The following is a 57,671-nucleotide window of genomic DNA, read 5'->3' as shown; positions in this document are numbered from 1 at the left end:
AGGCCGCGGTGCGCTGCGAAGGTGGGCTGATTTGCCCGGCCCAGCGCAAGGAGGCCATTATTCACTTTGCCTCGCGCAAGGCCATGGACATCGAGGGGCTCGGTGACAAATTGGTCGAGCAATTGGTCGAGCAGGGCCTGGTCAGCACAGTGGTGGACCTGTTCGCCCTCGAGGCGGAACAAATCAGCAGCCTTGAGCGCATGGGGCCCAAGTCCGCAGAGAACCTGCTGGCCGCCCTCGAGGCCTGTAAGCAGGTCAGTTTTGCACGTTTTATCTATGCCCTGGGAATCCGCGAGGTGGGCGAAGCCACGGCGCGTAATTTGGCCGCACACTTCGGCTCTCTTGAGGCCCTGGCCCAGGCAGACGAGCAGGCGCTGCAGGCAGTCGAGGACATAGGCCCGGTTGTCGCCCATTTTGTCCGCGACTTTTTTATCACCGAAGACAACCTCGCCATTATTCGCGATTTACAAAGCGCGGGCGTACACTGGCCCGAGAGCGAACCGGCGAGCGCCGAAGCGCTGCCACTGGCCGGGCAAACCTGTGTGCTCACCGGCACGCTCGATGCCATGAGCCGCGATGAAGCAGGCGATAAGCTGCGCGCCCTCGGCGCCAAGGTAGCCGGCAGCGTCTCCAAGAAAACCGACTTTATTGTCGCGGGCCCCGGCGCAGGCTCCAAACTGACCAAAGCCGAACAGCTCGGCATCGAGATACTGGACGAGGCGGCCCTTCTGTCGCTTCTGGCACAACACGGTCAATTCCAGGAGTAGGATCTACCTATGGAAGCGGAATCAATCGTTTACGGCTGCATCAAAGACAGCATTATCGGCCCCGGTCAGAGCGAGCGGATTCAAATCAATCGCGACGCCATGCTGACCTTGCCGCGCGCCGAGGAGTGGCCTTTTCTCTGCCAGGAAATGTTTGCCATCCCCGACCCGACGCGCATCAGCGGCAGCTATCAAACCGACGTGATGCACTTTGGCGCCTCCTACAAGGCGGTGGAATACGAATGGAACCAGTGGATTGAGCAGTTCGAAAACCTGCTCAGCAAAATGTACTGGGTTTCGGCCACGGTACACCTGGAAACCGAGCTCTGCGGCACCCATACCTTTACCTGGGAGTGCAACCGCAATTTTCATGTGCCCGGTTCCGGTGACATGTACGTGCAGTGCCAGTGGAGCCACGAAGATTACTTAAGAGCCTGATATGAACCCCACCGATTTTCGCTTTCGGCGCCTGCGCCGCACCGCGGCACTACGCGCCTTGGTCAGAGAAACGCACCTGACCACCGACGATCTGATTTTGCCGCTGTTTGTGCAAGAGGGCATTGATAAACCCGTCGCCATAGACAGCATGCCCGGCGTTGTCCGCTACCCGGAGAACCAGCTGGCCGAGGCAGTGAAAAGCGCCTGGGCACTGGGCATTCGCGCGGTCTTGTTGTTCGGTGTTTCCGAGCACAAAGATGACAAGGGTTCCGATACCTGGCGCGAAGACGGTCTACTGGCGCGCATGGTTCGTGCGGCCAAGGCCGCTGCCCCGGACATGATCGTGATCAGCGACAACTGCTTTTGCGAGTACACCAGTCACGGCCACTGTGGCGTGGTTGCCGATGACGATGTGGATAACGACAAAACCCTGAAAAACTTGCAAAAGCAAGTGGTCAACTGCGCCCGCGCCGGTGTCGATATGATCGCCCCCTCGGGCATGCAGGACGGCATGGTGAACGCCATACGCGAAGCGCTCGACAGCAACGGTTTTCCGCATTTGCCGGTGATGTCTTACTCCACCAAGTTTGCCTCGGCTTTCTACGGCCCATTTCGAGACGCGGTGGACAGTAACTTCAAGGGCAGCCGCAACACTTACCAAATGGACTCGGCCAATGGTCGCGAGGCACTGGCCGAGTCCATGCAGGATGAAGCCGAAGGCGCCGACATTTTGATGGTCAAGCCGGGGCTCGCCTACCTCGATGTACTGGCCTCCATTCGCGCCCACAGCGTAAGACCGCTGGCGGTCTATCATGTCAGCGGTGAATACGCCATGATCAAGGCATCAGCCGCCGCCGGCGTCATTGATGAGCGTGCGGTGGTACTTGAGACCATGCTCGCCTTCAAACGGGCAGGAGCCGACCTAATCATTACCTACTACGCCACCGACATCGCCCTCTGGCTGCAAGGCACCGATTAATCATGTCCCGATCACTTGTTATTGCCATTATCGCCACCATTATCGGCCTCGCGACCATCGCTGTCGGGCTTTATGTTTTGAGTCAAACGCCCGCGCCTGCGCCGGAAGCCACCGCCCAAAGCAGCAGCGCCGCCCTCGTGGTGGTGCCACAGCTCGAATCCGCGGTCACAGATGTGCCCTTGGGTGATGCGGAGCCCGGCTCCGAAGCCTGGTGCGAGGCCATGATGATCAAGGCCGACAACGACTGGTCCGATGAAGAGTCCAAACTCTTCGCTGCGCAGTGCATTTACCAGTAGCTTGCCTTAACCGAGAGCCAAAGCCGTGACCAGCAACCAACCCACTGTAGTGGATGAGTTAGACCCGCCGTCTCTGCAGGCGCGCTTTCATCGACTGCGCAGCAACAAAGCTTTCGAGCTTTTTGTCATCGGCATTATCGTGTTTTCCGCGCTGGTGATCGGCGCGAAAACCTACGATATTCCGCCGCTCATCTCCAAGATTATCGTATTTGCCGACTGGTTTATCACCCTGTTTTTCTTGGTTGAAATCACCATTCGGTTTATAGGCGAACCGCGTAAACGGGATTTTTTTAGATCCGCCTGGAACATATTCGATACCCTGATTGTCGTTGTCAGTCTTGTGCCTATTGAAGACAGTGAGATGGCACTGGTAGGCCGGTTGATTCGCGTGTTCCGGGTGCTGCGGATGGTGTCGATTATCCCCGAGCTGCGGGTACTGATCAGCTCTTTGATCAAAGCGATGCCCCAGCTGGGCTATGTGGCACTGCTGATGTTTATTATTTTCTATATTTACGGTGCCATCGGCAGCTTCTTTTTTGCCTCGGTCAATGAGGTATTGTGGGGCGATATTGCCATCAGCATGCTCACCTTGTTTCGCGTGATGACCTTCGAGGACTGGACGGATGTCATGTACGAAACCATGGAGCATTACCCACTCAGCTGGTTGTTCTACGTCAGTTTTATTTTCCTGACCGCCTTCGCTTTTTTGAACATGATCATCGGTATCGTGGTCAACGTGATCGAGTCGGAAAACCGTGCCCGGCAGATTGAAGAACAGGGCGAGCAGCCCGCTCGCTCCGACCTTGAAGCGCAACTCAAACAGCTGCAAGAATCCGTCAATCAGTTGCTGGAGCGTCAGCGCTAGCGCACGACCGGCCAGCTAATCTTCCTAGCTTTTGACATTGGGGAAGAAACGCTGCAGCTTTTTCTGCAGCGCCTCGACATCGATGGGCTTTGCCAAATAATCGTTGACGCCGTGATCAATGGCTTCGCGAATCTGACTCGCCTGGGTGATGGAGGTGGTCATTACGAACTGGCTGTTGTCATAGCGCTCAGCGGCCAGCATGGCGCTGTGCACTTCCAATCCATTTTTTATCGGCATATTCCAGTCGGAGAGAATCATGTCGTAGGGCAGGGGCGTATCGTACATCAGGTTAATGGCTTCCTGCCCATCCTTGGCCATATCCACATTGTCAAACCCCAACTCCTCTAGCTGGGCAACCAGCAACTTGGCACAGTACTCGTCGTCGTCCACCACCAGAATGCGCACATCGCTGCCGCTTTGCGGCTCGCTGGCGCTGCCAGCCTTTTGCTGGAATTTACCGAGAATGGTTTTCAGCTGCCCGAGCAATTGCTCGGCGCGACTGCGCTGCTCGCCCTCAAGGGTGGGCAGGGTTTTGCTAAGCCAAGCCTGGCGTTGTTTGAGTGTTTCGGTAATAAGCGCTTGTTCTTCACGTGAAAACTGCATTGGATCTAATCTCCCCCTCTTGCCGATACTATAGAACAGCGAGCGAGCCTGTGCTTGCTTTTTCATTGCCGATTGTTATCTTTGTCTGCCCGCCGCCCAAGTCATTTGAGGAGAGCCCATGGCCGAACTGTCCGAACTTCTGAGCCGGGTCGATCGCTTGCTCGATCGCCTGGAGCATCTGATTCCCACCCCACCGCCCGAGCCCGACTGGCGCGCACCAGCATTCTATTGGCGTGCCGGCAATCAGGGCGGCTATTTGCAGGCGGTGCATCAGCCGCACCATATTCCGCTGCAGGCGCTGCAAAATGTCGACCAGCAAAAAGACCGGGTGCTGCGCAATACCGCCCAGTTTGCCGCGGGTAAACCCGCCAACAACCTGCTGCTCACCGGCGCTCGAGGCACGGGCAAATCCACCCTTATCAAGTCCTGCTGGCACTACCACAGGGACAGCATTAGGCTCGTGGAAATCGACAAACCGGATTTGCCGCAACTGGGGCAATTACTGCTGAGCCTGGCCGAGCGCCCCGAGCGTTTTATTGTTTTCTGCGATGACTTGTCATTTGAAGAGGGTGAGCATCACTACAAGGCACTGAAGTCGGCACTGGACGGCTCCATTTGCGCGCCCGGCGAGAACATTCTCTTCTACGCCACCAGCAACCGGCGCCACCTGCTGCCGCATAAAATGAGCGAAAACCTGGAAACCCAGCAGGTTGATGGCGACATTCGACCGGGCGATAGCATCGAAGAAAAAACCTCGCTGTCAGAGCGCTTTGGCCTCTGGCTGAGTTTTTACCCCTTCCGTCAAGACGAATATCTGGCCGCGGCCCGCTACTGGGTGGAGAGCCTCGGAGGACACTGGAGCGAGGACACCCGCATGGCCGCATTGCGTTGGAGCATGACCCGCGGCTCGCGCAGCGGCCGTGTCGCCTGGCAATTTGCCCGGGATTTTATTGGCGGCGCCGGCGTTGACGAATAACCCGGTCAGCACCTGAATATAGCGGTGAAACCGGCCGTTTAGTCAGGGCCTGCTAACACTCATTGAATACAGCGCCGACGACTGGTCAGGCGTGAGCCCTTAAAATTCCTGCACCTCCGCCAGGATTGCGAGGGCAACCATCACGTCGATCGGGACAATCGACGTGATGGCGACTAGAACCGATACTCAAGCGTCACACGGGCTGTGCGCGGCTCCAGCGGATGATAGTGAAGGTCTTCCACAGGGGCGGTCTCAGTTGCCAGCTGCGACTCGTAAAAATAGTCGATATCGTGATCGTCGCTATCGAGCAGATTGAGAAGATCCAAACTCAGGGTGAATTGATCAAAGCGGTAGCCGGTTTTCAAATTAACCAGAGTACTGGAGGCCGAGCGAACCTCGCCGGTTTCCACCAGAGGGCGAGGGCCAAAATAGCGCAGACGCAAACTGCCAAACAGACCATTTGCAAAGTCTGCACTCAGCCCGAGCTGCAGCACGTCTTCCACCGCGCCGGGGACATCAAGGCCCGGCTGCTCGCGTTGAAAGCGCGCGTCGGTATAGGCGTACTCGAGATCCAGCGTCCAATAATCACTGAGGGCATAGTAGGCCGCCAACTCGAGTCCGGTGCGCTCGGTGGCATCACTGGCCTCGGTGTTGCCGGCAACGCCGACAAACAGCAATTCGCTGTCGAGCTCCAAATACCAGAGCGCCGCCGAGAGGTTCAAGCGCTCGCCCAGATAGGCCCGTACACCCCATTCGGCCCCGCGTGATCTTACCAGTGGGTCGACGGGCTCGGCAGCACTGCCATCGGCCGGGTCCACCACAATGGTGGTGCCGCGTGCGTCGTTGGAGTGAAAGCCGGTGCCCGCCGAGAGATAGGTTTCCCACGCCTCACTCAAGGTGTAAATCAGGCTGGCCTTTAGCGATGCCATACCCTCATGGGTACGGCCACTGTTCACGCCGAGATCGACGCCAGCGCTGTTGACGCCCACGCTATCTTTTACGTCAAAGGCGTAAAAATCGTAGCGCACGCCGAGCTCCGAGCGCAGGCGGGGCGTTAATTCAAACACGCCGCTCCAATAGGCCGCCACACTGGCCTCGGTAATGGCATCGGCTCGGACCACACCCTGGCGCACTCGCTCGCTTGTCGCGTAGAGGCCCACCTCATTAATGTCGTCCACTCGGGTTTGCAGGCCGAAGGTATTGCTCACCTTTATCGCACCGAGCTGGCCCTCGCGGGTATAACTCATCTCACCCCCGTAAATACGGCGATCATCTACTTGCTCAAACTGATCGCCAGTGTCCGGGTTATCGAGATAATAGGTAAAGTTGGACCAGAGGTTTAAGTCGTACTCAAGAATATACGCGCTCGCTTTCCAGCGCTCACCTTGCCAGCCGAGATTCACGCTGTAGCGCGAAGACTCACCACCGGTCGAGGTATCGATTGAACCGAGCCGGTCGATAACACCGTCATTCACCGCCCGGGCGGGTATCTGATCGGCGCTGTTCCATTGATTGCGATAGCCCATCAGGCTCCAGGCAAAGGTGCCGCCGCCAAGTTCGCTGACGCCCTTAAGCAGACCGTTAAACTTTTCCAGGTCTTCATCGATGTCCGTCCAGGGGCCGTCGTAGTAGGTTGCCTCCAGGGCGGCGGTAATATCAGTGCGCGGGCCGGCGAAGGTGTCGCCCACAAGCAGACGGCCATAGCCGTTTTCACCGCCGGTCAGTTTTACCATTCCGGCATCCAGGCGGTTGCGGCTGATGATTTGCGCCGCGCCCGCGCCGCTAAAATCACCCACATCGGCGTAGTAGGGGCCTTTGTGGTAGTGCATGGCGCCCACCAACTCGGGAATAATAAAATTGAGGTCGGTGTAGCCTTGGCCGTGACCGTGGCTGCGCATATTCACGGGCATGGCGTCATAAGACGTGGCAAAGTCAGTACCATGGTCCACATTAAAACCGCGCAGAAAATACTGATTGGCCTTGCCGGTACCACTGTGCTGTGTGACCACCATGCCGGGAATCAACTCGAGGATTTCACCGGTGCGCAGCAGGGCGCGAACCTCAATGTCTTTTTGCGAAACCAGCCCCTCAGAGGCCGATTGACTCTGACCGATTAAATTGACAGCGCGACCGGAAACGGTAATCTGCTCAATCGAGTCATGGGCATGGGCGAGGGTGCTGAGCAGCACACCAGAAGTTAACGAGAATAGACATAAGGGTTTGGGCAACATGGCAAGGCTCCTTTGGGGTGCCCGTATTATGCCGCCCGGCGTGAATACCGATAACAGCTCGGTGTTAGCGCTTAATCAACACAGGTTTTTACGCTCTGGCCACCATGGGTTGTCTGGCTGACAACAGCTCGTCGTAGAGCTCAATATAACCTGTGCAGCTGGCCTCCCAGCTAAAGTCCCGCGCCATGCCGTTGTGCTGCAACCGCTGCCACAATTCGTTCTGACGATAGCACACCATCATCTGCTGCAGCGTCTGTTGCAAAGCTTCGGCGGAGGGCTCGGAGAACAAAAAACCGGTCTCATCAATGTCATCCAACCCGAGACTGCCGCTCAAGTATCCGGCAATTTGCGACTGGGCTAGATGCACCACCGTGTCGCGCAAGCCGCCCACGTAGTGACACACAGGCACGGTGCCGTACCTCTGGCTGTACATTTGATTGAGCCCGCAGGGCTCGAACAGCGATGGCATCAAAAACGCATCGGCGCCGGCCTCGACCCGGTGAGACAAGCTTTCATCATAGCCAATATGAACAGCCACCTTGCCGGGAAACTGCTGCGCCAAGGCCCTGAGCCCCTCTTCATAATCGTGCTGCCCCGTGCCCACCGCGACAAACTGGCAGTCGCCCTTTGCCAGCAACTCAGGCAGCGCACCCAATACCAAGTGAACGCCTTTTTGTTCCACCAGTCGGCCGACAAAACCGAGCAGTGGCGTATCGGCCAGCACACTCAGCCCCATTTGCGTTTGCAGCGCCTGCTTGTTGCCCGCCTTTTTCTTTAGGCTGCGCCGACTGTAAGGCACCTCCAATAATTTATCGCTGCCCGGGTTCCAGGTGTCCATATCAATGCCGTTGATCAAACCGCGCAACACCGAGCGGCGGTGATGCAGCAAACCTTCAAGCCCACAACCGAAAGCGGCAGTTTGAATTTCCTCGGCATAACTCGGACTGACTGTGGTCAGGCGATCGGCAAACACCAATCCGGCCTTTAAGAAGGAAAAGTTGCCCCAAAACTCCAGCACTTCGTGGTGCCACCAGTGCCCGGGCAAGCGCAGTGCAGCGAAAGTGGCGTGATCAAAAATACCGCGATAAGCCAGGTTGTGAATGGTGAACACCGTTGCCGGGCGCTGCGCGTACTCGTTTAAAAAAGCCGGTACCAGGCCGGTTTGCCAGTCGTGGCAGTGAACCATATCCGGCGCAAATTCCAGTCCCGCCTGGTTCATGGCAATCTGCTCAGCCACCCGGCTAAACAGGTAAAATCGCCATGCGTTGTCCGGCCAGTCATTGCCGCTCGCGTCCCCGTAGAGCCCACCCTCACGCGCGGAAAATTCCGGCACATCCACCAACCATACCGGTACGCGGCTACCGGGTAGGCGACTCTGCCAGAGTTTTACCTCGCACCCCTCAAGGGTAAGCGTCTGTAACAGTTTGAGTCCCTGGGCCTTCGCTTTCGCCATAGTGGCGGCATAGGCGGGCAGCAGCAGGCGCAGTTGCACGCCGCGCTTCAATAACGCGCGGGGCAGGGCGCCCCCCACATCACCAAGGCCACCGGTTTTTGCCAGGGGAAAAGCCTCACTGCACACATAAAGTAACTTCACAACAAAACTCCCTATGAGTGACTGAGAAACACCACCCCGGCCAGAGGCGGCAGGGTAATTTCCATCGAAAAAGGCTGATTCATCCAGGGCAGGGCCTCTGCCTGAATGGGCTCGCCATTACCCAGATTACTGCCGCCGTAGTAGAGCGAATCGGAGTTAAACAGCTCCCGGTACTGACCCCCACCGGGCACGCCGATGCGGTAATGATGGCGCGGCTCAGGGGTAAAGTTCAGAGCGACAATCAGCTGCTGGTGATCACTGCGGCGGATGTAGCTGATCACCGACTGGGTGTTATCGTGGCAATCGATCCACTCAAAACCGTCTGGCGAATAGTTGCGCTGAAACAGGGCTTCCTGCTGGCGGTAGAGGTGGCACAAATCACTGAGTGCCTGACGCAGGCCAGAGTGGGCATCAAAATCAAGCAGTGCCCAATCCAGCTGTCCCTTGTCGGCCCACTCGCTCCACTGGCCGAACTCCGAGCCCATAAACAGCAGCTTGCTGCCGGGGTAGGTAAATTGATACGTGTAGAGCAAACGCAGGTTGGCGAACTTCTGCCAGTAGTCGCCAGGCATTTTGCCCATCATACTGCCCTTGCCGTGAACCACCTCATCGTGAGAAAAGGGCAGCTGAAAATTCTCGGTGTAGGCGTACATCATGCCAAAGGTCAGACTGTCGTGATGGTGCTGACGATAAATCGGGTCTTTACTCATGTATTCGAGCGTGTCGTGCATCCAGCCCATATTCCATTTGAGGGAAAACCCTAAACCGCCAAGATAGACAGGCCCCGACACCTGCGGCCAAGCGGTGCTCTCTTCGGCTATCACCAAAGTGCCCGGGTGCTGGCCATGGCACTGGACGTTCAGCTCGCGAATAAAGTCCACCGCCTCGAGGTTTTCGTTACCGCCGTAGCGATTGGGTATCCATTCGCCGTCGTTGCGCGAGTAATCCAGGTGCAACATGGACGCGACAGCGTCCACCCGCAAACCATCCAGATGAAACTCTTTTAACCAGTAAAGCGCGCTACCAATGAGAAAGTTGCGCACTTCATTGCGCCCATAGTTGAAAATCAAGGTTCCCCAATCTTTGTGTTCACCCAGGCGCGGGTCCTCGTGCTCGTAGAGCGCTGTGCCATCGAATCGCGCAAGGGAAAATTCATCTTTGGGAAAATGCGCCGGCACCCAATCCAGAATGACCCCAATATCATGCCGGTGCAGGTAGTCGACAAAGTAGCGAAAGTCATCGGCACTGCCAAAACGACTGGTCGGTGCAAAATAACCCGTGCACTGATAGCCCCAGGAATCGTCCAGCGGGTGCTCAGCAACGGGCATGATCTCGATGTGGGTAAAACCCATGGGCACCACATACTCCACCAGACGGTGAGCGAGTTCACGATAGTTCAGGTAGCCACCTTCGGCTGGGCGCTGCCAGGAGCCGAGGTGCACCTCATAGACCGACAGGGGACTGCGCTGCCAGTCCCAGCTGCGGCGCTTTTCCAGCCACGGCTCATCCGACCACTGAAAATCATCCTCACCCACCACCACCGCTGCGGTGGCCGGGCGCAGTTCAAACTGTCGGCCATAGGGGTCCGTCTTAACCACTACCCGGGCGGCGTCGCGACTGCGTATTTCAAACTTGTACACTTCCTCGGCCCCAAGGCCCGGCACAAAAAGCTCCCACACGCCAGAAGCACCGCGCGAACGCATGGGGTGAACGCGTCCATCCCAGCGATTAAAGTTCCCCACCACACTGACGCGCTCGGCGCCGGGCGCCCAGGTGGCAAAGAGCACCCCGCTGATGCCATCGACTTCCTTTATATGCGCACCGAGCACGCGATAGATGTCCCAATGCCGGCCCTCGCCGAACAGGTGCAAGTCGTAATCGGATATCTGGGGAGCAAAGGTGTAGGGGTCGTGACGCTCGATCTTCTGCCCATCGGCGTACTGCCAGACCAAGCGGTGGTGATCGGGCAGCTCGCCCGCTTTGCCTTGCCAGTAATAAAAGTCGGTCTCGGGAATGTGCGTTAAAGCTTCGGCACCTGAACGCGTGCGCAGCTCCGGCAGGCCAGCGAGGCCCGGAAGAAAAACCGTTACCCGGCAGTCATTGGCGGAGTCTTGTATTTCGCTGTGGCGGCCAAGCACCTCGAAAGGGTCGTGATGGGCGGCTGCACTGATTCGTTGCATCGCCGGGGTAATTTGTAATCCTTTGGGGCGCGTCATAGCTCGCTTATTCCTTTTCAACTGGTGCAAACACAAAACCGTAACACACAATGGTTATAGTTGCGGGTATTGATGAGCGATTTGGAGTCACACGGGACGCCTTCAAGATGCATCTGCACTTTCGGTGCCATTACACGTGAGCATCATTCTCTGCAAGTCATTGTATGCGTTGGCCACTCAAAAGAGTAAAACAATTGCGTGACAGACTCGGTATTGATTCGGGTAAGTCTTTGTTAGCCTTCGCTCACCGCAGTGCTTTTTTCAATTGCCTTGTCGGCGTCTAGCTTATGGCACCTAATTTGCTCATGACATTTTTGTAACACGTTCATTACCGTCTTGCGGCGGTAGGGTCTAGACTCACAAAGTCGGCCCGCGCGAGAGGAAAGGGGCGATTGTCTATCCCACATTGAGGAAGGAGCTTCATTCGTATGACCAATCAGAACTCGGGACGCTTTGTCAGCCGTCTAACCCGCGAAACACTCGCACTGGTATTGGCTGGCGGGCAGGGTACCCGGCTGAAAGACTTAACACGCTGGCGTGCCAAACCCGCCGTGCACTTTGGCGGCAAGTTCCGAATCATCGACTTCCCCCTGTCCAACTGCGTCAACTCCGGCATCCGCCGCATCAGCGTCCTTACGCAATACAAGTCGCACTCGCTCAACCGCCACATTCAACGCGGCTGGGGTTTTCTCGGCGGCGAGATGGGCGAGTTTGTCGAACTCTTGCCCGCCCAACAGCGCCTGGGCGAATCCTGGTACGCCGGCACCGCCGATGCGGTATTGCAAAACCTCGATATTATCCGCCGCCATGAGCCCCGCTTTGTTTTAATTCTCGCCGGCGACCATGTCTATAAGATGGACTACGGCACCATGCTCGGCGCCCATGTGGAAAACGACGCAGACATCACCGTCGGCTGTATTGAAGTGCCGAGCGAAGAGGCCACCGCCTTCGGTGTCATGGAAGTGGACCCGGATTACAACATCATCAAGTTTAAGGAAAAACCCGCCAACCCCGAATCCATACCCGGCAAACCCGGTATTTCGCTCGCCTCCATGGGCATCTATATCTTTAGCGCCGATGTGCTGTTCGACGAACTGGAAAAAGACCAAAGCGTCGAAGGCTCCAGCCACGACTTTGGCAAAGACATTATTCCGTCGCTCCTGGGCAAGCGCAAAGTCCAGGCCTTTCCCTTTAAAGACCCGGTCTCAGGCGGCGAGGCCTACTGGCGGGACGTGGGTACCGTCGATGCCCTCTGGCAATCCAACCTGGAACTCACCGGCATCACCCCCGAGCTGGATCTCTACGACGCCGAGTGGCCCATCTGGACCTACCAGGAACATGTGCCACCGGCCAAGTTTATTTTTGACGACAGCGGCCGGCGCGGTATGGCCGTCGATTCCATGGTCGCCGGCGGCTGTATTGTCTCAGGCTCAGTGGTGCGCCACTCGCTGCTGTTTCCCCGGGTCAGGGTCAACTCTTTCAGCGAAGTGACCGACTCAGTGCTTTTTCCGAGCGTCGAGGTGGGGCGCAACTGCAAGATCAAAAAGGCGCTGATCGATCGCTCCTGCGTGATCCCCGCCGGTACCGAAATCGGCTATGACGAAGCCGCCGACCGCGAACGTTTTTATGTCTCGCCCGGTGGGGTCGTGCTCGTCACACCCGACATGCTCAATCAACCCTAGAGGCTTACCATGAACAGCGGCACAAGAATCCCAGTTGTATTTTTGTGGCACATGCATCAGCCCGATTATCGCGACTGCGTCACAGGCGAGTACTACTTTCCCTGGACCTACCTGCACGCACTGAAAGATTATGTGGACATGGCCGCGCACCTTGAAGCCCACCCGGGCTGCAAGGCCGTGTTTAACTTTGTCCCCATACTCATCGAGCAGCTCGCCGACTACGCCAGCCAGCTCAAGCATTACCTGGAGCGCGGAGATGCCATCAAAGACCCGCTCTTGGCACTGCTCACCAGCGCCGAGCGACCCGCGCCCGGCAGTGAGCGCTTTGCCGATTTGCTGGCAAAGTGCACCCGCGCCAACCGCGAGCGCATCATCGAACGCTTTTGTCCCTACCGGCAGTTGGTCAATATGCTCGATACCTGGCAGCAAGACGACGCGCTGCCCTGTTACTTCAACCAGCAATACCTCACCGACATGGCGGTCTGGTATCACTTAGGCTGGCTCGGTGAAACCGTACGCCGCAGCGACAAGCGCGTCACCAAGCTGCAAGAGCAGGGCACGGGCTTCACCCCCGAGCACTGCACGCAACTGCTGGAAATTATTCACGAATTGATGGCCGACCTCTTGCCGCGCTACCGGCGTCTTGCCGAATCCGGGCAGGCGGAAATCATCACCAGTCCATACGCCCACCCGATCCTGCCCTTGCTGCAGGACTTTGCCTCCACCCGCGAGGCCATGCCCGACGCGCTGTTGCCCGCCGCCTCTCACTATCCCGGCGGGCAGGGCCGCGCCATCTGGCATCTGGAAAAAGGTCTGGCCGTGTTTAAAGACCACTTTGGCTTTCGGCCCAAAGGCTGCTGGGCCTCTGAGGGTTCTCTGAGCGACTCAACCTTGGCGCTCTTGTCCGAGGTGGGTTTTAAATGGAGCGCCACCGGCGACTCGGTGATGTACAACAGCCTCAAACTTCCCGCCAACGAGCAGGCGGCGCAACGCATTGAACAACAACCGGATAAGCGTCACAGCGTTTTTTCTGTGGCCGACAAAGCCACGGGCGTGTTCTTCCGCGACGACGGCCTGTCGGATAAAATCGGATTCGAATACGCCAACTGGCACGCCGACGATGCCGTGGGCGATTTTCTCCACCACCTGGAAAACATCGCCAAGAGCGCATCCAACCCCGAAGACTGTGTCATTTCCATTATTATGGACGGCGAGAACGCCTGGGAGTACTACCCGGAAAACGCCTACTATTTTCTCGACGCGCTCTACGCCCGCCTGGAAGATCACCCGCGGCTTTACACCACCACCTACAGCGAGTGGCTGGAGACCACACCCAAGTCGGTAGCGCTCAACAGTCTCTGCGCCGGCAGCTGGGTCTACGGCACCTTTTCTACCTGGATTGCCGACAGCGAAAAAAACAAAGCCTGGGATATTCTCTGTCAGGCCAAGCTCGATTACGACAGCGCCGTAGAAGCGGGACTTGCGGGTGACTCGCGCCGGCTGGCCGATTTGCAGCTGGCACTGTGCGAAGGGTCCGACTGGTTCTGGTGGTTTGGCGATTACAACCCCTCCGACAGCGTGCGCGATTTTGACTATCTATTTCGCCAGCACGTCACCAACCTCTACAACATCATCGGTAAAAAACCACCGGAAAAACTCGCCACACCCATCAGCAAAGGCTCGGGCTCACCGGCCAATGGCGGCGTTATGCGTCAAGGCCATTTATGAGGCAAACGCCGATCAAACCCGCCGATATTTTTAACCGCCGCACCGCCGGTTGCCTCTTGCACCCGACCTCACTGCCGGCGGCTAAACTCGGCCACTGCGACGTGCCCTCGGGCAACCTCGGCCGCCACGCCCATCACTTTTTAGCCTTTTTGCACAGCGCCGGCTTAAACGTCTGGCAAATGTTGCCCACCGGACCCACCCACAGCGACCGCTCGCCGTATCAGAGCTGGTCCGCTCACGCCGGCAGCCCCAATTTAATCTGCCTGCAACAGCTGATCGATTGGGGCTGGTTGAGCGCCGAGGCCATCGCCAAGCATCTGCCGGTTGGCGACTGCCTGAGCTTTGACGACATGGCGCAGCTGCGCACCATCGCCTGCGATGAATTTTTCCGGCATATAGAGACAGCGCAGGGCAAACACATCGGCCGCGATTACCAGCGCTTTCTCAAAGAGCAGGCCCACTGGCTGGACGACTTTGCTCTGTTTCTCGCCCTGCGCAAAGCCCACGGCGGCGTCAGCTGGCTCGATTGGCCCGAGCCTTTGCGCCTGCGCGACAACAAGGCCCTGGCCAGCGCCCGCCAGCAGTATCAGCGCGATATCGCCCAGGCCTATTTTGAACAGTTTGCGTTTTATTCCCAATGGCAGGCCCTGCGCCAGAGCGCGAGCGAGCAGGGCGTGCAACTGTTTGGCGATATCCCCATTTTTGTCGCGCTCGACAGCGTCGATGTCTGGGCCCACCCGGATCAGTTTATGCTGGACCAACGCGGCCAGCCTGTCAGCGTCGCCGGCGTACCGCCGGATTACTTTTCCGAAACCGGCCAGCACTGGGGCAACCCCCATTACCGCTGGGACACCATGCAAGCCGATGACTTCGCCTGGTGGCGCGACCGCCTCGGCGGGCAGCTCGCCCAGTTTGATCTGATCCGTATCGATCACTTTCGCGGGCTCGACGCCTACTGGGAAATTCCCGCCGGCAGCCCCGACGCGCGCGCCGGGCGCTGGGTCGAGGCGCCGGGTGAAGCCCTGCTGGCCAGTTTGTTCAAACACTGTCACAACCTGCCAATCGTGGCGGAAAACCTCGGCCTGATCACCGACTCGGTCGAGTCGCTGCGCAAACGCTTTGCCTTGCCGGGCATGTTGGTGCTGCAGTTTGGTTTTGACGGCAACCCCACCAACATCAACGCACCTCATCACTTTGAGCCGGTGAACATTGTTTACACCGGCACCCACGACAACGACACCACCAAAGGCTGGCTCGACAGCCTCACCAGCGCCGAACGCGAGCGGCTGGCCGAGTACCTCAATACGCTGCCCACCCCCTGGGGGCTGATCAAAACCGCGCTGGCCTCGGTGGCGCGCATGGCCATAGTGCCGCTGCAAGACTGGCTCGAACTGGACAACACCGCCCGCATGAACACGCCGGGCACCCTCGACAACAACTGGCTCTGGCGCTTTCAGTGGGAGGATCTACCCGCCGATCTCGCCACCCGCATCAAGCAAGACGTCATTCGCTACGATCGCCTGGGGCAGGACCTGCCTTTCTCAGACGACATCTCACCGGAGAAGTAATATGGAACATCGCGCAAGCCCACGTACCACCGCCGATCTGCGAGCCGAACTGCACAAAACCCGGGGCAAGCGCTCCGTGGCCCGCATTAAAAACCTCAGCACCCTGGGGTTGTTTCTCGCCACCAAGCCCGAGGCCTACCGGCTTTACGAGAGCCTGACCATTACCGTGGATCTCACTACCGGCTTTACCCTCAAGGGCAAAGTGGTGCGCACTCAGGAAAACGGCATTGCCGTGGAGCTGGACACCACCGAGGACACCTTAGGCCAGGCGGCGCGGCTCATGCACGCCGTTAAACGCCGCCAGGCTCAGGCCGACATCAAAAGCTCGTTACTGGTTAACGAATAACCGCACAACCCTCGATAGGCGTCGGTTACTGACGCCTGCCGCCCCAGCCGCTTAATGGCAGCGGCTGATCTTCTGTGCCACCTCGCGCGTAATGCTCACCGGTGCGCCGCGATGCGGCCCAGCGCACACAGACGCACGCGGCCGATACTTGGATCGGCCCCTCCACTCCTGTATATTTAGCCAGTCTTTTCGCAAACGGAACCCAGCCTCTATGAGCCTCGATGCCATCAAAGTCCGCGGCGCCCGCCAAAACAATCTGAAAAACCTCAATCTGGACATCCCCCTCGGGGAAATGGTGGTGGTCACCGGCGTCAGTGGCTCGGGCAAATCCACCCTGGCGTTCGACACCATCTACGCCGAGGGCCAGCGCCGCTACGTCGAGACCTTTTCCGCCTACGCGCGCCAGTTTCTCGACCGCATGGACAAGCCGGCGGTAGACAGCATCGAGGGCATACCCCCGGCCATTGCCATCGAGCAGAGCAACACTGTGCGCACCTCGCGCTCCACGGTCGGCACCATGACCGAGCTCAACGACTATTTAAAACTGCTGTTTGCGCGTCTCGCCCAGCTCTACTGCGCCGGCTGTGGCAAACCCGTGGTCACGGACACCCCGCAGAGCATTCTCAAGGCGCTGTTTGACCGTTTTCCCAGTGGCCAGCGCCTGATGGTCTGCCTGCCCATCACCGTGCCCGAAACACTCACGGACGATGACGTCCTGCAACTGCTCAATCAGCAGGGCTACGCCCGTATTTACCAGCGTTCGGGCGCGCGGGTCGAGGTGGTGCAAGACCGCCTGCGCCTCAGTGAAGACAACCGCGGCCGGCTCACCGAGGCTCTGGAGGCGGCGCTCCACTACGGCAAAGGTCATGTGCTGGTCTACCCGTTAAACGACGAGCGAGAGGTGGGCGAGGCCGAGCGCTTTTCCAGCCATCACCACTGCCCGGGCTGCGACCGGAGCTACAGCAAACCCAGCCCCAGCCACTTTTCCTTTAACTCGCCCCTGGGCGCCTGCGACACCTGCCGCGGTTTTGGCCGGGTGATTGGGGTGGACTGGGGTTTGGTGATTCCCGACGAGCAAAAAAGCCTGAAAGACGGCGCCATCAAACCCATACAGACCCCCAGCTACGCCGAAGTGCAGAGCGACCTGATCAAGTTTGCAAAAAAGCGCGGCATTCCCATCACCAAACCCTGGGCCGAGCTCAGCGAAAAAGAGCGCGACTGGGTCATTGAGGGCGAGGGCAGTTGGAGCAAAGGCGTCTGGTACGGTGTGCGTGAATTTTTCGACTGGCTGGAATCCAAAGCCTACAAAATGCACATTCGCGTGCTGCTGTCCAAGTACCGCGCCTACACCCCCTGCAAAGCCTGCGGCGGTGCGCGGTTAAAGCCCGAGTCCCTGTGGTGGCGCATCGGCGATCTGGAGGCCGCCGACACCGCACTCGCCGGGCGGCCGCGCTTTAAACCCGTGGGCGCCACACTGGCCGACGATGTGTTTAACCGCTTGTCCGGCCTCAACATCGCCGATGCCATGCGCCTGCCGCTGGCCAACGCCCTGGCGTTTTTCTCCAAGGTAAAAGGCGAGGGCAGCTCGGCCGTAGACGAGGCCACCGAACTGCTGCTCAGCGAAATTCGCTCGCGCCTGGGGTATCTGTGCGAAGTGGGCCTCGAGTACCTGACGCTCGATCGCCAGTCGCGCACCCTGAGCGGCGGCGAAGTACAGCGCATCAATCTCACCACTGCGCTCGGTACCTCGCTGGTCAACACCTTGTTTGTTCTGGACGAGCCCAGCACCGGTCTGCACCCGCGCGACATTGACCGGCTGGTAAAAGTTCTGCACCGGCTGCGCGATGCCGGGAACTCGCTGTTGGTGGTCGAGCACGACCCGCAAGTGATTCTGGCGGCGGACCGCATTCTCGACATCGGCCCCAGGCCCGGCCGCCACGGCGGTAACATTGAATTTTTTGGCACGCCCAAAGCGCTGATGCAGCGCAAAAACAATCTCACCGCCCGCTACCTCAACGGCACTGAACACATCAGCCTGCCGGCAGAGGGCGTTGCCGAGGTCGCCGCCCAGTACCTGCCCGCGCTCAAACAGCGCCAGAGCCAGGCCATTACCATCAAAGGCGCCCGCGAGCACAACCTCAAACACATCGATGTAACCATTCCACTCGGCCAGCTGGTGTGCCTCACGGGTGTCAGCGGCTCGGGAAAATCCACGCTCATGCGCCACATTCTCTACCCGGCACTGCTCAAACACTTTGGCGAGCAGACCGAGGCCCCCGGCGCCTACGACAGCATCAGCGGCCTGGAGGCCGTGGATAAAGTCGTCCTCGTGGATCAAAGCCCCATTGGCAAAACCACGCGCTCCACACCCGCCACTTACGTGGGCGCCTTTGATGCCATCCGCAAGTGCTTTGTCGCCACGCCCCAGGCCAAAGAGCGCGGCTACAAGCCCGGCATTTTCAGTTTTAACGCCGGCAATGGCCGCTGCGCCACCTGCCAGGGCAACGGCTTTGAACACGTTGAAATGCAGTTTCTCAGCGACGTTTACTTGCGCTGCCCCGAGTGCGACGGCAAACGCTTTCGCGATGAAATCCTCGAAATCAAACTGCTCAAAAAAGGCCGCGCCGTCTCCATTGCCGATGCACTGGAGATGACCGTCAGCGAGGCGCTGGTCTTTTTTGACGATCAACCCGAGGTGGTGCGAAGCCTGCAACCACTGGCGGATGTGGGGCTGGAATACGTGCAGCTTGGCCAGGCCGTGCCGACCTTAAGCGGCGGCGAAGCCCAGCGCCTGAAACTCGCCGGCCACCTCGCCAGCACCCGCGCCAAGAGCGATGAGCACATGTTGTTTTTGTTTGACGAGCCCACCACCGGCTTGCACTTTGCCGACATCGCCACGCTCATGCAGGCGTTTCGCCAGCTGCAGGCGGCGGGGCATTCGCTGCTGATCATTGAGCACAACCTGGATGTGATTCGCGCGGCGGACTGGATCATCGACATCGGCCCCGAGGGCGGCGACGCCGGCGGCCAGCTGATCGCCGAGGGCACGCCCGACACCCTGATGACATCAAGCAAAGGCTTTACCGGTAAAGCATTAAAAGACTATGTGAAAACCCTCGCGCAAGGTGGTGCACTGTCTCGGGCCAGCGATAAAAAAACCAAGCGCAGCAAAACCGACAATGTCATCAGCGTGCATCACGCCCGCGAGCACAACCTGAAAAACATCGATGTGCGCATTCCGCGGGATAAACTCACGGTGATTTCCGGCGTGAGCGGCAGCGGCAAAAGTACCCTCGCGTTCGATTTGATTTTTGGCGAGGGTCAGCGCCGCTATCTGGAATCGCTCAACGCCTACGCGCGCCAGTTTGTGCAGCCGGCCTCGCGCCCGGATGTGGATGCCATCTACGGCATACCGCCGGCCGTGGCCATCGAGCAGCGCACCAGCCGGGGCGGGCGTAAAAGCACCGTTGCCACCCTGACCGAAATCTATCACTACCTGCGGCTGATGTTCGTCAAGCTCGCCACCCAGTACTGCCCCAGTTGCGATCTGCCCATCGAGCCACAAACCACCGATGCGATTTTCGCCCGGCTGCAAAAAGACTACCGCGGCAAAGCCGTGACCCTGCTCGCGCCCATGGTGGTCGCGCGCAAGGGCATTTACCGCGAGCTGGCCCAGTGGAGCGCCGAGCGCGGTTTTACCCAGCTGCGTGTGGACGGTGTCTATCAGCCCACCGACAACTGGCCCGCGCTCGATCGCTACAAAGAGCACGATATTGAGCTGCCCCTCGCCACGCTTAAAATCGCGCCCGGCCAGCAAACCGAATTGCTCGAGGCACTGGAGCAGGCTATTGGCCTCGGCAACGGTGTGGTCATAGTCGCGCCCGGGGGCAAAGCCAAAGAGCGTTTGTTTTCCACCCAGCGCGCCTGCCCGGGCTGCGGCTGTGGCTTTCCTGAGCTGGACCCGCGGCTGTTCTCCTACAACTCCAAACACGGCTGGTGCACCGGCTGTTTTGGCACGGGCCTCAAGCTCAAGGACTTTGATGAAGAACAAACCGGCGAGGAGAGCGCCTGGCAGGCCGAGGAGGGCACTGCCGATACCGTCTGCCCCAAATGCGATGGCCAGCGCCTCAACCCCACGGCGTTGTCGGTGCGCTTTCGCCACAAAAGCATTGCCGAGCTGGCCGCCCTGCCGGTAGACGATGCGCAGAAATGGTTTGGCAGCCTCAAGCTGAAAAGTGCCGAGCAGGCCATCGCCCGCGACTTACTGAGCGAGATGCAAAACCGCCTGCACTTTTTGCAAAAGGTCGGGCTCAACTACCTGACGCTGGATCGCGCCGCGCCCACCTTGAGCGGTGGCGAGGCCCAGCGCATTCGCCTGGCTGCGCAGCTCGGCTCCAGCCTGCAGGGCGTGTGCTATGTGCTGGACGAACCCACCATCGGCCTGCACGCGCGGGACAACCGCAAACTCTTGCAAACCCTGCGCGAGTTGCAGCGCCAGGGCAACACGGTGCTGGTGGTCGAGCACGATGAAGACACCATGCGCGAGGCCGACCATATGATCGACATCGGCCCGCGCGCCGGCGTCAACGGCGGCGAAGTGGTGGGCGAGGGCAGCGTCAAACAATTGATGAAAAACCCGCGCTCGCTCACCGGGCAAATGCTCGCCAAGCCGCTGCGCCACCCCATGCCCGAGCTGCGCAATAGCGAGATGCGTAAACTCTGGGACGCATCGGCCCTGCGCATAGAAAAGGCCTCGCTCAACAATTTGGCCAATGTCAGCCTGTCCATTCCCCTGCGCCAGCTGGTGGCCATCACCGGCGTCAGCGGCAGCGGCAAAAGCACCCTGGTGCGCGGTGTGCTCTACCCAAACCTCAAGCAGGCGCTGGCCAATAAGCGCAAGAAAACCCACGCCTGGCAGGGCGCGGCTGACATCAGCGGCTGGGAGAACATCGACCGTATTTTGGAAGTGGACCAAACGCCCATCGGCAAAACCCCGCGCTCCTGCCCGGCCACCTACATCGGCATTTGGGACAGCATCCGCAAACTCTTTGCCGGCACCGTGGATGCGCGCCTGCGCGGCTACACCCCGGCGCGCTTTTCCTTTAACGCCGGCGATGGCCGCTGCGAGGCCTGCGGCGGGCAGGGCATGCAGAAAATTGAAATGAATTTCCTGCCGGATGTGCGCGTGCCCTGCGATGTCTGCCACGGCTGGCGTTTTAACGATGAGACCCTAAGTGTGCGCTACAAAGGCAAGCACATTGGCGATGTGCTGGCCATGAACATCGATGAGGCCGCCGAGTTTTTTAAACCCATCAGCAAGGTGCACCACGCCCTCTGCCTGCTGCAGGATGTGGGCCTGGGGTATCTCACCCTCGGCCAGCAGAGCCCGACCTTAAGCGGCGGCGAGGCGCAGCGCATCAAGCTGGTCTCGGAGCTGGCCAAGGCCAACATGACCCCCGAGGATGCCAAGGGCCGGGTCAACCAGCACAACCTCTATGTGCTGGACGAGCCCACCGTGGGCCTGCACATGGCGGATGTGGACAAGCTGCTGCACGTGCTGCACCGGCTGGTGGACGCGGGTAATTCGGTGCTGGTGATTGAGCACAATCTGGATGTGGTGGCCGAGGCGGACTGGATTGTTGATATGGGGCCGGAAGGCGGTTCTGGTGGGGGTAGGGTGGTGGCGCAGGGAGCGCCGGCTAGTGTGGTTCGGCGTAAGCGGTCGCTTACGGGACAGTTTTTGGGGGAGGTTTTGGGAGACGGTTGAGTTTTGGTGTCGGGAGTCCGACATTGGACTTTGGAATTGGCTTTGGCCTCTATCGCCGGGCGGGCGAATGACTTTTCGTTGCGCGACGAAAAGTCATCAAAAGGCGCGCCCCGGCGCCTGGCCCCTTCGGGGTTCCCTCGCTCCGGCAGCGGTTAGAGAGCCGTATCGACAGGCCGTCCCTGGCCTGACGATACTTGCGCAAACCTCCTGTTTGCTTACCCTCTAACCGCTACCTCCGCTCGGCTCAGTCGCAGGGGAGCCTCTTGGTGCCAGATTCTGGGCTTTTTCAGAAAGTCAATTGCGTATTGCCAATTGACGCAAACGGTGGCACTCTTTTCCTCAAGTGTTTTGGCGGGTTTGTCGGGTCTTTTCAGGCTGTGCAAATCAGCGGTAGCCAATGGGAAGGTGGAATCAATAAGCATCTGGAGTAGGGTGCGGGCACTTCCCTTCTGTTTACATCGCTTTCTCGATAACACCCGTGAACGACAGGCGGCAATACTCTACTTAGTACTGAAAAGACAGAGTAGATTGGTAGCTGGAAGCTCATGCTATTCAACTCTTTTTCATCGAGCAGAGAGTCGGCTTTTGTGTGACCCAAAAGAAATATTTAATAAAACTTAGAAATATCAGTTAGTTGCATCAAACCTGTTTTGCTTGAGCGAATCAAGTGGCTCAAGAGTTATACAGCCTGAGTCTTTCTTTTCTACGGGAGACAGTTATTGATAAACACTGATTTTCTTTTGAAATCAGAGCTCTAGGACGATTTTTTTATCTCGTTTCCAGGGGAATTATATTGCCGCGGGGAATTTTACTTTGGCTTTTGAATTAGCTGTTAGCACCAAGGAAGAATTGATCTATGAATGAAATAGAATGGCATGATGGGGTATTGGGCAAGATTGAGTTTGTAACAAGCGAAAATAACTCTTCCTCAATAGGCATATCATTAGAGCTCTATGAAGATTTTGAGACAGCTAGCTCACGAGACAGATATATTCTGGAATGCAGGATATCAGGAGGTTTATCTGTACATTGGATGTAACAGAATTAAAAGCTAATGCTTCAGCAGGGAACATAAGCAACGGCATTATGTACGATGAGCTTTTAAGGTTACATGTTTGTGCTGGGCTCTTGGAAATTAAAGCAAAATCACTGGAGCTAAAAAAGTGCTAACAAGGTGCTGTTGCGGCGCTCCGCTTCGCTACGCCCGCAAAGCACGGCGTTACACGAAAAATTGAATAATACTGAGGAATTAAGGGTCAGGCCTTACATTTTACATTCGAGTGAAAAATGTAAAGCCTGACCCCCGATGTTTTCTTGCGGATTCCCTCTCTGGGGTCGAGATGTCCAAATCCCTAGTTTTAGGTATCCCAGTTGCCAAGCGAGGAGAAGCATGGCACGATTTTAAATGGTGGAAGCCTATATTTCGGGCGCCTAAGAAAGTGGAAAGAAACTCCAAGAGTTGCTAAGCAGCTGATTAAAGAGCCAAACTACAATCGAAACATGAGTGTTCATGCTCTCTTCCCGCTTTTTATGTTTCGAAAGCTTTAACTTGACAGGCCTTTAATGCCGAAAAGTTATATCCTGTTCAGTATAGATGTTCAACATGGGTAAGCTTTTCCGCTTCGTGCTGTTTGATGCAGAGTATTGCTTGAATATCTTAAGGATGGGGTACAAATGAAAGCGCAGAGAGAGACTAATACTAGCGACGACTCAGAAGCACCAATCCAAAAAAAGCCAAATACCAAAAACTCATGGTATGAAAAATATTTAGAAGCAACTATTGGAGCAGTTATCACTATATTTTTAGTTGGTATAGTAAGTTGGACCTTTGGCCATTTCGCGACGAAGATAGCAAGCATCGAGAAGAACATAGCTGCTCACCACGGGCCTCAATGGGAAGAAATGGAAAAGGTTGTCGCTGTAGGAAATTTACGCTCGGAATTTTTAAAAGCAAAAGCCGACTATGAAGAAAAGCTAAGTGAACTATCCAAATCTTTAAAAAAGAAAGATCTTGAGATCGAGAAAGCATTGAATAGGCATGAATCTATCTCATCAGCTCTCCTAGAGTGGTCAGAACAAATTGACAAAGTGGTTAAAGACAGCAGGGAGCGAGAGTATGAAGCTTATGCTCATCTTACAACACATGCCCCTAACAATGCGAATGTAGCGCTACTAAATACAGCCCACCTTGGGGGTACCCGCTTTAAAGCTGGTGACAAAGTGGTAATAACCAACTCATCATCAGGCCGGAGAGAAAAAACCACAGTTAAGATTGTTTCAGCATATACAGACCTAGATAACACCGACGTACTAGTTCAGATTGCCCAACAACCAGCTAAAATTCTCGGATTATCGAAACAACTTGGGAAAATCAAAGTAATAGTAAAAAAAGATAAGCCGGATGCTAATGACCCAAGTCGATGGCGACCTCTTCGCGAAATATCTGCAAATCGCTGAGACTATATCCCAGCTCGAAAAGAGCAGAGGGCCCACACAGCTCTATAGCAATAACCAGCTGTGCAGTTTTGTAGTACATAGCCCTTTTTGAGTGTATTATAGTGGCCTCCTCGGGCGTGTCGTGAGATTCACGGCCGCTCTCACCAAAGGGCGCTACTAATTTTGAAGAACGCAATGTTCTTAGTCTTTTCGGCTTGCTCCCGAAAGGGGGTGTTAATCAGTAACCTATTGACGCCCGAGGCCTTTTTAAGATATTACAAAACACAAAGAGCACAAAAGTTTTTACCTATTAAATAAACTATTAGCGGATGTAAGAATGGAACTGTCTGACAAAATCTGGTGGACGAGAAAATCGAAAATTCAGACAGAAAAACGCTTATTATCGAACTCTCTTCAGTCTCAATTTTTACTGCTATGGTACTCATTTTTATCAGTGTCAGCATCGGTCTATAACCTTAAGTTTCCTGCAGCAGAGTCAATGCAGATTGTGTGGATTGCCACCTCTATTTGGGTGCTCGTCATTAGTGGGTATATTACCGGACTATCATTCAAAGAACGCGCATCGCTAATTAAAGAAAGCTACCAAGCGCTACAAAAATTATATGAACTAAGCAAACTCCCCAGTTCTGACCAAGTAGAGCTACTAGAAGAGTATGAAAAAACTCTAAATCTTTGTGAAAATCACAAAGAGATTGATTACTATACCGCCCTCTGCCAAGAGTATTTACTAGCATCAAAGGGCAGCAAAAATGACGATATAAAATCCAGATTAAATCGCCTTCCCACCCCTTATGTTTGGATTTCTTGGTTTAGTAATAAATTGATGCGTATAACCATTCTCAGTTTCTTTTATGCCCTCCCTGTAGCGACTTTTGTATTTTTTAAATAATATTAGAGACTGGCTAATGACTAGCGCCTGGAAAGATTTTGAAACCTGCTTTTCAATTAAGAACCTGAAGTTAATTTTTTCAAAGAATATAAAAGGCTCACGCACCGCCGGAGCGGACAACATGTCTCCAGAAGCCTTGGAAAGCCAACTTGATACGCAAACTTCTATTGTAAATAAGAAAGTTCTTTCTGGGAGTTATTCCTTTACACGATACAAGAAAAAACTTGTAAGCAAAGGATCTGGAAAGGCTCCAAGGGAAATTTCAGTACCCACCGCCCGCGACAGATTGGCACTTAGAGCCTTAACTAATTTTTTACACAAACGATTCAATAACTCCACCACTATCACCTTACCTCAATCAACAATCCGAAGCCTTAAATATAATCTTGGAAGCGGGTATTACGGCACCGTAATAAAGCTCGATGTGGAAGAATTTTACCCATCAATAAAGCACGATGAACTTAACTCTAGATTAAGAAAGAGAATTAAAGATTTACCAATTTTAAAGCTCGTGAGCGAGGCTATTCGCACGACTTTTGAGAAAGGAGAAAAAAGTGATCGAGGAGTTCCTCAAGGACTTTCAATATCCAACATCCTTTCCTCAATATACCTTATCAACATCGATAAAAAGTTTTTATCAAAAAGCAATATTTTCTACTGCAGATACGTTGACGATATAATCATTCTTTGTCGGCCAGAGGATACTAATGAGATTTTAAATGAAGTTATAACTTCATTTAAAAGGATAGGACTAAAAATTCATGATCCAAAAAGAAACCCTGAAAAATCTAGAGTAAATCGCATTGACGAAACGTTTCATTACTTGGGATATCGCATTTCTTATCCAACAATATCAGTGCGAGATTCATCCGTAGAAAGAATAAAAGAATCTTTGGCAGCAATGTTCACAAGCTTTAAGCACTCAAAAGGTCAGAGTTTGGAATTTTTGGAGTGGAGGGTAAACTTAAGAATAACCGGCTGCATATATGAGAACAAATGTAAAGGATGGATTTTCTTTTTTTCTGAAATGAATGATGAAGAGCTTCTTCACAAGCTTGACAATTACGTAAAAAAACTATGCAAAAGATTCAACACTTCAATCACACGAAAAAGATTTTCCAGATCACATAAAGAAATTCTACACAATAGATATAAATCAAAATACATCCAAAATTTCGATCATTATAGCGAGGCGCAAAAAAGAGCTATTCTTATAATGAGATATGGACATAAAATGAAATCATTAAGCTCAGAGAAAATTGAAGCCGCATTTCATGACTTCATATCACGCCAAGTGAGCGACCTTCTTGAAGATATTAAATCGTTTGGCTCTGGATAAGGGAATTCCGGGGACAACTTACCTAATTATATGCATGCCAAATATGAGGGATTGACTTAACCTATAGGCATTCCGGGGACAGTTTACTTAATTATCAGCATGCCAAATATGAGAGAGCTTGACTTTACCGAAAAACGCGGGATCAGATGATGTCAAGTTTGTAGGTGTCCGACGGAAAATCGATGCAAAATTTTAATACGTATGCTTAAATTTTTCATATTTACTAAGGATTAAAATGCGACGGATTACTCGTGATTTCATTACGCTCTTCAATGTTTTGTGGTATCGAGACTTCCCGTTAACAAAGCAGCATAAGGAAACCGGATCAAGAGCAGAGTGGACTACACATATTGGTATATGTGCGCGCTCAGCAGCGGATCTAATGGGGTATTTCACATACTTTGAGCACGGCAATAGAACAGACGCCGTCATTAAAGATAACCGTGAAGAGGTAGTCGCCAATTTAGAGTGGGAATGGAAAGAACCGAGATATGTAGACAAAGTCAATGAGATTCAGCAGCTCCATAAAGTGAAAGATAAATGCAAATTTTCAGTCTTTGTATCTTATTCAGACAATCGCCATTACGAAGAGAATATTGATTGCGTATTTAATCAGTGGGGGATCGCCTCCGAGCCACTGGTACTGATTATTATTCGATTCAACAGAGCGGGAGGACGGCGGTTGTTTGACCTAATGGAAACTCACCATATTCAAAACGGATCTTGCCGTAAGGTGCGTAGCCAGCCAGCATTACCTTGGGAGACAAAAGGGAAGCGCTGGGAGAGCAAATAAAGAGAGAGTCGGAATTCTTGGGACAGTGTAGTGAAGCATCTGAAAAAGGGGACAGATTTATTTTTGACAGGATACCTAAGGCTTCTTGTTGAAACCCCGGTGCAATCCCAACTCTACGCTCAATAGATAAGAAAGCAAACGTTTAACTCTAAAATTTATCGGGGATAAAATATTTAAGTATTTATATTCAGCTTAACTCTAACCGACCCAAAATGAGTTTTTATATTAAAAACTACAGGACACCTAAAAACTACAGGACACCCACATATTAAAAGCCAAAGTCCCCATTCACGTCAAAACAGCCGACTTTCAACGTGCATTGATAGCGGCCGCGTGTGAGGGAAGGATTGTGCCGAATTTCCTGTGGAAAAAATCCGTGTTTCGGCCACGGGCTAATCTGCCCGGTTGAGCATTTTAGGGGTTTTTGGTGAGCAATTTAGAACTCTATTCGGTTTGCGGATAAAGCCGCCTGCATTGGCTGATGCCGTGCATCCACTTTAAGTTCAGTGCTTCACACAGCTCGGTGATTTTCGCTACCGGGCCGATGACTCGGCCAAACCGTTTTTCGATGTGCCAGCAGGTGTCCAGCCAGTCCTTTGAGGGGATGCCTAAACGTTGAAGAATGTCTGGTAGGCGCTGATTAATCGCGCCGCGCTTGTCGTTCCGAATCGCTCTTCCGGTCCAGTCTACCAGTTGTAGGTAATCAGTAAGATCAAAGGGTAGGTGATTGGGCTGATTGCCTTTGTGCTCGCTGCCGGAGAAGGGCATGAGCTCTGCCAGATTTAGCGGGTCCTGGTGTTGAGTGCTGGGTGTATTTTGAGTTCTCACGCGGGTAGAGCGGTCAATCCCGAGACGCTCCTGAACGCTGGTGAAATCTGAGGTCTCGGGCGAATCGGTCATGCCAGCCCGGATGGGGTTTAGATCCACATAGGTCATGCAGCTGAGCAGCGCCCGCTCATCCAGTAGGGCCTGGCTTTTGAAACGCCCTTCAAAGAATCGGCCGGTGCAATTGTCTTCCTGGTTCGCCCAGCGGGCGATGGGCTCGTTTAAACAACGCATGAACCAGCTGATGTCGCATAGGCGGCTGCGCCACTGTTCAACAATCTCGTCTACCACCGCCATTTCGGGTTTGCCGATCTTGACGCCAGCCAGATAACGCTGAACCAGGGGCGGGCCTTTAAACAACGCTCGCCAGCGGTGAATAATATCGTCGCGGCTTAGGTTGTCGGCCAAGGGTTTGTTGACGCGAAGCACCACATGGTAGTGATTGGACATAACTGCGTAAGCGGCCACGTCCACTGCGAACACCGCCGCCAGTTGTTTAAGCCGCTGCACAATCCAGCCCCGGCGGTGCTCAAAGTTGTACCCTTCGCCAGAGCCGCATAGAAACGCCCGGCGAACACAGCGGGAGACGCAGTGATAATAAGGAGTGTCGTCGAGAGAAATCAGCTGTTTCCGTGGCTGGGTCATGGCTCGTCCTTGAACGCACTGTTGTAAATGCACTTTGGTTCAGAGCTGTTGCATTGTCAAGTTTGGGAGTGTTCAATATAGATCGATAACGAAATCCTGGGGAGTTACTGATCCTCCGGGAGTTCCCGTAGGGCTTACTTAATTTTCAGAATGAAAGCAGGCAGGGCTAGGCTGACATTTTACACCTGAGCATTGATAATTCAGTCGTAAATTCCGGGGATAAGTCATTGTCCGGATATACCTCACAGAAAGGCCAGGTAGATCCGATCAATGCTTAATCTGAAGGGTTTTAGAGCAGCTCGATTCCATCGTATGATCGACAACCGATCAGCAGAAGCAGATACATTTGATATAAATTTAACCATTCAATAGCCCCATACTCATGTGGAGCGTCAACAATGTTAGGAAAGCGACAAACAATGAGAAAAATTGGAAAAACAGCGTCATCAGTTGGATTACTGTTAGCTCTGATAGGCCCATCACCCCATTCAAGTGCCGAAGAGGGTACAAATGACACCACCACTGCACAAACGCAAAGAGCGTCAAAGTTAAACGAAGCCCTAAAGCAAGGCGCTAGTGAAATGAATAATGGTCTACCAATAATGGTTGATTCTGAAACTCGATTAGACTCCACCTCAGGTGGCAATATGAGTTTTCGCTACAACCTTACCATGGTCAACCTCTCCCCCGAGGATCTCGACCTTGAGGGCTTTACCAATGAGATGCAGCCTTTGCTGGTTAACAAAGTGTGCACCACAAAGGAAATGCAGGTTTTTATTGAAAACGGAGTACCTGTCACCTATTCCTATTACGGGAAAGGCGGGAAGCATTTCGCATCTTTCACAGTCGAACCCGACCATTGTAAGAGTAACTAGGGAAAGCTATACTGAAAAATTCTGGGCGCAGTCCGCTTAACGGCAAGAGTGACCTGCTCCAAGTATAGTGTGGAAAAACGTGCAGCGCTCTAAGCTTCAAACCGGCCATACCGCTATGGACACCGCCAACTATTTTTAAAAGAAAAAGGCGCATGCCGTATCTATAATGTATTTTTCAAGAGTCATTGTCGTTTTCTTCCTGCTGGGTCTTTCGGCTTGTACTCGAACGACAGTTCACTTGCATGCAGGGGAACTTCCTCAGACGTTACAAGATGGCGTGAAAGCTGGGCTGGAATCTGAAGGGTTTAAGGTTTCGCCTCGTGCCAATGCGTACCCTTATGATGAAAGTGTTGTTTTGTACTTTCCACACGAGGGTATTGATGCAGATTTGCAGGCGATTGATAAAGTCCTGACTTCCCATGGCTTGAGCGCTGAGAATCGCTATACGCTCTATCGGGATAAGATAGGAAAGCATGTGTATACAGCCGGAAATATCGGACTCTATCTGTTGCCGGAAAATGCGAAGGCTTCCTTCAACGAGGAAAGTCGTGTTCGGGATGAATTCCCAATTTCCGAGTCCGACGCAGAGTTTATCAGTACCGACTGTGATATTGAGTATGTGTACGAGCTGTTTGATGATGGTCGAGCTCTGGTTAGCGACTTTAGCTTCCCCGTGGGAGAGTCAACGCTGGCGCGAGGAACCTGGCAGGCCAGCGAGAATAGCGTAACCCTTATCAGCGATGGCGAAGATTTTCGATACAGGAAAAGAACATTTCACCGAGAGTATGCCAACCAGTTTAGCGATCACAATATTAGTTACCACATTATTCTGGAGCCAGAGGATTATTATAGGCTTCCATTTGGCTGCAGTTATAAGAGTACGTTTTCTGAAGCTTTTTAACGAATACTGACACTAAAAAGGGAACTCTAAAGGGGAGGGAGATCTCAACTTAAACGCAAGAATTCCGGGGGACAGTTTACTTAACTATCAGAATGGAAGATTAGCAGCAGAAACAGGAGCGTCCGATCGCACAATGTTTGAGCGGTTTATGGGGTCACGTATTCGGCAGGCGCGCGGACTCCCGATATAGCTTTATAGCCATCCAACCCCAAGACGCGGAGCCTCTCTGCAATAAATCACGACATCAAGCAAATACTGAGGAAACCAAATGAATACAACACCGTCTTCGTCAATGGGAAAACCGAATTATAAAAATTCGGAGCCTCTATTTGATTATTTGTACTGCTTCCGCTCAGCGATTTATAGCAACCTGGAAATCAGCAAAGAATTCCATTCGCAACTTCAATCACTACTGGATGGTAAAGATATCGAAGTCGCCTACTACAGCGATAAAGATCAGTCGATTCAATTTGTCATCGAAGGCATGGAGCTTGAGCGGGATCTATTGATTGATATCGTTAGGCTTATGGAAGAATGCGGTGGAAAGTCTTCCAGCTGCCAGATTCAACATCTAAAAGAATACAGAATGGATGTTCTAGAAGCGAAAAGTAACGGAGACATCTCATTTAGGGAGTTAGACTTTATCGACCCACAGTATTTAATCACTATCGAAGGCGATTTTTGGCCAACAGAAGAGGTTTCTGCCCCATACGAATCGGCATACCTTGATTCGTTTCGTCATGTAGTAGGTGACTTCGATCCTGTAAAATGCTCCGCGTTTAACAAAAGCCAACGGGCAGAAAAAATGCAACGCTTTGCTAACGGCTTCGATGACTTGGTCAATGGAGAGTTTTATTTTATTGGCGACTACTGGTGGTATGGTATCAAAAGTAAGGATTACAAAGAGCGTCGATTAACCAAAATACGATTTAGCTTCTTTACCGTATGTATCGACGCTAATTTGATGTGCCGATTTTGTGAACTGTTTGAGGCAATGAATTATCCACCAGTCAAGATCAGTATCGAGCGGCCAATTGAGGAAAAAGTAGCCGAGGCCAGTTACAGCCGCCAGAATGGCTTGGATATTAAAATGCTGTAGTGTCAAGTTTGTGAGTGTCCAATATAGATCATCCGATCTGGAGTACCGTTTGGCATTCGGGTATTTCATCTCAGATTAATTGCTCTAGGAAGCGGCTATCTAATGGGACAAGAACATAATCATGGCGCCGAGACTCTGGGCGACAAACGGTTGATCGCTGCAATTGGCATTAATGCACTGCTCACACTGACGCAAATAATCGGCGGGATACTGTCTGGTAGCTTGTCTCTCATTGCTGATGCTCTCCATAACTTGAGCGATGCCGCATCACTGGTTATCGCTCTTGTGGCGCGTAAGATCGGCCGCAGACCACCGGACGCCTTTAAGACCTTCGGTTATCGGCGCAGCGAAACCATAGCCGCCTTGATCAACCTTGTTACGCTGATCATCGTAGGGATGTACCTTGTCTACGAGGCCCTAGGACGGCTACTTTCCCCGCAGCCTATTGAAGGCTGGACAGTTGTTGTGGTGGCAGGAATCGCTCTAATTGTCGATCTTGCCACAGCTATACTCACCTACACGATGTCAAAGAACAGCATGAACATAAAGGCCGCTTTTCTGCATAATGTGTCGGATGCGATGGCATCCGTGGGTGTTGTTATAGCCGGAACCTTGATACTGGTGTACGGCTGGTACTGGACCGATACAGTTCTGACGTTGATGATCGCTGGGTACGTGCTGTGGCAAGGCTTCAGCATGCTACCGAAAACCATTCACCTGTTAATGGAGGGCACACCAGAGGGGGTCTCGATTAATGATGTGATCGGCGCTATGGAGAGTACGAGCAATGTTGAGGGCGTCCACCATGTCCATATTTGGGAACTCGCTGAGCATAGAATCGCTCTGGAGGCACATGTTGTCGTAAAGAAGGCCAATCTGCACGATATCGAACGGCTGAAAATCGAATTGAAGCACCTGCTTCATAATCAATTCGGTGTCAGTCATTCGACACTTGAAATCGAATTGGACGGCAGTGATTGTGTCTATGCTACACCGAACGTCAGTAGACACGACGATGCTTAGACGCCTCATCAAAACCCCAATGGGTACGAATTGTCAAATTTGTAGGCGTCCGATATTTTTTAGTGAATAATGCCAAAAAAGGAAAAGCTCATGCTCAAGCATTTACTGATTCTAGTCCTATCAATGTTACCGGTGATGTCGCTGGCTTCTGACTCTGGCGAATGCGGAAATACATGCCAGAAAGAAAAAGTGAGTGAATACTTTAGCTTGCTGAGTGAAATCTACAAGAAGGGCTCTGACGCAGAGGATATTGACGCTCTGTTTAAGGTTCTTGCGCCAGATGTAGAATACGAGCATTTGACCTACGGCGCGAGCTTTAACCGCGAAGAATGGCGTGGAGCATTTTACAGTAACCTTGAGCGTGGCGCGTACAAGAATGAGCCGGGTCAGTTTATTAGGGTTGACAATACGATCCACGGAAACAATTACGTGGCTGTGGCTTATAGCTATGTACTGAAGTCAAAAGATGACTCAGTTCAACCAGAGGGTGATCAAAACCTGCTGGCGGTTTTTGGCTTTACTAACGGAAAAATATCCTCAGTAAAGGAATATTGGTAGCAACAACTCCCGATCGGAAATCACGGATCAAGCTTTACATTTGACATCGACGCATTCATACACGTTAGCTGGCAGTTCCGTCATCAACGGCATCAGTAAAAAGCATTAGAACCAAAGAAACAAATTTTATGCCTTGCAAGACGCTTATCTACACCCTTTGGATTATCGCTGCGGCACTGCTATCCGCGTGCGCTTCCACACCGGACAGCTACACCAGCTACCCAAACAATAATCTATTCAACAAGGAGTATGCGAGAAAGTATTATCACGAGCTGCCCTTGAAGGGTGAAGGGCAGGTGGATCTGTTCGCTCAAACCAGAAGTACGGAAGAGCGGCCTTTCTTTCAGAAAACCTTGACGATTCTGGCCATTGATGGAGAGAGGCTGCTCCCGGAACCGTTCCCGTCCAAGAAGGCGATATGGCCGAATGTTAAAGAGGGGGAGCGTAAGGTCTTTTGCTCGGATAATTTCAGTGAGTCGCTGTGCCAACTCGTCGTAGAGCGTCAAACGCTCATGGATAATATGTTCAATTCCAGCGAGCAGTTTGGCAAAGGCCGGCACAACATAAGAGGCCAGCAGAGCGTTATTTTCAGGCCTGGAACTCGCAAAATTACACTGCTCCTGTTCGGTTACTCCTCCATGGGCCGCGGTGATATCGGGGTTTATGAAGCCGATGCCATTGACTTCAGTAAAGGGGACTACACCGCACACTTTGAAGTAGAGGGCAACACCGTGGGAAACCGGCACGTCCGCATCTGGATCCTTGAAGAGAATACCGGCGATATTGTCTGGGAGGTTAAAGATCAAACCTAGCGGGCGTTAAAACTGCCTCCACAACGCCCACACTTAGGTTTTCGACTTATCCCGGTCTTTTCTTTTCCCGGTGATCATCGACAGGGGTAGGTTTTCCTTTAACTGCAGGCTTTCATAAAGGGCGGCGGCGATGTGGAGGATCACCAGTGCGAGCAGAGTGTTGGCGATGTAGCCGTGAATGTCTTCGACCCACTGCACACCCCAGTAGCGGTCGATTTCAGCCATCATGTAGCCGGTGACGGCGAGCCCGATAAAACCCAGCATCATCAAAATCATGACCACGGCGCCCAGAGGGGTGTGGCCCATGCGGTGGTAATCCCGCCGTTTGACCAGGGCGCAGAGATGGGCTTTGAGCTTTGCGGGGGTGGGGAAGAAGTCGGCCCAGCGGGCGGGGCGGGGGCCGATAAAGCCCCAGAGTAAACGCACGCCGATCAGGGAAGCGGCGGTATAGCCCAGCCACTGGTGCCAGTCGTCTCCCTCTTCGTTCAGCCAGTAGTTGGCGACAAAGATACCCGCTATGGACCAGTGAAACAGCCGTACCAGCGGGTCCCAGAGTTTGACGGTGGAGCCCATTAGTCTTCGATCTCGGTTTTCACCGCTTCGCCGGTGACCGGGTGGTAGTAGATCTCGACTTTCTGGCCCTGCTGGTTCCAGCCATAGATTTCGTAGCAGTTGCCATCGGTGACTTTAAACACGTTGATCTTATAGCCTTCATCTTTCAGCTTTTGCTGAAAAGCCTCTTGATCTTGCCACTCAGACGGATCGGTGTCGGTGCATTGAGGGCCGGCCAGGGCAAGCGGGGCCGTCAGAGTCAGGGCGATGGCTGTCAGAATACGCATACTAATTTCCTCATTTGGGTAGGTAGTCCACCGGAGAATCTACCGGATGGGGGTAAGAGTTTCAATACTCTGGGCCGGGCTTGGCTGTGTTCGACACTTTTGCCCCGCTTAAGCCGGCCTTGCGGCTCACTTTCGCAAATTTTAGGCGAGATTTTAGGGTTAATTCGCTATAGTGGGCACTTTCGCGCGTAAAGCAACAAACTGAATATTCGGCCCCAAATAGCGTTATGAAAATACCCAAAAGACTCCAACCGCTGATCGATGACGGCTTGGTTGATGAAGTGATTACCCAACTGATGAGCGGCAAGGAGGCTCAGGTCTTCGTAGTGCGCTGCGCAGGCGAGATTCGCTGCGCCAAGGTGTTTAAAGAGGCGAGAAAGCGCAGCTTTAAACAGGCGGTGGAGTATCAGGAAGGGCGCAAGGTTCGCAACAGCCGCAGGGCCCGGGCCATGTCCAAGAAAAGCCGCTACGGGCAAAAGGAACAGGAGCAGGCCTGGTTGAGTGCAGAGGTGGACGCGCTCTATCAGTTGTCAGCGGCGGGTGTGCGGGTACCCGAACCCCACGGCTTTGTAGACGGTGTACTGCTTATGGACCTGGTGCAGGACGCCGAGGGTCACGTCGCACCGCGTCTGGACGAGGTGGCGCTTACGCCCGAACTGGCGCGCGATTACTACGCACAGGTGATTGCCGATGTGGTCCGTATGCTCTGCGCCGGTTTGGTCCACGGCGATCTATCGCCTTTTAACGTCTTAGTGGACGATCAGGGGCCGGTGATCATTGACTTACCCCAGGCCGTCAACGCCGCCAGTAACAACCACGCCGAGCGCATGCTCCAGCGGGACGTAGACAACATGCGCCGCTACTTTAGCCAGTTTGCCCCGGAGCTGATCAAAGTCGATTACGGCAAGGAAATCTGGCATCTCTACGAGGAAGGAGAGCTGCACCCCGATGTCCGCCTCACAGGCACCTTTGAGCCTGACACCGCCGAGGCCGATGTGGCCGAGCTTATGGCCGTTATTGAAGCGGCCAAACTGGAAGAGGAAGAACGCCAGGCGCGACTGCGCGCCGACCGGGACGATCACAGCGGCGACGGTATCGGTTAATGTCAAACCCTCACTTTAACCATCGAATAACTACTGCGTGAAGAATAGTAATGGCGTTTAGCCATCTCACCAATAAATGAGCAAGGAGCGCTTTTTGAAACAGATCATCGGCAGTATTTGCATTGTCTTACTTGCCTCTTCGGCGGTAGCGGAAGAATCATGGAATGATGTCAGCCGCCTTAATCCAACGCCCGTCGACCGTGTTATCGCTGTTCAATCCGAGCAAGATGTGGCTGAGGCTTTAGCATCGCTTAAACCTGGGCAAAAAGTGAGCATTTCAGGTTCCCGTCACAGTCAAGGCGGACATATCACTTTTCCTGGCGCGGTGGTTTTGGACATGACCGACTTTGACCAGGTTATCTCCGTTGACCCCGACAAGAAGGTGGCCATCGTTCAAAGCGGTGCCTCATGGGAAGACGTGCAAACAGCGGCAAACCCTCACGGCTTATCCGTAAAGGTGATGCAGTCATCCAACATATTTACCGTGGGTGGCTCGCTCAGCGCAAATGTTCATGGCCGCGACCCCAGGTTCGGACCCATTATTGAAACCGTAAGAACACTTAAAATTGCGCTTGCCGATGGCTCTGTGATCGAAGCCAGCAGGGCGAAAAATCCCGACTTATTCTATTCAGCCATTGGCGGATACGGCTTGTTGGGCGTTATATTGGAAGCAGAGTTAGAGCTTACCGATAATCTACCTTTGCTCAAAACTACCACACCCATAAGTCATGCCTCTTACGCCGATCAATTCAAGCAACCCGTCGACGACCTAAACCTGCATTTTGGCCGCTGCTCTTTCGCCAAGGGCGCCTCCTTTTTAGCCGACTGCTTCAGTATCGATTATCGAGAAAAGAGTCAATACCCCGAAGTCAGCGAGCTTTCCCTAGAGAAGGGTATCGCACGCAACGCCTTCTTTTTTGACCTGTCCAGAAAGTTCAATTGGGCAAAGCATTTTCGCTGGCGCATTCAGAAGAGCTTTGTTGATAACCCCAACAAGGTCGCAAGGATAGATCGTAATCAGGCGATGCAGCCGCCGATTAAGTTCCTTGAGTACGAAAGTGCCAATGATACGGATATTCTGCAGGAGTACTTTGTACCAGTTGAGATGTTTCCATCCTTTATGGAAGGATTGGAAAACGTATTGGTTCAACGTGACGTCAACCTTTTGAGCATGACCTTGCGCTACGTACCAGAGAATATCGAAAGTGTCCTTAGTTACGCTCAGTCAGAGATGATAGCTGTAGTCTTGTATATAAATATGGAGCTAAGCGAAGCGGCGATTAATCAGGCACAAAGCTGGACCCGCGCCTTGGTCGATCTCACACTGAAACACCGAGGAACCTACTATTTAACCTATCAGGGCTTCCCCACAACCGAACAGTTTAGGCAAGCATACCCTCGTTGGCTCGATTTCTTACGGACGAAGTGTCAATATGATCCGACAGAGATCTTTTCCAATCATTTTTATCATCAGTATCTAGCAGCATCGTATTTTGACGTTTATCAAAGTCCTGTGTCAGTTGATATCCGTAGCCTTTGCCCCCTGATCAGTAAAACCGGGGCCAGCCCGATCGGCTCGCATGAAGGCCAATAGGGTCAATCTGATCACTGACTTTACAAATTGATCTATAAATGCTCCCGAGCAGAACTCCTAATTCATGTTCAAGCATCCAGGCGCATAGGTTACAGGCAGTTCAGCTCAACTCTGTGCTTCTACAGGTACACCTGCTAAAGCGCATGCGCCCGGCTTAACCATTGATGTTCTTGAGCCAGATCAAAGCGGTCTAGCACCATCGACGTACACTGGCTCCAGGTTGTTAAGGAGCCAGTGTCATGAAATTTACCGCAGTACCCGCCGCTTTTACCCTTGCCGTTTTCTCTTCTTTCACCACCTCAGCCCAAGCCGCTGGTTATCAGGCCGGGGATGTCTTAGTCCGCGCTGGTGTAACCAGTGTTCAGCCCGACTCCAAGCGGGCCGGTGTGTTTGTCGAGGCACTGGGTGGCGATACGCCTTTGGCGCTATCGGTGGACAACGACAGCCAGCTTGGGCTGAATCTGGTGTATCTTTTTACTCGTAACTGGGCGTTTGAAGTCCTCGCCGCGACGCCCTTTGAACACGATGTGACCATTCATGACCCGCAAGGTGTGGCGCTTGGGGTATTTGATACCAGCGTGGATGGCGCGACCTTGGCAGAGGTCAAGCACCTGCCGCCGACGATCAGTGCACTCTATTATTTTTCAACAGACAACAACTTTAAACCCTACGTCGGTGCCGGCATTAACTACACAGTCTTTTTCGATGAGGCCTTCCAGACGGGGCCTGAGAGTTTGGGGTTTAACAGCCTGGAGCTGGACGACTCCTGGGGCTATGCCTTGCAGTTCGGCGCCGATATCCAATTGGGTGAGCACTGGCTGTTGAACGCGTCCGCGCGCTACATCGATATTGAAACGACCGCCACCTTTAAAATTGGTGAAGATATCGCCGGTAGCAGTGAGGTAGAGATCAACCCCGTGGTGTACTCCTTGATGCTTGGCTACCGCTTCTAGGGCCGGTATGTCTGCCGGTTTACAGCTCTTCAATGTGGTCCAAACAGCACTCGGCCCGCGCCAAAGTAGCGTCCCGCATCTCGCGGGATTGCTTGTCCCAGTTGCGGTAGACCATGCCGATGCGCGGGTTGTTTTCAAGCCTGTCGCGATGCTGGTGCATAAATCCCCAGTACAAGCTGTTAAGCGGGCAGGCGTCTTCGGTGGTTTTTTCTTTAACTCTGTAGTGGCATCCTGAGCAGTAATCGCTCATTTTCTGAATGTAATTACCGCTGGCGGCATAGGGTTTGGTGGCGACAATACCCTGGTCAGCGAACTGCGTCATACCACGCGTGTTGGGCAGCTCTACCCATTCCAGCGCATCGATATAAATGCCCAGGTACCACTGGTCGACCTCATCCGGATCGATACCGGTAATCAGGCAAAAGTTTCCCGTAACCATCAAGCGCTGAATGTGGTGCGCATAGGCGGAGGTTAAACTCTGGCCGATGGCGTGCTCCAGGCAGCGCATACGGGTTTTGCCGTTCCAGAAATAGCCGGGTAGGGGACGCGATGCCTTTAGGGTGTTGTACTGCTTGTACTCGGGCATATTGACCCAGTAGACCCCGCGAACATATTCGCGCCAGCCGAGTATCTGCCGCACAAACCCTTCAATTTGGGCAATATCAATAGCACCATTGGAGGTTTCATAGGCGTTGATGGCCGCGTCGATTACCTGCTTCGGGTGCAGCATCTTGGTGTTGAGAGCAAAAGACAAGCGGCTGTGGTACAGGCTCCAGCCGTGCGGCGAATGGGCGGTCATGGCGTCCTGAAAGCGGCCAAAGTGGGGCAGCAGGTGTTGGCAAAAGTAGCTCAGCAACTGCTTGGCTTGCGCGCGCGTCACCGGCCAGATAAACGGCTCGGAAAGCTCACCAATGGTGCGCACTTTGTGACGCTCAAGCCGCGCTCTAATCGCGCTGATGTCCGTCTCAAACAGCAGCGGCGCGGGAATTTCTTTAAGATCCGCCGGCTTTAACTTGCCGCGATTCGCCGCATCAAAATTCCACTGCCCGCCAACGGGCTTGTCGTTTTCCATAAGCAGGTTAAACCGGCGGCGCATTTGCCGGTAAAAGTGCTCCATGGTGAGGTGCTTGTTGGCGGTAAAGTACTGCTCAAGCTCATCAAAAGGCAGCAGGAAGTGCTCAGTGTCTACGCATTTTACGCTTGTTGCTTCAATCTCCATCCCGGCCAGCTGCTTTGCCAGGCGGTACTCGTCGGGCCGTTGATATTCAATCTCGCTGCACCTGTATTCGCGGCACAGGCGCGCCAGCAACGCCGGTAAACTGTCGTCCTGCTCGGTGTCGTCCAGGGTTAAGTGCAGCACATGAAAGCCGGCCTTCTGCAGGGCATGGGCAAAGTGTTCCATCGCGGCAAAAAAACCACAGACCTTTTGCAGGTGATGCGGGACATAATCGGTTTCCTGGCGCAGCTCGGCGATCACATAAAGCACATCGTCTTTATCGCCACTGAACCAGGAGTGCAGGGCGTTGAGCTGATCCCCCAGTATCAGCCGAAGTGTGGAATAACGCGGCTTAAACAAGGCTAATCTCCTAAAGGCCAATCCACCATATCCACGCTGTCCAGTGGCTGACACTGGGCCCTGCCAGACCAGCGGTTTACGTAGTCGCCGCCCGGGTCATACTGCTCGGCTTGTTTTTCCAGGTTAAAGTGCCGACCGCCGCGTGGGTCGGCGCCCACGCCGGCAATGTACTGCCAGTTGCCCCAGTTACTGGCGACGTCGTAGTCAATCAGTCGCTGCTCGAAATAGGCCGCGCCATAGCGCCAATCCAGCGCTAGCTCATTAACCAGGCAGCTGGCGGCAATCTGCCGGCCGCGGTTAGACATCCAGCCAGTGGCGTTTAGCTCGTGCATCAGCGCATTGACCAAAGGGTAGGGCGTGCTGCCCTGGCACCATTGTTTGAAACGGCTCGGGTAGAAGCTGGTGTTGGGCGCCTTGCCGGTGCCGCCATCAAATGCAAACAGCCGGGCTCCGCGGGCTCTGGCGCTCCAGTAAAAATACTCGCGCCAGAGCAGCTCAAAGTAAATCCAATAAGTGGACTCGTTGGCACCGTGCTCGGCTTCGTAGACTTTCAGTGCCGCCACTATCTGGCGAGGGCTGAGGGCGCCATGGGCGAGGTAGCCAGACAGCTGCGTGGAAAAGCTTTCGCCCATCAGGGCATTACGCGTCGCTTTGTAATCACTGGGCGCTCGGCTGGAGAAGTAGCGCGCTAAATGCTGCCGGGCACTGGTTTCACCACCTGAATAGTAGCTGTTGTCGGCGGCCATCAGCGCTTCAGGCCAAGGGGTTACCGGCGTTTGCGGTGCGCCGGGCAAGTTGGGCACCGCGATTTGCGCAGGCGCAACCTCCAGGGTTTCAAAGCGTTTGCGCGCCGGGGTAAAGCTGGCGGGCAAATCATTCAGGGCAAAAGGTAAATCCGTAAGGGTAAAGAGGCTGCTGCTATCGCCGGCAAAAAATTGCTGCCGCGGAAACGCCTTCTGCAATGCTTGCCACTGGGCCTGCTCATAGACACCGGCGGGAACACTGCGGCCAATATGGCTGATGCGATGGTCTTTGATGTAGCGGCCGACTACGGCGACCAGATCACCCGATTCCACTCGCAGACACTGATTGAGCGCCGTCAAACCCTGGTTAAGCTCAATCAGGGTTTGTTTAAGATACCCGAGTTGCGCGCCACTGGCTGACGTTTGACTGTAGTGCCTGCTAAAAGCGTCTTGCGGGCGCAGACAATACAGGCAAATCAGCTTATCGACTTGTGCGCTAAAGCTCGCCAGTGCGGGGTTGTCCAGCAAGCGGCAATCGTGATCAAAGATAAACAGGCCAATGGAAGACATAGTAACCAGCAGATATATTCAGGTTCAGCCCAGCTATACGCCAAAACCGGCCAAAAAGATCGCCAGGCAAGCCAAATACTCTCAAACGACCTGGTAGCGCTTGATCTCTTGCGCCCAGGCCACTAGATTTAATGGTTGTGACACGGAAACTCCAGTAGCCCGCAGGACGCTCTCATGATCAAAAAACGTTATCTCGTAGTGGCATTGGCGGCTATGGTGCTCGGCGGCGGCTACGCGATCCCTGAGCCGCGTGTAATTCCCGTCTCTGGCGCCACCGAGGCCGACTGGAATAAAGACACTTTCTGGTACGAGCCCTGGGGCAGCTCCGGGGTGCACAAAGGCATCGACATCTTCGCCCGCAAAGGCGCCGATGTAATTGCCCCAACCAATGTACTAGTGGTTTATCGCGGACAGTTCGGCAAGGGCGGGAAGGTGATCGTGGCTCTCGGGCCCAAGTGGCGGCTACACTATTTTGCGCACCTCGATCAGATAGAAGAGGGCGCTGGTCGCATTGTGCCAGCGGGTACAGTACTCGGCGCCGTGGGCGACAGCGGTAATGCCAAAGGCAAACAGGCGCACCTGCATTACTCCATCGTGAGCCTCCTTCCCAGGCTCTGGGCGATGGACAACTCCACTCAAGGATACAAAAAAGCATTTTTCATCAATCCGATCACATACCTGACGCAGTAAAAGAGCTTGCACGCAAAGCATGGAAAACACTCTGAGGGGCTTGATTGTAAGTCTACTTATTCTTTTATCGATGATGTGGTTTGGTATTGGCCTGGTCGCGCCTTTGACGCCCTCTAGCAGTTTGCCCTCGGTAGGGGAGCTAATCGTCTTTGCCGGCTTTCCCCTGGGGCTGTTAGCGGCGGGTTTTACCGTGTCGAATCATATTGTCGCCAAAGTGACCCTGACCATTTTGTCTCTTTTTGTCATCGCGGTCACAGGGTCACTGATGTGGACAATGACTCATTGAGTCTTCTAATGCGCCGAATACGAAGGTCCGGATAGAGGCTCTCTTCTCCCGCCTCGGGCATCGACCAACGCCTTTGTGGAATAACTCTTGCGATACCCTCGTCACACAGAGGCCTGAGCGGCCTTTTTGTTCTTTGCACAGGGCAAGTTTTACACCTGGGTGTAAATCTTGCCCTGTGCTGCGTGATTGGCCAGTGCCCCAGACGAGGAGAAGACAATGAGTAAGTCCGACAAGTACACCACCACCGATGCCGGTATTCCCGTAAACAGCGATGAACATTCCCTCACCGTTGGGCCGGATGGGCCGATTGTGATGCACGACCACCAGCTGGTGGAACAGATGGCCAGCTTTAACAGAGAGCGCATTCCCGAGCGCCAACCTCACGCCAAGGGCAGCGGCGCCTTCGGCCACTTTGAGGTCACCCATGATGTCAGCGCCTATACCAAGGCGGCCGTGTTTCAGCCGGGCACCAAAACCGATGTGTTGATGCGTTTTTCAACCGTGGCCGGTGAGCGCGGCAGCCCCGACACCTGGCGCGATCCGCGCGGCTTTTCAGTGAAGTTCTACACCAGTGAGGGCAACTACGATCTGGTGGGTAACAACACACCCGTATTTTTTATTCGCGACCCCATGAAGTTTCAGCACTTTATCCGCTCGCAAAAGCGCCGGGCCGACAACAACCTGCGCGACCACGACATGCAGTGGGATTTTTGGACGTTGTCACCAGAGTCGGCGCATCAGGTCACCTGGTTGATGGGCGACCGCGGTATCCCGCGCAACTGGCGCCACATGAACGGTTATTCGTCACACACCTACATGTGGGTGAACGCCGAGGGTGAAAAATTCTGGGTTAAGTACCACTTCAAATCGGATCAGGGCGTGGAGTGTATGACCCAGGAGGAAGCCGACAAAATGGCCGGCATGGACGGCGATTACCACACTCGCGACTTGTTCAACGCCATTGCCAAGGGCGACCACCCGAGCTGGACGCTCTGCATGCAAATTATGCCGTTTAAAGACGCCGAGACCTATCGCTTTAACCCCTTCGATTTAACCAAGGTCTGGCCCCACGGCGACTACCCGCTGATGGAAGTGGGCAAGCTGACGCTCAACCACAACCCCACGGACCACCACACCGAAATTGAACAGGCCGCGTTTGAACCCAACAATATGGTGCCTGGTGTAGGCGTAAGCCCCGACAAAATGCTGCTGGGCCGTATGTTTGCCTACGCCGACGCTCATCGCGCGCGCTTGGGTGTGAACTACAAACAGATCCCCGTCAACAAGCCGCAGTGCCCTGTGCACAGCTACACCAAAGACGGCGCCATGCGCACCGAAAACGTCAGCGATCCGGTTTACGCACCCAATTCCAAGGGCGGCCCCCACGCCGATCCCGAGCGCGCGCCCAATATGGAAACCTTTGGCGCCAGTGGCGATATGGTCCGCGAGGCCTACACCAAACACCGCGATGACGACGACTATGCCCAGCCTCGTGCGCTGATCAACGACGTCATGGACGATGACGCCCGTGAGCGACTGGTCAACAACGTCACTGGCCACCTATGCGACGGCGTCTCCGAGCCCATCCTTGAGCGAGCCTTTGAGTACTGGAAAAACATCGACCGGAGTATCGGCGAGCGTATTGAAAAATCCGTGCGCGAACAGCTGAAAAAATCGTGAGCCAAACGCATCGGATGTTCTTTGGATAAAAAAGCCGGCCTCTGAGGGCCGGCTTGCGTTGGTTTACAACGGGTATTTGGGGAGCATGTGACTACTGATACTCAACCCGCCATAATTGCGGCGCACCGGCCCAGTATTCCCACTGGCGAATATCACCGCCGTCTGCAGTGCTAAACTCGAACACATCCAGCGCTTTACCGCTGAATCGAGAAATGATGCCGTAATTGCCGTTGCCTTCATCGACAATTTGCCACTGTTGGTTTTCACCGCCAAGGTACGCCCACTGACGAATCTCACCACCGTCTTCGGTACTCCATTCGTACACGTCCAAGGATTTACCGCTGTGCGCCGCGCGAATAGAGTAGTAGCCGTTATTCAGGTTGACAATATCCCACTGCTGGTTTGCACTGCCGTTGTCTTCCCACTGAACGACATTGGCACCATCGTCGTGACTGCCTGAGGCAACTTCAAGCAGCTTACCGCTGTGAACCGATGAGAAAGAAACCCTTCCGTTTGGCAGAACCCCGTTCGGCTCATCCACCAGAGAAAAGTTACGGGTAAAGCTTGGCCAGCCGTTGGAAAAATTGATTTGCATAATATCCAATCGCGCAGGCCAACCATTCGCTGTCGTCCCGTCATAGTAGTGAAAGGTCGCCAGATTCTGACCGTAGTTGTTCAGATAACCAAAGTGGCCAGGGCCGATATAGATCCCCTCAGTGGCGAGCACGGTACTGCCGCCGTAGTTCCACATATCAACGCCGCCTCTATCGCGGTAGGGGCCGGTGGGGCTGGTGGAGCGACCCATCACCACATAGTAGTTGCTGGCATTACCCGCACAGCAGTCCCCCAGATTGGCAAACATATAGTAGTAGCCATTCATGTACTGAACCTGGGCGGCCTCAAACTCGTGCCAGGCGCCATTATTGCCCACAACGGGGTAGCGATTGCCATTGAGCAAATGCCCTGTTGCCGGATTGATTTGACGCATATAAATACCCGCGTAATGCGAGCCATACACCATCCATACATTATTGTTGGCGTCGCGAAACAGTCCCGCATCGATCGCATTGACCGGCTGACCACCGGAGTAGGGCTCATCGACAGTGGATACCACCATCCCCAGATCCTGCCAGTTGGGATTGTTCAGCGAGTCAGTCACCATCACCCCAATCGCGGACTTCATGCCGGTGGCATCGGAGAAAGCCGAGTAGTAAAGGTAATAGCGACCGTTCATTTCGATAATATCCGGCGCCCAGAAATTGCCATCAAAACCCGGGACCTTATTGTTGATCCAACTGGGATAGGTGTTGGGTGGAACCGGGGAGGGGCCCCGTGTCCAATTCACCAGATCCGTGGAATAGAGGGCATTGAGAGGAAAGTTGGAAGCGCCAGCGCCCGTTCCAAAAGTCCAATAGGTATCACCATCCTTAACAATCGTTGAAGGATCATGAATATCAGTGGTTCCGTTTAAACTGAGCGCATGAACATGCAGGGTAACCAGAAGCGAGAAGCAGATAACCAGTGTCTTTGACACATAAATCATTATTTTCATTGTACTCTCCGTCATTGATTATTGTATCGGGAGCACGCACTACCTAAAGCGTGATCACAACCTATCCAATATAGGTATTATTATCGTACAATATAAATCATCCGATAAATATGCGACCAATCGGCTTTTTTGCCTTCAGAAATATCAATTTTTAATAACTGGAGGGCATTAATTGAGTGTTTTCGTTATACGTGAGCGAGAATCCACTCGGAATCATGCAAATCAGAGGGATTCAGGCGAACCAAGAAACCGAACCAAGCAACATCTTTACCGACAATATTTTTGAGTTTCAGCACAAGAAAAAGTATTATATTACAATAATGTGCCACGCCGAACCGGACGCCGAATAATGACAATAATTCCCAATCTTAGAGTCCTTGCGCCATTCACACTATTGCTTCTATGCGGCGCTACTTTCGCTGGTGTCATCGAGCAAAAGGTACTCGACGAGGGCGGCAGCGGAACCTATAAAGCAATAGCGGCGACACAGGAATCACTGCCCGGCTATGTGGTTTATCGCCCTGTGAATTTAGCGCAGGCCGTAAAAGCCGAGGGCCCTCTGCCGGCTATCGTCTTTGCCAATGGCGGCTGCAATGACACTTCTTTCCCTTTCGAGCGAATGCTCTCGGAAATCGCTTCTCACGGGTATCTTGTTATAGCACTTGGCGCCATGCAGCGGCGCCTGGATGATCGTCAACTTGAAAAAGCCGACAACGCCATGATGATTAGAGCTGTTGACTGGCTTGCCATACAATCGGCGTCTGAGCAAAGTGAGTTTCACCATAAAGTAGCCTTGGATCGCATTGCCTCCGCTGGGCAGAGCTGCGGCGGCGCGCAAGTACTGGCAACGGCCTCGGAGCCGCGCTTTACCACCTACCTGATGTTCAATTCAGGTATTGGCGATATGACAATGGCGGAGGCTTCGCGACGCTCTTTAAGCGACTTGCACGCCCCCATCCTCTATTTGCTCGGTGGCGAGACCGATGTGGCCACGGCGAACGCCCAGTTGGATTATCAAAGAATTGAGCATGTGCCAGTTGTTTTCGCCAATCACCTCACGGCGGGCCACTCCGGCACCTTCGAGCAGGCCTATGGCGGCTCCTTTGCCGCGCTTGCGCTTATGTGGCTGGATTGGCATTTAAAAGACCGTAAACAATTCAAGTCCGTATTCGCCGAACACAAGCCAGAAGCTTTTCCTGACTGGGAGCTGAAGGCAAAAAGTGTTGCCAGCCACGTTCTACCCTAATAAGCCCCACGGAGACGGCACGATGAAACGCTTTCAAACTCTAACGCTTTTGCCACTAATGTTGTGCTGTTTACTCTCGGCGCAGGTACTGGCGCATGATATGCAGCGGGTGACTGTAGCCCAAGGTGATTTGCAGGGTAAAAAGGAGGACGAGCTCACGGTCTTTAAAGGCGTGCCCTTTGCCAAGCCGCCTGTAGGGGAGCTTCGCTGGAAAGCGCCACAACCACCCGAAAAATGGACAGGCGTTCGCAACGCATTGGAATACGCTCCGTCTCCCATACAAGGCGGTGAGCCGCCCGCGGGCAAGAGCGAAGACAGTCTCTACCTGAACATCTGGACGCCGGCAAAAACGCCGGCGGACAAACTGCCTGTGCTGGTCTGGATATACGGCGGAGGCTTCAGTTTCGGCACCACCGCCGACGCCTTAACCGATGGTACTCACCTGGCCAACAAAGGCGTCGTACTTGTTTCCATTGCCTACCGGGTAGGACAACTGGGCTTTCTCGCCCACCCGGCGTTAAGCGCTGAAAGTCCGAATAAAGTCTCGGGCAACTACGGGCTGCTGGATCAGATCGCCGGATTGCAGTGGATTCAGGACAACATCCAAGCCTTTGGCGGGGACCCGAATAGAGTGACGATTTTTGGTGAGTCGGCGGGCGGCATCTCCGTGAGCATGCTCGCTGCATCACCTCTGGCCGAAGGGCTTTTTCACGGTGCCATTTCGCAAAGTGGCGGCTCATTTGGTCCTTCGAGAAAAATCAATTACCCCGGCGAAAACATGATCACTCTGGCACAGGCTGAGGCCGAAGGCATTGACTATGTGAAAACGTTCGGCGCTTCATCCATTGATGAGCTGCGAGAGTTAGACGCCGAAGCGTTTATTCCCAAGGGCTGGTCTATGCCCGGTGGCTGGCCCATTTTTGACGGGCACGTTATTCCTGATGATCAGCACAAGCTCTACCAACAAGGTCGCTACAACAAGGTTCCGGTATTGGTGGGCTATAACTCCGATGAAGCGCTTATGTTTGTCAGAGACAGCGACCCCGAGCCCTTTACGGAAGGCTTGAAAACGCGCTTCGGGAAGTTTGCCGAACCGTTAATGGCGGCCTACGGCATCAGCGACACGGAGGTCAATCGCCAGTCACGCAATCTGATCCGCGATGCGGCCTTTGGCTGGCATACCTGGAGCTGGGCACGGCTGCAGGCAAATGACAGCGCGGCCCCTGCGTATCTTTACTATTTTGATCAGGCACCGTCCTTCCCGGAAGGCTCACCGCGACATGACCACGGTGCCAATCACGGGCAGGAGATCGCCTATGTATTCCAACGCGTTGACCCGAATAGAGAAGAGGCCATGGCCTCAGACGCGAGGATTTCCGAGGCCATGGCCAGCTACTGGACCAATTTCGCCAAGCACGGAAACCCCAACGGCAAGGGCCTGCCCAAGTGGCCTGAGTTTAAGCCGGGCTCATCCACCGTCATGTATTTTCAGCAAACGCCGAAACTAGGCCCCGTACCCGATAGAGAGGCCCTGCTGGTGTTGGATGAATACTTTGAGTGGCGCCGCACGGCCGAAGGCGAGGCCTGGGCAAATCAGTAGTCGCAGCTGCTTCTGATTGAAGATGAGCACCCACCAAACGACGAATCATTCTCTAAAGGACAAGTGCTCAAAGAAAAAGCCGACACCATTTCTTGGTGTCGGCTTTTCTAAGCTTTCCTAGACTTCTGTTACGCAATAGCTTTCAAGTAGACGGCGGCTCATAAGCTACACATTCTTCGGTGACGTTCACAGACTGGACGACCGGGTGAATGTTGATATCTGTTTCACCGGAATCAAAGTTAACTTGTGTGCTGTCAAAGACGTAATCCCAGCGAACAACAGTAAGAGCGCCCTCGCAAACCTTGATTTCATCAAAAAATTTCAGACCTTCCTGATCAACATCGGCCTCTTCCGGCACAGAAAAACTCAAGGTTTTTCCCTCGGCGTTAGTAGCAACAATGGGTTGCAAAAGCAAACGAACCTGGTCGAGGGTGCCGACCGGAACTGCTACTGGGGGTATAAACAAAGTTTTGCTCACTTCACCGGTATCTTCATTGATCATCTGGCGATCCGCTTCCAGTAAATTAATATCGTAAGATTCGGCAAGTACACTGATCTGTCCCAGCCCCTGATCATGAACTCGAACGTCGTCCAGTTGCGTGGTTAATGTCGTAAACAGTTCAGTCTCTACAGGAGGAAGCTCAAAGGCAATCCAACCGGTTGGGCCCTCATAAACGGTAGGCTCTTCTACACCTTCACCCTCGTCTACCTCCTCAACATCTGGACACGACGACTCAACACTGGCGATTTTCACCACAGGCTTGAGCATAAATTCGTCTTTGCCCTTGTTATATTTCAATGACTTCAAGGCATCGAAATCAAACACCAAATCCACTTCACCACCGGCACAAATATCAAAGGGCCGATTGACTTTCACGCTGCCACTGGGAACGAACACATCGTATTCCGACCCTTCACTTAGCACAGTACCATCGGTAACAGACAGCCTTAGCTGGGTGTATTTACCAGCCGGCAATTCCAGCTCCCCCATCAAAGTGGTTAAACCATTTTGGTAATCCAGCAAATCGAGGGTGCGTGGCGCGTTCAAAACGTTGAAAGGTGCCTCACCTGTAGCATGAACAGAAATGGCATCAATGGTGACAACGGCAGAGTCAATAGCCGGGTTAGGAGCATCGGTCAGGTGAACGCGCAACTGCGCGGTACCCGACTTAAGTGCATCGCCTGCAGCAGGAACCACCACCGCTTGAGTGCTCGGTGTAGCCAGCCCGGTTTCCGCGATAGGGTGCACCTGCTCAGTATTGGTATCTCCCGTATGCGCCCCGAGATTGTCACCACCACTGGAAGACGATCCCCCTCCGCCACAGGCAGTCAACGCCAAAGACGTGGTTAAGAACATACTCAAAGTGGTTTTCATGGCTATCCTCTTATGCTTGTCTTTAAAGCGGTTATTTTAATCAAAAGGATTCTAGCGACAGGTCGCCTATTTCACGTTTTCGCCGACGATATACGCTTAACCGAATCTATTGGGACACTCGTCACAAACCCTTATATCATCGAGACATAAAACGACGAATAAATAAAAAATAGGGAATAGCTGATACACCAACGCTAAGAATACCTACGTTGAAATTTAAGGAAGCGGGAACCTGGATCTGCAAGCTTGTGGCCAAGCTCGCCTGCGGGGAATCAGATGAATTGGCAGCGAACAGGTCGGCACCACAAAGGGGCGCCGACCCGAATATTGTCGCTTTGCCTCAATCAGTTTTGCAAAAGCGTCTGGGCCGCGTGAGTTAAAAACAAGTAGCGACTGCCCATAGGGATCACATACTCATTCTGCCCCCAGAAGAACGGCCAGTTGCTTTTGTTTTCGGGAAGATCCGGCGGCAGCACCAGTATGCCGGGAACCACACCGCCGGGAATGTAGGAGAAATCCGCGCGGTTGGCACCGTAGGCAGCCGTTTGCGACTCGGCGCCTACGCCCGACACAAAGGAGTAGTTGGAGTCCGGGTGCGTACCGAACAGATAACTCAAACTGCGATAGACCAGCTCTTTTTCAACAATCTCCGGGAAGGCTTTGTGCAACCAATAGTTGGTAATGCCAAAGCCCATGACCGCGCCATTGCCGGCCCAACCGCCACGGGTAATCGGCACGCCGTAGGGGTTTTCCTTTTCGAAGTCTTTGGCTCGCTCGCGGTAGGCACGCGCAAGCTGCTCAAGCGTTTCGGCGTAGCCATCGTCCATATAGGGTAGGGCGGCGACGAGCATGGCGACGTTCTCGCCATAAAACGCCTCTTTTACCTGATCCAAAAGCTCACTAACAGCCTGAGCGTAGCGCTGATCTTCGGTAGCGATCAGCAGCTCGACGGCGGCTTTGAGTTTTTCTTCTTCAATTTTACCGCCAGTGGTGTTACCAAAACGGTAAGTGTTGGGCTCGCGCCCGGCCTCAAATTCCCAGACTTTTTTCGCGGTCGCCAGGCTTTCGTCGGCCAGTTCGGCGTTCACCGGGCCGAGCACACGGCTGGCCGCGGCCAATGCTGCTGCCGAGCCGTAGTTAAGCGCAGTGGTGTTGGAGGTAAACGCCCAGCGATCGTCAAAGCGGCCGCTGTGATTGCCGTTATCTGGCATCAGGTCTTCATTGGCCGTCGGGTCTACTGTGGATGGCTCGTACATTTTACCCACACCCCGCTGAGCAGCATGAGGGTCCATGGCCGGGTCGTAAATCATGTTGTCGGTTTTCGTCGAGCCATCGCCCAGGTGCGGGTACTGGTAGAGGCGGCCGGCGACAATACCGGGTATGGCATGGCCGAACACACGGTGCTGAGCGATCAGCGCGAGGGTGCCATGCTCAATTTGCTGCAGTATGTCCTGCTTGCCGTCAGGCCGATTGATTTGGGTAAACTTTTTCGCCTGATCAACGGTCGTGTTGTCCCGCTCGATACCAAACTCTTCCACCGCGTGCACCAGCCCTTGAACCGTGTGGTACTGCGATTGGGTGCGGATGTCATAATCGCCCGCATCGTACCAGCCGCCGTAGTTCAGCCCGTCAATGTGCTCAAAGGGTTCAAACTCGGTGTCCAGCGCGTCGTCGTGGGCGTAGAGATCAAAATGCTCGTAGTTGGGTGGTGCCTGCAGGGCGTCATCCATATGCGAGAGCCCGTGCCAGACGCGATAGGCCTCGCGCACCAGCATATGATCCATTTGCACCGGAAAGAAAAAGTCCAGCGTCGGCTGCCAGGCCTTGGCAATCACATCGCTGTTAATGGGAAAGGCGCGTGTGGTTTGATCGCCATAGCGCAGTTGATACAAACCGGGCTCGCTCACACCAGAGAAATCAAAGGTTAAGTACTGGTAGCGCAGGTAATCACCCCAGGCCTCTGGCTTGCCTGATTGCACAACGTGAGTCTTGCCATTGGGGGTAATTTTCAAAAGCTCAACGCTCCCTTGCGCCGTGTCATTGGGGTCCAACTCAATTACTGCGCGCTTGGTCTGCTGTGGGTGGTAGCCCACCTGGGAATAACCAACCACCGGCTCGCGCACCCAGCCCGGAATGGCGTTAATATCGATGGTCCACTCCACCACCTTGCCGGTACGGTCGGCAGGGATCATATCGCGCACCACGTACCAACCGTTCTGCGCTTTGGTGCGCCCATCAAACAGCATCAGCTCGCCATCACCCAGGGTTTCGCGTATGGTCACCCGCCGCTCGGGGTTCTCTGGCGCCAGCACCAGGGTTTTCGCTGTGGCAAAAGGGGTGGGCTCCGTCAGCCCTTGGTCATTCATGATCATGCCGTCGGTGGTAGAAGCAGAGCGGGGGAACTGCCCGGGCTTGCCGTCGACAAGATAGCTTGAACTCCAGTACTCCGCCGGCACAAACTCCATATTAAAACCGGCCTGGCCCTCCAGCGCTTCGGGTAGCGGGCTGTCCAGGTGAACACCAACCACAACGCCATCTTCACTGGCGGTGGCTTTCACGCTGTAGCTGAAATCGTGCTCCGGATAGGCGAGCCTGGTGGTGATGGTGCCCGTTTCAGGGTCGACGTCGCGCTCCACGAACTGGCCCATACCGTCCCACTGCTCCGGGGTATGGAGTAAACGCACATCACCGTTGGTGGCGGTGCGCTCGCCGTGCTGGACAATCTCTATGCCAGCGGTCTTTGAGTCAAAAAACAAGCCGCCGGGCTTGCTGGAAAAGGCGAACACATCCACCGCCGCTGAATCAAAATATTCCTTATCGTTAAGCTGCAGGGCGGCCTGGGTATTGCCTTGCGGTTGGTTGGCACAAGCGGCAAGCAGGGTTGCGCCCGCCACAGCCGCGGCGAGCGGCCGCCAAAGAAATTGAGTGTGCATGGCTGACTCCTATTGTTATATGAGCTTTCGGTTGGCGCAGGTCTTATGATAGACGATGCCATATATTCATTATGACTATATGATGCATACGATAGCGCAAAACGTTTGAATAAGCGATACCCGCAGACTGACTTGTTCAGCCAGCCCAGAACCTTGATAGCTAAAAGGGCGGTGGAGAATGTAGCTAATCATTCAAGCTGTCAGGTTTTGTAAATTTTTATCGTTAAAATGTAAGCCTGCACATTGAATAACATCCAGGGAGAATCGTGGGGACAGTGAATTAATAATGGTTAGCACTGCTTTACACACTTGCGCAGTGTCGTTTTGTTCGACATTATACTGCCCGATTGTCAAGCGGACTGACTCTACAAACTCGAAAGGTTTAAAAACTCTTAAATAACAGCGAAGTTGTGCTGGTATGCACTTTTATTGGGGGAATAAATGAAACAACTTAGAGCGCTTGGGGTTGCTTACGCCCTGTCAATAATATCCGGGGCAGTTCTGGCAGCCCCCGGGGATCTGGACACGACCTTTAATGGTACCGGCTATTCAATTATCAACACGCCCAGCAATGCCGCACCAGATAATACTCAGGACTACGGGCATGCACTGACTCTTGACTCCAGTGGCAATATCATTGTAGCGGGAAACTCGGCTGATTTCGCCAGTTCGGACTTCATGCTCGCTCGTTTCACTTCCGCTGGCCTACCAGACCCTACCTTCGGCGGTGGCGATGGCTTTATTGTCGATGATTTCTCAGGGTTTGGCGACACCGCTTACGGAGTAGCCGTTGACGGCTCTGGCAACATCGCGGTGACTGGCAGGGTCAACTTGCGATTTGGCGTGCTCGATTTCGGCATCGCTCTGTATGATTCTAGCGGAAACCTGAATCCGGCTTTTAACGGAACCGGCCGCGTTACCATCGATTCAGGTACTGCCAACGATGAAGGTGACGACATTGCCTTTGACAGTGCTGGCCGAATAGTGGCCGCTGGTGACCTTAATGGCAACATGGCCGTGGTACGCTACAACCTTGATGGAACTCCGGACAACTCATTTGCTGGCACCGGTCAAGCGATTGCCCAGCCAGGCGATGCCGAAGCGATGGTCATTGATAGCGCAGGTAGAATTGTTGTCGCGGGGCGTCAGGGCAATAACTTTATATTGATTTCCCGCTTCAATGACAATGGTACTCTAGATGGTTCCTTTGGCTCGGGTGGTAATTTATCCATCAACTTGGGGGGAACCAATGCGCGCGCCGATTCGGTGACCGTGGATTCAAGCAATCGCATTATAGTTGCGGGCAACGCCAACCCAGGTTCTGGCGCCCAGTTTTATGCCGCGCGCTTTAATACCGATGGCACACTAGATACAAGCTTCAACGGCACGGGCTATCATATCGTCGATATTTCCGCTGGCTTCGATTCGGCCTATGCAGTTGAGGTTACCTCCACCGGGGAAATTGTGATTGCTGGGAATGCCGGCAGTAATACCGGCATTGTGAGCTTTAATGCCGATGGTACTCTGAATACCGATTTTGCTACTGGAGGGATTGCCAATGTGGATAAAACCGGCACAGGCCAACAGGATTGGTCTAACGACATGGTGCTGGACAGCTCTGACCGAATTGTGACAGCAGGTCAATTTTTTATCACAGGCCCACGCTACGGTTTGTTCGCCGCACGGTTTGAGCCCGCGGTCAGCGCCCCACCGCCACCTCCCGCCGCAGAAGCGGTTAGTTTACCCGCCAGCTCTTTGGTATCGATACTTTTGATGGGAACGCTGCTGCTTCTAGGCGGTTGTTTTGGTCTTCGTAGAAAACGCATTTAATCAAAAAATAGACAGACTTGGTGTCATCTCAAAATATAGACTTGACACCAAGTTTTCAGCGAATGCTTACCTGCGCAGCTCAGCGTTTAAAGATGTTTTACCAGCCTATAAATTGCAGGTTTTTCACTAAGCTTCAAGCTCCGATGACAGGACCAGCTTACCCGGTAACTGTATATAGTCACTTTCCAAACTACCCACCCTAAGATCTCCAGCACAGACTCTATAGCGCGTTCCTCAACGCAACTTTGCCTTTAGTTGAGTGGACTTTAGAGAGGACAACACCCACGGTATCCAAATAGTAATCGGTATAGGTGCGGTACTGACCGCGGGACCAGAGGACAACGGTGTGTTCTGCGTCGGCGACAATCATCGGCCGGATATTATGGCGCTGTGGATCATGGGTTAATGGCTGCCAGTCGATACGTTGAGTTGAGTCAGCCTCGCCAACCGACGCCATAAGGATTTGATGCTTACCACCAAGGGGCTCGCCAGTGCCCGGGTTTACATCCGTAGAAATCACCACCCGTGTCGGATCGGTCGGGTCGAGGCTGATCAACCCCGTGTAGCTCGCCTCGCGCTCGTACAGCCGGGTACCGGCGTGCGCTACTTCGCGGTCGACCCACCGTGCACCGTTCCATGAGGCGATGCGATAGCGCTGGTCCTCATTGCTCAAGTACAGCGAGTAGGCGATATGGGGCTGTCCCTCACTGTCAAACGCGATGGCGCTGGTCCAGGCACTTTTCTCTGCGCTCAAATCCACACTGCGAAAGCCGCCCTGACCACCGGCAAATATTTTTTCAGCTTCAGAGGGTTTCAGTGGGCCGTCAGCCTGCAGATTTTTTATGAATTCACCGTCCGCCGTATAAAAGCTGCCGTTGCGAAACTCGGCGTAGTAAATGCTTGTGCCGTAGTCGCGCGGATGCGCGTCGGTAAACGCGATGCCAATGGTGTGATTGCCGTTGCTCGCATAGCGGGCGTAGGGGCGGTGGCGCCCCTCGACTTCACTTTGAATAAAATGCTGCTCCTCTGCCCAACTTGTACCGTGATCGTCAGAGGTCACCATAGTGGGGTTCCACTCAACACCGCGATAAAAATTGTACAACTTGCCGTCTTCTAATGCGTAGAGGTTCATGTAGGTGACGGCATCATCGTAGTGATGGGTAAGCTCCTCGCCCCAGCTGAGATAATCTTCACTGCTCGACAGACGATAGTAATGGGTGTTTTCGGTACTGTGGCGCGCGTACATGCCCAGCACCCGACCATCGGGGCGCGCATAAAACACCGGAGAGTTATGATCGTCCCGGTCGAAGTGATTGTGTAATGTGGTTCTGCCTAAACGCGCGCCGGCTTCTAAGTCGTAGACGCCGACAGCCGCATCACCGCGGCCATTGCCCGCTACGCCGCCGACCAGCAATTTACCGTTATGAATAATCGCGCGAGGGTCCTGAAACCAGCACCAACCGCTGTTGTACATAAACGTCTTAATGTCGCTTAGGGGCGCGATTTCTGTCTGATCGCTCAATAGCTTGTACAGCTCACTGCCGGCGGCGAGAAATGCCCCGATGCCGTAGACCTCGGTGTAGTCCGGGAAGGAGTCTCCCGGCGCGGCGCCGACCGGCTGAACATACCCCAGAAGCCCTTGTTCCGTTACTGCTGCTGACAATGCCTGCCAGGCACGAAGAATCACGGGCTCGTAAGTGGCGCGATCGAGAATACCCTGGTTTACCCCCCAAGCCAGACCAAAAGTAAAGAAGGAGGTACCGCTGGTTTCCTTGATGGGATACCCCTTGGTGCCGCCCAAAAGCCCCATGGACCAGGTGCCGTCTTCACGTTGAATCTCTACCAGGCGAGCGGCCATTTTTTTGTATAGATCGATGTAAAAGGCCCGGCCTTCCCACTGCGGCGGCAAGTCGGGAATCATCAGTGCCAGGCCGCCAAACACCCAGCCATTACCGCGGGACCAGAAGATATCCTCGCCGTTTTTCTCACTCTGGGTAAAGTAGCTGGAGTCGCGCCAGAACAAGTGGTCTTTTTCACTCCAAAGCAAGTCGTAGGTGGCGTGGTATTCGCGGTCCATAAACTCAAGATATTTCGGGTCGCCGGTCACCTTTGCTAACCGTGCCCATACGGGCGGCGCCATAAACAGCGCGTCACTCCAGCCCCAGCGATCGTGCGCGTGAGTGTTTTCCGCTTCCCAGTCCAGAGTGCCGATTTTCGGGTTGGCCAGTATCCAGTCAAACTGCTCGCGTGTGGGCTCGAGCATGGCCGGATCGTTGAATTCTTCGTAGAGCGCCAGATAAAACTGGCCCACGGTGTGATCATCGGCGTGGTAGGGACGGTGGTGGAGCTTCCAGTCGTTGCGCTCGCCAATGGCGATCAGCCAGTCAGTGTACTTCTCGGGATTGTCCGCGACTTTTCGCCACTGATTCATGCCCGCGTAAAGCGCCCCATGGTGCCACTCCAAATCGTGGTACTGCTCGCGGTTCATCCAATCCGGCGGCACGCGGGGCAGGGCGCGATACTTTCCCTGCTCGTAAAAGTGGTCAATCTGCCAGTCTGCAACCTTTTTTGTCAGCGTCTTTACAGACTCGGCATCGGGCACAGCAGTGGGTGGCTCGTCAGGCGCTAACGTACAGGCGCTGAGGAGGAAAACCAGGCAAAGCAATTTCAGCTGTCGCATATCGCAACCTTTTGTTGGGGAGGTTCTTATTTGCGCCTGACAGCCCAAACCTGCATCAGGCAATTTATTAGTATTATATTACTTATTGTGCAGATGATTCACAAGTCCGCCGTACCCCAAAGCTCTCGCGCCCAAAAAAAGGAGATTCGGCC

The 57,671-nt window shown here is 53.9% G+C and carries 43 protein-coding genes (1 of these 43 only partly in view); 30 read left to right on the top strand and 13 right to left on the bottom strand.

All coding sequences use genetic code 11. The annotated features are described in order from the left end of the window. The 5 genes in view from ligA to QWI16_RS09855 are tightly spaced (at most 25 nt apart) and all read left to right on the top strand, a layout consistent with a single transcriptional unit that may run on beyond the window. A protein-coding gene (gene ligA, locus QWI16_RS09875; protein WP_302712757.1) for an NAD-dependent DNA ligase LigA crosses the window boundary here: on the top strand, positions 1 to 767 show its final stretch. The gene continues 1,279 nt to the left of window position 1, outside the view; only the last 767 of its 2,046 coding nucleotides appear in the window; its start codon lies off the left edge, out of view; it ends in the stop codon at positions 765 to 767. 9 nt (positions 768 to 776) lie between these two features. After that, a complete protein-coding gene (locus QWI16_RS09870) occupies positions 777 to 1,202 on the top strand; it encodes a hypothetical protein (protein ID WP_302712756.1) in 426 nt (141 codons plus the stop codon). Position 1,203: 1 nt separating this feature from the next. Further along, positions 1,204 to 2,181, top strand: a complete 978-nt coding sequence (gene hemB, locus QWI16_RS09865) for a porphobilinogen synthase (RefSeq protein ID WP_302712755.1) — start codon at positions 1,204 to 1,206, stop codon at positions 2,179 to 2,181. A gap of 2 nt (positions 2,182 to 2,183) precedes the next feature. Next, positions 2,184 to 2,477: a DUF3012 domain-containing protein gene (locus QWI16_RS09860; protein ID WP_302712753.1), complete on the top strand. Its 294-nt coding sequence runs from the start codon at positions 2,184 to 2,186 to the stop codon at positions 2,475 to 2,477. 25 nt (positions 2,478 to 2,502) lie between these two features. Further along, entirely contained in the window at positions 2,503 to 3,342 is an 840-nt protein-coding gene (locus tag QWI16_RS09855) for an ion transporter (RefSeq protein WP_302712751.1), read from the top strand. A 24-nt stretch (positions 3,343 to 3,366) separates the two neighbouring features. Here QWI16_RS09855 and QWI16_RS09850 read toward each other — a convergent pair whose 3' ends face one another. Next, positions 3,367 to 3,945 carry a response regulator gene (locus tag QWI16_RS09850; RefSeq protein ID WP_302712750.1) on the bottom strand — a complete coding sequence of 193 codons (579 nt, stop codon included), beginning with the start codon at positions 3,943 to 3,945 and terminating at the stop codon, positions 3,367 to 3,369. Positions 3,946 to 4,063: 118 nt separating this feature from the next. Here QWI16_RS09850 and QWI16_RS09845 point away from each other — a divergent pair, with 118 nt between their 5' ends. Continuing rightward, positions 4,064 to 4,921 (top strand): ATP-binding protein, encoded by an 858-nt coding sequence (locus QWI16_RS09845; RefSeq protein WP_302712749.1) that lies wholly within the window; start codon positions 4,064 to 4,066, stop codon positions 4,919 to 4,921. Between the two features lie 173 nt (positions 4,922 to 5,094). Here QWI16_RS09845 and QWI16_RS09840 read toward each other — a convergent pair whose 3' ends face one another. The 3 genes from QWI16_RS09840 to glgB all read right to left on the bottom strand — a co-directional run bounded on the left by QWI16_RS09840 (position 5,095) and on the right by glgB (position 10,962). Beyond that, complete coding sequence (locus QWI16_RS09840) at positions 5,095 to 7,152, bottom strand: TonB-dependent receptor (protein ID WP_302712748.1); 2,058 nt, start codon at positions 7,150 to 7,152, stop codon at positions 5,095 to 5,097. Positions 7,153 to 7,240: 88 nt separating this feature from the next. Continuing rightward, entirely contained in the window at positions 7,241 to 8,746 is a 1,506-nt protein-coding gene (gene glgA / locus QWI16_RS09835) for a glycogen synthase GlgA (protein WP_302712746.1), read from the bottom strand. A gap of 11 nt (positions 8,747 to 8,757) precedes the next feature. After that, positions 8,758 to 10,962, bottom strand: coding sequence for a 1,4-alpha-glucan branching protein GlgB (glgB, locus tag QWI16_RS09830; protein WP_302712744.1), 2,205 nt, complete (start codon positions 10,960 to 10,962; stop codon positions 8,758 to 8,760). A gap of 428 nt (positions 10,963 to 11,390) precedes the next feature. Between glgB and glgC the strand changes: the two genes are divergently transcribed. The 9 genes from glgC to QWI16_RS09780 all read left to right on the top strand — a co-directional run bounded on the left by glgC (position 11,391) and on the right by QWI16_RS09780 (position 27,531). After that, entirely contained in the window at positions 11,391 to 12,644 is a 1,254-nt protein-coding gene (gene glgC, locus QWI16_RS09825; RefSeq protein ID WP_302712742.1) for a glucose-1-phosphate adenylyltransferase, read from the top strand. Positions 12,645 to 12,653: 9 nt separating this feature from the next. Beyond that, a complete protein-coding gene (locus tag QWI16_RS09820) occupies positions 12,654 to 14,372 on the top strand; it encodes a glycoside hydrolase family 57 protein (protein ID WP_302712740.1) in 1,719 nt (572 codons plus the stop codon). After that, positions 14,369 to 15,940, top strand: coding sequence for a 4-alpha-glucanotransferase (gene malQ / locus QWI16_RS09815; RefSeq protein WP_302712738.1), 1,572 nt, complete (start codon positions 14,369 to 14,371; stop codon positions 15,938 to 15,940). The genes QWI16_RS09820 and malQ overlap by 4 nt, the downstream gene beginning before the upstream one ends. Before the next feature lies 1 nt (position 15,941). Beyond that, the gene (locus QWI16_RS09810) at positions 15,942 to 16,286 is read left to right on the top strand and encodes a PilZ domain-containing protein (RefSeq protein ID WP_302712737.1); all 345 of its coding nucleotides are present in this window, start codon (positions 15,942 to 15,944) and stop codon (positions 16,284 to 16,286) included. A gap of 211 nt (positions 16,287 to 16,497) precedes the next feature. After that, positions 16,498 to 22,053, top strand: a complete 5,556-nt coding sequence (gene uvrA / locus QWI16_RS18745; protein WP_368045292.1) for an excinuclease ABC subunit UvrA — start codon at positions 16,498 to 16,500, stop codon at positions 22,051 to 22,053. 1,674 nt (positions 22,054 to 23,727) lie between these two features. Further along, a complete protein-coding gene (locus tag QWI16_RS09795; RefSeq protein WP_302712736.1) occupies positions 23,728 to 24,510 on the top strand; it encodes a hypothetical protein in 783 nt (260 codons plus the stop codon). Positions 24,511 to 24,826: 316 nt separating this feature from the next. Further along, on the top strand, positions 24,827 to 25,399 hold the full coding sequence (locus QWI16_RS09790; RefSeq protein ID WP_302712734.1) for an SLATT domain-containing protein: 573 nt from the start codon (positions 24,827 to 24,829) through the stop codon (positions 25,397 to 25,399). A gap of 16 nt (positions 25,400 to 25,415) precedes the next feature. Further along, positions 25,416 to 26,738: a reverse transcriptase domain-containing protein gene (locus QWI16_RS09785; RefSeq protein WP_302712732.1), complete on the top strand. Its 1,323-nt coding sequence runs from the start codon at positions 25,416 to 25,418 to the stop codon at positions 26,736 to 26,738. Between the two features lie 235 nt (positions 26,739 to 26,973). Next, on the top strand, positions 26,974 to 27,531 hold the full coding sequence (locus QWI16_RS09780; protein ID WP_302712730.1) for a hypothetical protein: 558 nt from the start codon (positions 26,974 to 26,976) through the stop codon (positions 27,529 to 27,531). A gap of 444 nt (positions 27,532 to 27,975) precedes the next feature. On the opposite strand, the gene QWI16_RS09775 is transcribed toward QWI16_RS09780, so the two are convergent. Then, on the bottom strand, positions 27,976 to 29,001 hold the full coding sequence (locus QWI16_RS09775; protein ID WP_302712729.1) for a transposase: 1,026 nt from the start codon (positions 28,999 to 29,001) through the stop codon (positions 27,976 to 27,978). Positions 29,002 to 29,420: 419 nt separating this feature from the next. Here QWI16_RS09775 and QWI16_RS09770 point away from each other — a divergent pair, with 419 nt between their 5' ends. From QWI16_RS09770 to QWI16_RS09745, 6 genes are all read left to right on the top strand, one after another. Then, entirely contained in the window at positions 29,421 to 29,876 is a 456-nt protein-coding gene (locus QWI16_RS09770; RefSeq protein WP_302712727.1) for a hypothetical protein, read from the top strand. Positions 29,877 to 30,042: 166 nt separating this feature from the next. Next, positions 30,043 to 30,777, top strand: coding sequence for a hypothetical protein (locus tag QWI16_RS09765; RefSeq protein ID WP_302712725.1), 735 nt, complete (start codon positions 30,043 to 30,045; stop codon positions 30,775 to 30,777). A gap of 268 nt (positions 30,778 to 31,045) precedes the next feature. Beyond that, positions 31,046 to 31,876 (top strand): hypothetical protein, encoded by an 831-nt coding sequence (locus QWI16_RS09760; protein WP_302712723.1) that lies wholly within the window; start codon positions 31,046 to 31,048, stop codon positions 31,874 to 31,876. Between the two features lie 102 nt (positions 31,877 to 31,978). After that, positions 31,979 to 32,899: a cation diffusion facilitator family transporter gene (locus tag QWI16_RS09755; protein ID WP_302712722.1), complete on the top strand. Its 921-nt coding sequence runs from the start codon at positions 31,979 to 31,981 to the stop codon at positions 32,897 to 32,899. A 90-nt stretch (positions 32,900 to 32,989) separates the two neighbouring features. After that, positions 32,990 to 33,457 (top strand): nuclear transport factor 2-like protein, encoded by a 468-nt coding sequence (locus QWI16_RS09750; protein ID WP_302712720.1) that lies wholly within the window; start codon positions 32,990 to 32,992, stop codon positions 33,455 to 33,457. Positions 33,458 to 33,585: 128 nt separating this feature from the next. After that, on the top strand, positions 33,586 to 34,269 hold the full coding sequence (locus tag QWI16_RS09745) for a hypothetical protein (protein WP_302712719.1): 684 nt from the start codon (positions 33,586 to 33,588) through the stop codon (positions 34,267 to 34,269). A gap of 33 nt (positions 34,270 to 34,302) precedes the next feature. On the opposite strand, the gene QWI16_RS09740 is transcribed toward QWI16_RS09745, so the two are convergent. After that, positions 34,303 to 34,842: a cytochrome b/b6 domain-containing protein gene (locus tag QWI16_RS09740; protein WP_302712717.1), complete on the bottom strand. Its 540-nt coding sequence runs from the start codon at positions 34,840 to 34,842 to the stop codon at positions 34,303 to 34,305. Continuing rightward, complete coding sequence (locus tag QWI16_RS09735) at positions 34,842 to 35,108, bottom strand: PepSY domain-containing protein (protein ID WP_302712716.1); 267 nt, start codon at positions 35,106 to 35,108, stop codon at positions 34,842 to 34,844. Before QWI16_RS09735 ends, QWI16_RS09740 begins: the two co-directional genes overlap by 1 nt. A 227-nt stretch (positions 35,109 to 35,335) precedes the next feature. On the opposite strand from QWI16_RS09735, the gene QWI16_RS09730 reads away from it, so the two are divergent. From QWI16_RS09730 to QWI16_RS09720, 3 genes are all read left to right on the top strand, one after another. After that, positions 35,336 to 36,211, top strand: coding sequence for a PA4780 family RIO1-like protein kinase (locus QWI16_RS09730; RefSeq protein ID WP_302712715.1), 876 nt, complete (start codon positions 35,336 to 35,338; stop codon positions 36,209 to 36,211). A gap of 94 nt (positions 36,212 to 36,305) precedes the next feature. Further along, entirely contained in the window at positions 36,306 to 37,805 is a 1,500-nt protein-coding gene (locus QWI16_RS09725; RefSeq protein WP_302712714.1) for an FAD-binding oxidoreductase, read from the top strand. Between the two features lie 239 nt (positions 37,806 to 38,044). Further along, positions 38,045 to 38,758, top strand: a complete 714-nt coding sequence (locus tag QWI16_RS09720; RefSeq protein WP_302712713.1) for an OmpW/AlkL family protein — start codon at positions 38,045 to 38,047, stop codon at positions 38,756 to 38,758. A gap of 19 nt (positions 38,759 to 38,777) precedes the next feature. Here the strand turns inward: QWI16_RS09720 and QWI16_RS09715 are convergent, their stop codons facing one another. Together QWI16_RS09715 and QWI16_RS09710 are read right to left on the bottom strand one after the other, a co-directional pair. Continuing rightward, a complete protein-coding gene (locus QWI16_RS09715; protein WP_302712711.1) occupies positions 38,778 to 40,334 on the bottom strand; it encodes a cryptochrome/photolyase family protein in 1,557 nt (518 codons plus the stop codon). 2 nt (positions 40,335 to 40,336) lie between these two features. Next, the gene (locus QWI16_RS09710) at positions 40,337 to 41,647 is read right to left on the bottom strand and encodes a DASH family cryptochrome (RefSeq protein ID WP_302712710.1); all 1,311 of its coding nucleotides are present in this window, start codon (positions 41,645 to 41,647) and stop codon (positions 40,337 to 40,339) included. A 174-nt stretch (positions 41,648 to 41,821) separates the two neighbouring features. Between QWI16_RS09710 and QWI16_RS09705 the strand changes: the two genes are divergently transcribed. From QWI16_RS09705 to QWI16_RS09695, 3 genes are all read left to right on the top strand, one after another. Then, positions 41,822 to 42,337, top strand: coding sequence for a M23 family metallopeptidase (locus tag QWI16_RS09705; protein WP_302712709.1), 516 nt, complete (start codon positions 41,822 to 41,824; stop codon positions 42,335 to 42,337). Positions 42,338 to 42,356: 19 nt separating this feature from the next. Next, on the top strand, positions 42,357 to 42,623 hold the full coding sequence (locus QWI16_RS09700) for a hypothetical protein (RefSeq protein WP_302712708.1): 267 nt from the start codon (positions 42,357 to 42,359) through the stop codon (positions 42,621 to 42,623). A 216-nt stretch (positions 42,624 to 42,839) separates the two neighbouring features. Beyond that, positions 42,840 to 44,303: a catalase gene (locus QWI16_RS09695; RefSeq protein ID WP_302712707.1), complete on the top strand. Its 1,464-nt coding sequence runs from the start codon at positions 42,840 to 42,842 to the stop codon at positions 44,301 to 44,303. 91 nt (positions 44,304 to 44,394) lie between these two features. On the opposite strand, the gene QWI16_RS09690 is transcribed toward QWI16_RS09695, so the two are convergent. Beyond that, positions 44,395 to 45,855, bottom strand: a complete 1,461-nt coding sequence (locus tag QWI16_RS09690; protein ID WP_302712706.1) for a family 43 glycosylhydrolase — start codon at positions 45,853 to 45,855, stop codon at positions 44,395 to 44,397. 349 nt (positions 45,856 to 46,204) lie between these two features. Here QWI16_RS09690 and QWI16_RS09685 point away from each other — a divergent pair, with 349 nt between their 5' ends. Then, the gene (locus QWI16_RS09685) at positions 46,205 to 47,101 is read left to right on the top strand and encodes a dienelactone hydrolase family protein (RefSeq protein ID WP_302712704.1); all 897 of its coding nucleotides are present in this window, start codon (positions 46,205 to 46,207) and stop codon (positions 47,099 to 47,101) included. Positions 47,102 to 47,123: 22 nt separating this feature from the next. Beyond that, positions 47,124 to 48,701: a carboxylesterase/lipase family protein gene (locus QWI16_RS09680; protein ID WP_302712702.1), complete on the top strand. Its 1,578-nt coding sequence runs from the start codon at positions 47,124 to 47,126 to the stop codon at positions 48,699 to 48,701. A 142-nt stretch (positions 48,702 to 48,843) separates the two neighbouring features. On the opposite strand, the gene QWI16_RS09675 is transcribed toward QWI16_RS09680, so the two are convergent. Both QWI16_RS09675 and QWI16_RS09670 read right to left on the bottom strand, forming a co-directional pair. Further along, complete coding sequence (locus tag QWI16_RS09675; protein WP_302712701.1) at positions 48,844 to 50,076, bottom strand: DUF4382 domain-containing protein; 1,233 nt, start codon at positions 50,074 to 50,076, stop codon at positions 48,844 to 48,846. 344 nt (positions 50,077 to 50,420) lie between these two features. Further along, positions 50,421 to 53,009, bottom strand: coding sequence for a glycoside hydrolase family 9 protein (locus QWI16_RS09670; protein WP_302712699.1), 2,589 nt, complete (start codon positions 53,007 to 53,009; stop codon positions 50,421 to 50,423). 441 nt (positions 53,010 to 53,450) lie between these two features. On the opposite strand from QWI16_RS09670, the gene QWI16_RS09665 reads away from it, so the two are divergent. Beyond that, a complete protein-coding gene (locus QWI16_RS09665) occupies positions 53,451 to 54,839 on the top strand; it encodes a delta-60 repeat domain-containing protein (protein ID WP_302712698.1) in 1,389 nt (462 codons plus the stop codon). 220 nt (positions 54,840 to 55,059) lie between these two features. Here QWI16_RS09665 and QWI16_RS09660 read toward each other — a convergent pair whose 3' ends face one another. After that, a complete protein-coding gene (locus QWI16_RS09660) occupies positions 55,060 to 57,519 on the bottom strand; it encodes a glycoside hydrolase family 88 protein (RefSeq protein ID WP_302712697.1) in 2,460 nt (819 codons plus the stop codon). Between the last annotated feature and the right edge of the window lie 152 nt (positions 57,520 to 57,671).

The organism is Gilvimarinus algae (assembly GCF_030518215.1).
GTDB classification, from domain to species: Bacteria; Pseudomonadota; Gammaproteobacteria; order Pseudomonadales; family Cellvibrionaceae; genus Gilvimarinus; species Gilvimarinus algae.
The sequence above is the reverse complement of the archived record's forward strand: the minus strand, read 5'-3'. Positions and strand labels throughout refer to the sequence as shown.

Excerpts from the sequence above, each read along its gene's own strand:
- QWI16_RS09695 (WP_302712707.1), top strand. The coding sequence starts at position 42,840 with ATGAGTAAGTCCGACAAGTACACCACCACCGATGCCGGTATTCCCGTA.
- QWI16_RS09705 (WP_302712709.1), top strand. The coding sequence starts at position 41,822 with ATGATCAAAAAACGTTATCTCGTAGTGGCATTGGCGGCTATGGTGCTC.
- QWI16_RS09760 (WP_302712723.1), top strand. The coding sequence starts at position 31,046 with ATGAATACAACACCGTCTTCGTCAATGGGAAAACCGAATTATAAAAAT.
- QWI16_RS09740 (WP_302712717.1), bottom strand. The coding sequence starts at position 34,842 with ATGGGCTCCACCGTCAAACTCTGGGACCCGCTGGTACGGCTGTTTCAC.
- QWI16_RS09840 (WP_302712748.1), bottom strand. The coding sequence starts at position 7,152 with ATGTTGCCCAAACCCTTATGTCTATTCTCGTTAACTTCTGGTGTGCTG.
- QWI16_RS09720 (WP_302712713.1), top strand. The coding sequence starts at position 38,045 with ATGAAATTTACCGCAGTACCCGCCGCTTTTACCCTTGCCGTTTTCTCT.
- QWI16_RS09680 (WP_302712702.1), top strand. The coding sequence starts at position 47,124 with ATGAAACGCTTTCAAACTCTAACGCTTTTGCCACTAATGTTGTGCTGT.
- QWI16_RS09755 (WP_302712722.1), top strand. The coding sequence starts at position 31,979 with ATGGGACAAGAACATAATCATGGCGCCGAGACTCTGGGCGACAAACGG.
- QWI16_RS09870 (WP_302712756.1), top strand. The coding sequence starts at position 777 with ATGGAAGCGGAATCAATCGTTTACGGCTGCATCAAAGACAGCATTATC.
- malQ (WP_302712738.1), top strand. The coding sequence starts at position 14,369 with ATGAGGCAAACGCCGATCAAACCCGCCGATATTTTTAACCGCCGCACC.
- QWI16_RS09820 (WP_302712740.1), top strand. The coding sequence starts at position 12,654 with ATGAACAGCGGCACAAGAATCCCAGTTGTATTTTTGTGGCACATGCAT.
- glgB (WP_302712744.1), bottom strand. The coding sequence starts at position 10,962 with ATGACGCGCCCCAAAGGATTACAAATTACCCCGGCGATGCAACGAATC.
- glgC (WP_302712742.1), top strand. The coding sequence starts at position 11,391 with ATGACCAATCAGAACTCGGGACGCTTTGTCAGCCGTCTAACCCGCGAA.
- QWI16_RS09745 (WP_302712719.1), top strand. The coding sequence starts at position 33,586 with ATGCCTTGCAAGACGCTTATCTACACCCTTTGGATTATCGCTGCGGCA.
- QWI16_RS09765 (WP_302712725.1), top strand. The coding sequence starts at position 30,043 with ATGTATTTTTCAAGAGTCATTGTCGTTTTCTTCCTGCTGGGTCTTTCG.
- QWI16_RS09810 (WP_302712737.1), top strand. The coding sequence starts at position 15,942 with ATGGAACATCGCGCAAGCCCACGTACCACCGCCGATCTGCGAGCCGAA.
- QWI16_RS09710 (WP_302712710.1), bottom strand. The coding sequence starts at position 41,647 with ATGTCTTCCATTGGCCTGTTTATCTTTGATCACGATTGCCGCTTGCTG.
- QWI16_RS09670 (WP_302712699.1), bottom strand. The coding sequence starts at position 53,009 with ATGCACACTCAATTTCTTTGGCGGCCGCTCGCCGCGGCTGTGGCGGGC.
- QWI16_RS09775 (WP_302712729.1), bottom strand. The coding sequence starts at position 29,001 with ATGACCCAGCCACGGAAACAGCTGATTTCTCTCGACGACACTCCTTAT.
- QWI16_RS09700 (WP_302712708.1), top strand. The coding sequence starts at position 42,357 with ATGGAAAACACTCTGAGGGGCTTGATTGTAAGTCTACTTATTCTTTTA.
- QWI16_RS09845 (WP_302712749.1), top strand. The coding sequence starts at position 4,064 with ATGGCCGAACTGTCCGAACTTCTGAGCCGGGTCGATCGCTTGCTCGAT.
- QWI16_RS09660 (WP_302712697.1), bottom strand. The coding sequence starts at position 57,519 with ATGCGACAGCTGAAATTGCTTTGCCTGGTTTTCCTCCTCAGCGCCTGT.
- QWI16_RS09795 (WP_302712736.1), top strand. The coding sequence starts at position 23,728 with ATGAAAGCGCAGAGAGAGACTAATACTAGCGACGACTCAGAAGCACCA.
- uvrA (WP_368045292.1), top strand. The coding sequence starts at position 16,498 with ATGAGCCTCGATGCCATCAAAGTCCGCGGCGCCCGCCAAAACAATCTG.
- QWI16_RS09770 (WP_302712727.1), top strand. The coding sequence starts at position 29,421 with ATGAGAAAAATTGGAAAAACAGCGTCATCAGTTGGATTACTGTTAGCT.
- QWI16_RS09850 (WP_302712750.1), bottom strand. The coding sequence starts at position 3,945 with ATGCAGTTTTCACGTGAAGAACAAGCGCTTATTACCGAAACACTCAAA.
- QWI16_RS09750 (WP_302712720.1), top strand. The coding sequence starts at position 32,990 with ATGCTCAAGCATTTACTGATTCTAGTCCTATCAATGTTACCGGTGATG.
- QWI16_RS09730 (WP_302712715.1), top strand. The coding sequence starts at position 35,336 with ATGAAAATACCCAAAAGACTCCAACCGCTGATCGATGACGGCTTGGTT.
- QWI16_RS09860 (WP_302712753.1), top strand. The coding sequence starts at position 2,184 with ATGTCCCGATCACTTGTTATTGCCATTATCGCCACCATTATCGGCCTC.
- QWI16_RS09785 (WP_302712732.1), top strand. The coding sequence starts at position 25,416 with ATGACTAGCGCCTGGAAAGATTTTGAAACCTGCTTTTCAATTAAGAAC.
- QWI16_RS09690 (WP_302712706.1), bottom strand. The coding sequence starts at position 45,855 with ATGAAAATAATGATTTATGTGTCAAAGACACTGGTTATCTGCTTCTCG.
- QWI16_RS09790 (WP_302712734.1), top strand. The coding sequence starts at position 24,827 with ATGGAACTGTCTGACAAAATCTGGTGGACGAGAAAATCGAAAATTCAG.
- QWI16_RS09675 (WP_302712701.1), bottom strand. The coding sequence starts at position 50,076 with ATGAAAACCACTTTGAGTATGTTCTTAACCACGTCTTTGGCGTTGACT.
- QWI16_RS09735 (WP_302712716.1), bottom strand. The coding sequence starts at position 35,108 with ATGCGTATTCTGACAGCCATCGCCCTGACTCTGACGGCCCCGCTTGCC.
- QWI16_RS09780 (WP_302712730.1), top strand. The coding sequence starts at position 26,974 with ATGCGACGGATTACTCGTGATTTCATTACGCTCTTCAATGTTTTGTGG.
- QWI16_RS09685 (WP_302712704.1), top strand. The coding sequence starts at position 46,205 with ATGACAATAATTCCCAATCTTAGAGTCCTTGCGCCATTCACACTATTG.
- QWI16_RS09665 (WP_302712698.1), top strand. The coding sequence starts at position 53,451 with ATGAAACAACTTAGAGCGCTTGGGGTTGCTTACGCCCTGTCAATAATA.
- hemB (WP_302712755.1), top strand. The coding sequence starts at position 1,204 with ATGAACCCCACCGATTTTCGCTTTCGGCGCCTGCGCCGCACCGCGGCA.